This is a genomic window from Streptococcus parasanguinis, from assembly GCF_019929185.1.
Lineage (GTDB): Bacteria > Bacillota > Bacilli > Lactobacillales > Streptococcaceae > Streptococcus > Streptococcus parasanguinis_O.
On record NZ_JAHZPC010000004.1, the window covers coordinates 57672 to 115342 of the forward strand.

A 57671-nucleotide genomic window follows, 5' to 3' on the forward strand; every position below is an offset into this window, starting at 1 on the left:
AGCCTAATTGGAAGGTGAAAAAGGCAAGAACATGGCCAGTGAGGAGATGGTTCTTTAAGATGGCAAGGTTTATAATGGGAGTTTCCAACTGATTGGAGCGCCAGACTAAGAGAACCAGTCCCAAGAACCCAATCACTAGCCAACCAAGGACAGAAAAACTAAAGAAAGCATGGTCAGAAAGACCGTGAATCCCTAAAATCAAGCCTAAAAATGAAGCAATAATGGCGAGGAGGCTCATGATATCAAGCGTTTCTCGCTTGACTTTACTGATTTGTTCAATGGAGCGAAGTCCTGCAACTAGTGAGGCCAGAAGGATCGGGAATTGAACTAAAAAGATGGACCGCCAGCCGAAGCTAGCTGTTAAGAGTCCCCCGACAGTAGGCCCAATAGCGGGTGCAATGGCTGTAATCAAGGTCCCCACTCCCATCATGAGACCGATCTTACGTTTTGGGACTTGTTCTAAAATGATATTAAACATCAGAGGAAGGGCAAAACCAACCCCCATTCCTTGGACCAATCGCCCCAGGACCACAAAGCCAAAATTTGGAGCTAAGAAGTCGATAAGAACACCTAAAACAGATAGGAGATTTCCAACTAAAAAGATGGACTTCATTTTAAAGGAACGCTTGAGATAAGCAGATAAGGGGACCACACAGGCAACCACTAGAAGATAGATGGTCGTAACCCACTGGACGGTTGCGGTATTGATCTCAAATTCCTTCATCAATATTGGAAAGGTGATGTTCATGGCAGTTTCTCCAGCCACCCCGCAAAAGGACAGGATCCCTGTCGCAAAGATCGCGAACAAGACCTTGGCTGAAATTTTTTCTTGTGACATAGACGTCTGATTCCTCCTAAATCTTCCTATAATGTTGTAAAAATGGTCTGAAAATCCATCGTAGCGATCTCATTTCCCGTCAAATCCAATTGCTATGAGTATAGCAGGACCAACGTTAACCTGATTCATCGTTTTGTTAGCTAACAAATAGTATAGAGGAAATGAAGACCCCTGTCAAAGAGTTTTTCAAAAATTATGAAAATTTTAAAAGTATTCTCAAAAGATGATGCTTCTCCAAATGAAAGGGATTGCTCACCACTATGATATAATAAGATGAAAGCAAGCAATGTGAACACACCAATAGGGGGCGCCATGACCAAGTATTTAGTCCAGAAGTTTTTCTGGTTACGAGAAAAAAGTTTGATTCAAATATCCCAGAAAACCCTGGTTTCCTTATTTCCTTTTTTCTTATTTTCAGGAATCATTCGAGTGATTGCCTTATCGGTCTTTTCTGATCGAGGCTATATCCATCAGCTCTTTTCGATGGATAGTTGGTTGCCATGGGATCAAGCTATCAGCCAGGTTCTTATTAATTTTTCCAACTTTCTAGGAGGTCTAGCAGGGCCTTTAGCAACCTACTTCGCTGGGAAATATACAGCTGGGCACTATGGTAGAAGTACAGGAACAGCCGGCGTGACTGCTCTTTTGGTCAGCTTGATTGTAGGGTCTCAGGAATTGTTGGTGGGACCACTCAATGATGGGCAACTGACAAGAATTAACTTACCTGCGACGACCAATATCCTCTTAGCCATTGTTTTAGGCTATCTAATCGGACAGATCTTTCGACTATCCAAGGCTAGTGACGACCAGATTGTGGACAAAGACTTTATTTATCAGCCCAAGACTGTGCGTCCCATTTTCTTGTCCTTGGTTCTAGGGGTTAGCTTGAATATTCTCCTCCTTCTTGGCAATCAGTACCGTATTTTTCAAATAATCGGTCAATTCTTTAGTTCTCTGACTAAAAGCAGTCATCATCTCCTGTCCACCTTTGTCATGGGACTCTTCAGTGGCTTATCAGCTTTGGTCGGCAACAGTCAGGCTTTTGCCCTAAACTCAATTGCGGATGACAGTTTTGCTTTAGAAAATCTGAATTACGCTGTGACCCATCATACAACGACGGGGATTCCTCATCTATATACTTTAACCAATTTGTACCGCAGTTTTGGTCTGGTGGCCGGTGTTGGTGCTGTCCTAGCACTTTTGGTAGCGATCTTACTGGTCTCCAACAGTCGAAAGGACAAGAAAGTTAGTCTCCTCAGTATTTTTCCAGGCCTCTTTAATAACGGTGCCCCCTTCATGGTAGGGATTCCGGTCCTGCTCAATCTTCTATATGTGATTCCCTTCTTATTGATCCCCTTGGTCAATATGGCCATCGCTGCTGTGGCTTTGTGCCTTAAGCTTATGCCAGCAGCCGTCTATCCAGTGCCAGATGGGACTCCTAGCCTTCTCTATGCTTTCATTGGAACGGGAGGAAGTCTGAGAGCCTTAGCTGTGAGTATCCTTTGTTTTGCGATAGACGTGCTCCTTTATCTACCATTTGTCCGCATGGGAAATCGTATTCGAAAAGATCTAAAAGTGAAAGGAGAAAGCGATGAAAGTCTCTAAAAAAACAGCCATCGTCCTCACTTTGGTCTGTCTTTTCTTGATCGGTTTAGCCATTCCTTCTTATAGCTGGACTCGAACCAATGTTTCAAAAATCGAGAAATTTTATAATTCCAAACTGTCGCCCATCATTATGATTCCAGGAAGCTCAGCAACAGAGAACCGCTTTGATGGCTTGGTGACCAAGCTCAACCAAGGCCGCCAAGGCACCAAGCACAGTCTTCTCAAGCTCAAGGTATGGAATGATGGGAATATCACCTATAGCGGTAGTATTGATGCCAAGGACAATGAACCAGTGATTGTGGTTGGTTTTGAAAACAACAAAGATGGCTATAGCAATATTAAAAAGCAGGCTAAACTATTCAATCAAGCCTTTGAAGCCCTTCAAGAAAAATACAATTTTAATAATTTCAAGGGCTTGGGTCATTCTAACGGGGGCTTGATTTATACAGCCTTTATCGAAAATTATCTAGAAGATTATGATGTGGATCTAAAGACCCTCATGACCATCGGAACTCCCTATAATTTCACGGAAACCAATATTCAAAACAAATCTGAGATGTTAGCCGATTTTATCAAGGGGAAAAAAGCCATCCCTAATACGCTTTATATGTATTCAGTAGCAGGAACCATCACCTATGATTCCGATGAGTTGGTCCCAGATGCCAGTGTTTCTGCTGGGAAATATATCTACCAAAACCAAGCTGCTAGTTATACGGAGATCACAGTGACGGGGGAAGATGCCCAGCACTCGGACCTTCCAACCAATGATGAGGTGGTTGCCTTGGTGAAAGAGCATATTGAAAGTCAAACGGATCGTAGAACCAAACCAAATAAAGAAAACTAAGTGTGAAGAAGGGATTCCTTCCTCATACTTTTTTTAGTATAATAAAGATCAGTATGAAAACACGGGAGACTAAAGGAGATCAGATGAAAAGAAAACAATGGGTGCAGTTAGGGTTAGTGGCTTCGAGTATGGTCATGTTAACAGGATGTTACCAAAGATACCAGCGCCAGTCCAGTCCTAAAAAAGAGGTTGCAACGAGCCAGACAGCAGCTAAAAAACAAGCGAAAAAAGCAGATAACAAACAATTATACCAGTCTGTTTTTTCAGACTACCAAAAGATTTTTGCCACTTCAAAAGATTTAGATGCTATTTCCAAATTGAATGATGCATTAGCCAAAGAAGATCGGATGATCAATAGCTGGGTGATCGAGACCGTGATCAATCAGCCAGATGCCGTTCGCTATGCCTTTAAGGACTTAAATAACGATGGGGTAGATGAGATGATCATCGCCAATCAGCAGACCGATGGAAGCTACTTTGTGACAGGAGTTTATTACCTCAAGGACCAAAAACCGACTCTGCTAGCTGAAGGTTTCGTAGCTGGACACGGTGGAGCGCGCAATGCGACGACCCTCTATCAGGGAGGAGAAGTCTTAGAAGTCAGCTGGATGTCAGGAACTGGCCGTGGGGTAGCTGTGCTTTCACGGATAGAAAAGACGCCTCAAGCTGCGACCAAAGTCCAGGAAGAAGAAGTCCAAGTACCTGGTTCAGATCTGAATAGCCTCTTTGGAAAATCGGATGAGAATAAACTGGATCTCAAGGCTTTTGACTGGCAAACTTTTGACAGCGCACCATCAGCGGGAAATAGCCAAAGCCAGGAGAAAACGCCTTGGAATGCTGAAAAATCAGCAAAATTAGCAGAATTTATGAAGACCTGGGGCGAAAAGATGGGGCAACCCAACTACCAAAAAGGCATTGCTGGCGGTGATGTAGGACCAGACAACCTCTATACTCTAGGGGACAATAGCAAGATGGATGCTATTTATACAGATACTGGCCAAGGAAATGCAAAATACCGCATTGTAGAACGATATAGCAATTGGGACAAGTATCCAGATGTGCATAGTTATTTCTTTGCCATTACGGATACGGGGGAAGCCATCGTCTTTCATTCCCCAACGACCAATGGTGGAAAGATGTACCTAAAACCAACAGACAACAAGGAACTTCAAGAAGAATTTACGCAACTGCTTCATCAATAAAAAAAAGAAAAACCAGAAAACGACTGTTCTTCTGGTTTTGTTTATTTAATATATGAATAAAAATACAAAATAAACGATATTTTTTAGGATAGAAAATATGTTAAAAACTAGTGATAGTTAACAGTGTAATTGCATTTGGAAACGGAAAATATTTGACAAGTAAAGGAAAATCATTTAAAATATATTCATTCTTTATTTATAGGAGAAAAAATATGAAAAAACTTCTTACAGCCGGTGTGGCTCTCTTGTCAGTTGCAACCTTAGCAGCATGTTCTGGTAAAACTGCTTCAGACTCATCAAGCAAAGATGCAAAGGCTTCTTCTAGCAAAGTAGAAAAATCATCTACTTCAAAAAGCAAATCAAGCAGTTCATCAAAAACATCAAAATCAGCAACCTCTTCTGTTGAAATTCCAGAAATTGTCTTGTTGACTGATGAAGAAATTGATAATGCCAAAACACTTGGTGATATGAAAACCATTTATGGAAAAATGATTGACAACTACACAAAATATGTCAAAGAGATTGGGGATAAGATGCCCGAGTCTGGTAAAGATGCCTATAATCAGCAAGTAGCTCCTGGGATCCAATCTATGGAAACTGCAAGAAAAACATTTAACGATACACTTTCAGCTGCAGGTTCTGATGATACAGTTGTTCCTGAACAAGCTCGTAGTCAATTCGCACAACAATTGAAAAATGCTCGCGATATTGCCCAAAAAGCTCTTGAAGGTGCTTATCAATCAATTGCACCATTGCTCTCTTCATCAGCCGAATAATTCATAAATGAAAATGAGAGTGGGACAGAAATCGGTAATTCGTTAGAATTCGATTTCGTCGTCCCACCTCTGCACAGTTGAGTAGGGCTGTAAAAGCTGATGAAATCAGCGTAGTAGAGCCCACTCAACCACTGCGTCTTGTTCGACAATCCAAAAACAATTAAGAGGTTAGGACTTTTGTCCTAGCCTGTTTTTTCGCTTTCTTACAAAAATGTAAGAAATAAAGGGGAAAATGTAAGGTTAGGTTATGGTGAAAGCGCTTCAGTTTTAGTACAATAGACTTGTAAAAATGGATTGAAGCTTTTATCGAGCTAGAAAGGAACGGACCATGACCCTACTAGATGTTCAACATATCAAAAAAATCTACAAAACGCGCTTTCAAGGAACGCAAGTCGAAGCCTTAAAGGATATTCACTTCACTGTGGAAAAGGGTGAATACGTCGCCATCATGGGGGAATCAGGATCCGGGAAATCGACCCTCCTCAATATCCTAGCCATGCTGGACCAGCCGACCGAAGGACGGGTCTACCTCAACGGTACCGATACTTCAACTATCAAGAACAAGGATGCCTCGAGCTTCCGTCGGGAAAAACTAGGCTTTGTCTTTCAAGACTTCAACCTGCTGGATACCTTGTCTGTCAAGGACAATATCCTCTTACCTTTGGTCCTTTCTCGCAGGCCCGTCAAGGAAATGATGAGTAAAGTCGATAGCGTGAGTCGGGAGTTGGGTATTCACCAGCTTCTTGAGAAATATCCTTACGAAATATCTGGCGGGCAAAAACAACGGGTGGCTGTAGCGCGTGCCATCATCACCTCACCTGAAATTCTCCTTGCTGATGAGCCAACAGGGGCGCTGGATTCCAAGTCTTCGGCTGCGTTGCTCGATGTCTTTGAAGATATTAATACAATGGGCCAAACCATCCTCATGGTGACCCACTCAACTGCAGCGGCTGCTCGGGCCAAGCGCGTGCTCTTTATCAAAGACGGAATTCTCTACAACCAGATCTTCCGCGGGGAAAAAACAGAACGTCAGATGTTCCAAGAAATCTCGGATACCTTGACGGTCATGGCGAGTAAGGAGGATCGTGATGTTTAAATTAACAAGTAAATTAGCTCTTTCCAACCTCAAACAAAATCGTAAGCTCTATTACCCTTTTGCTATAGCTATCATTTTAACGACTATGATCCTCTATAGCTTTATCGCCCTGGCAACGACCCCTCATTTAGAAGCTTCTTACGGAGGACGAACGGCAAGAGCTGTCCTTGGTTTTGGTTGTTTCATCGTCCAGCTGGTCGTCGTCATTTTAGTGGCTTATGCCAATGGCTATGTTATGAAAAATCGTTCCAAAGAACTGGGCTTGTACAGTGTTTTGGGGATGGAGAAGAAGCACCTCCTCGTCATGACCTTATGGGAATTGCTTATCTTCTATATCCTCACAGTTGGAGTAGGACTGGGCTTGGGGCTCTTGTTTGATCCCTTGATTTTTGCCCTCCTCTTAAAATGTATGGGGCTTCCAGTCGTCATTCAATCGACCTTCCAGATAGGGGCTGTTCTTAACACTTTATTTGGGCTAGCCTTAGCTTTTGCCCTCATTCTCTTGTTAAATTCTTTCCGTCTCTTGCGCTACAGTTCCCTCCACCTCATGCAACAGAAAAAGGCAGGAGAGAAGAAAGGACGCTTCTTGCTGGTCCAAACTCTTTTAGGACTAGGACTCTTAGGAATTGCTTTCTATTTAGCGCTAACAGCAGAGCGTCCAGTTGCGGCTGTCCAAAGATTCTTTATTGCCGTTATCTTGGTCATTCTTGCGACTTATCTCTTATTCAACGCAGGCACCATTACCTTTTTAAGATTTCTCAAAGGTCGGAAATCCTACTATTACAAGCCAGAGAATTTTATATCCGTCTCCAACTTAATAGCACGGATGCGAAAAAATGCAGCGGGCCTTGCGACCATTAGTATTCTTTCCACCATGGTCTTGGTCACCTTAACAGGGTCGCTGAATCTCTTTATTGGAGGGCAGAATTACCTAGATACTATGTACCCTTCGGACTACAATATTAGTGTGGGGCATATGACTTCAGAAGCTGAAACAGAACCGGTTATTGAGGAGGTTCAAGCACAAATTAAGAAAGTGGCCGATGCGACACATCTATCAGATTATCAAGTGAATCAGACAACATACTGGTCGGCTGAAATTCGAAAGATTGATGGAAAGGTCTTAGAGGTTTATGACCAGTCCGATCAAGAAACTGGTCAGGAATTGAAGACAGAAGGAGTAGTCTACTTTTTTGATCAGGCAACTTATGAGCAACTGACGGGTCAAAAAGTTGAGCTTGGGGAAAATGAAATCCTAGCCTATGGGTATCAGTATCCTGGAAGACTAGACTCGCAATTAGAAATCAATGGAAAGAGCTTCGCGATTAAGCAAAAACTAGACTCCAATTTTATCCAAGGGAAACTCCCTCAAGCCGACCTGTTTCAACACCAAATGGGCTTGTATCTTGTCCTCCCTGACTTGAACCAACTGGGATTAAAAATTGATAAAAATTTGGAATTCTCTATTAGTGCTAAAAATAAAGAAAACCAAGATTTTATAGCTGGAATGGCCAAAGAGCTTTATTCGACAGACAAAATGAGTCAATATGGTGGGACTTTGTTTGGTGGGGTTGATCGATACAGCATGGAGAAGGAGTGGCGTGAATCAGCAGGGACAATCCTCTTTATTGGTGTTTTCCTATCTGTGATCTTTCTATTGGCTACGGTTCTCGTGATTTACTACAAACAGATTTCAGAAGGCTATGAGGACCGGGAAAATTTTGTGATCTTGCAACAAGTAGGATTGGACCAAAAGCAAACCGGCACCACCATACGCAAACAGATTCTCACCGTCTTTTTCCTTCCATTATTCTTCTCCTTCCTCTACCTAGGAGTGGCCTATAAGATGATTGCAAAAATCGTTGCTCTCTTAGGAGCGAACAATGCGGGCTTGGTCCTTCAAACAACCTTAGCCATCTGCGCTGTCTTTTTCATCTCTTATATCCTCGTCTTTCTACTGACGTCTAGAAGTTATCGGAAAATTGTCGTGAGGTAGCGCTGAGTCTATAAAAGATTGAGAAATGAAAAATCCAATAAATAAACAAACTGTTTTTTACATAGGACAAGCCAAGTGTTGCGGAAAGAATTATAATAATGTATGTTATTAAGCTTATTTAAATAGATACCGAAACTTTCCGCCGTGAGAAAAGTGATAGAAATACTAGTATTTCTATCACTCGGGAGTTTTGGAACCTTAGGTCCAAAACTAAGTTATGGAACTTCGAAGAAGTTCGCTAACGTCCGTACTCACCTAAGGAAAGTTTCAAGGATAGGTTTTTCCTTAATCAAAAACACCGAGGATTTGATCCTCGGTGTTTTTATCGTGATTATTTCACGTGTTTTGCAAGTTCTTCTTGCGCTTTTTTGTTTGATTCTTCTTTTTCTTTCAACCAATTCTTATAAGCTTTTTCGTAGTCAGCCGTTGTGACTGTCTTGTCTTGCACTTTTTGGTATTTGAAGAAGCTTGTTTCACCTTTAATACCAATTGCAGAATTTGCTGCTGAGAATGGCGTCACCTTGGTGATAGATGGAACTCCACCCTTAGAGTAGATTGGAAGAACAATGGCGTTTTCTGTCAACCAAGCTTGGGCAGCAGCGTATTTTTCATAACGTGCATTGGTATCCAATTTTTCAGCATTGGCAGCATCCAACAATTCTTTGTATTGGTTCAAACCAATTTTTTCGATGAGCGCTTGGTCTTTCTTAGGATCAAGTCCCATACCAGTCAAGGTTGAACCATCTGTTGGGTTCAAGATATCCAAGTAAGTAGATGGGTCTTGGAAGTCAGGTCCCCAACCAGTGATATCCATATCAAAGTCTTTTTGCTCTGGTGATTGGGCAAAGTAAGTAGCGTTGTCTGCATCGTCTGTAGACAATTTTTGTACATCGATTACGACATTGTCTTTACCAAGAGCTGCTTCGATTGAGCTCTTCATAGAGTCTGCTTGTTGGACAAGAGCATTAGAAGATTGGTCTACGACATAGTCGATATGGATTGGGAATTGAACACCTTGTGATTGCAATTCAGCCTTCGCTTTTTCAAGTTCCGCTTTGGCTTTGTCCGCATTATGCAAGCTATCTTGAGCATCTGCGAAGCTAACACCTTTCCACTCATCTCCTGTTGCGGCAAGTTTTTCTTCAACGAGAGTACCGAAGTCTTTCCCGTCTGCTTGCACAAATGTCGGTGGAACTAGAAGGGTACGAAGAGTTTTTGATGCTCCGTCTTTCCCGTTAACTTGAGCGCTGTAGGAAGTTCTGTCTAAAGCAAAGTTCAAAGCTTGACGGAAGTTTTTGTTTTGAAGGGCTGTCTTCGTGTTGTTCTTTTGCTCATCAGATGTCTTCTTGGTATGGCCGTAATTTTGACGGTTGACGTTGAAGTAAGCGTAGTAAACAGTAGAATCTTGTGGGGTATAAACGATGTTATCCTTGAATTTCTTCTCAATCGTACTGTAGGTTGAGCTTGTTGGGAAGAGACGAGCAGTAGATAGGTTACCATCTGAGAAGTTACGAGCAAGATAGTCTTGGTCTGATCCATCGAAGTAAGTCAATTTAACCGTATCGATGTGAACATTTTTCTTGTCGTAGTATTCAGGGTTCTTTTCCAACTCGATTTGTGATTTTGAAGTGAAGGACTTCAAAATGTAGGCCCCGTTGTAGAGGATCCCATTTGGTTTCACGCTACCGAAATCTTTACCAGCTGATTCCAAGAATTTTTCATTAACTGGCATCATGGTAGCAGTCGTCAATTTAGAATTCCAGAAAGATTCAGGTTGGTTCAAAGTATATTGAAGAGTATGATCATCAACAGCTTTTACCCCAACGGTTGAGAAGTCTTTGGTTTTCCCATTTACATAGTCATCCAAACCTTTGACTGAGTTTTGAACCAAGTAAAGTGCATCAGATTTTTTATCGGCTACATATTTCAGAGATGTCACGAAATCTTTTGCAGTGACGTCAGCGTATTCATTTCCTTCTGAATCATACCACTTCGCGTCTTTTCGAAGCTTGTAGGTATAAGTCAGACCGTCTTTTGAAACAGACCAGTCCTCAGCAAGAGCAGGCACTAGGTTACCGTATTGGTCGTTTTCAAACAAACCATCGACCAAGTTGGTAGTAATGTCGCTTGTAGTTGAACGATTTGAAGTCAAATAGTTCAAGGAATCAGGGTCTGTACCATACACGTAGTTGTAGGTTGTTCCCTTTGACGCATTAGAAGATGAGCCACATGCAGCAAGGAAAAGCGTTGAAGCAGCGGCAACACCTGCTAAAAGAGCAAGCTTCGATTTTTTCATATTCGTGTCTCCTTTTGAATAATTTTAATTATTATACTCCAATCAATCTATAAAATAAAGTGTTTTTTGAACTTTTTTTGTATATTTACACACCAGTATACAGTGAAAGCCTTGATTTTAAAGGATTTTTAAGGAATAAAATTTTTTTTAAAAAATTACTATTATGCTTTACATACTAGTTGAGAAAGAGTATACTGTTAGTGAAAAGACTAGTATGTAAAACAAACTAGTAAAGAATGTGAAGAAAGAGGTGAGAAGGATGAAAGAGTCCCAATTACTAAAGGGAGTCTTGGAGGGCTGTGTGCTGGAGATTATTTCCAAAAAGGCCATCTATGGCTATGAATTGATCCAAAGTCTCAAAGAGATGGGATTTGATAAGATTGTCGCCGGGACCATTTATCCCCTGCTTCAAAAATTAGAAAAACAAGGGGTTATTCATGGGGAAATGAGGCCGTCTCCAGATGGTCCTGATCGCAAGTATTTTTCACTCAGTGATGCTGGAAGAGAGCGCTTAGAGGAATTTTGGGACCAGTGGCAGGAGTTAGTCACAAAAGTAGAACGTATCAAGAGGGAGGGAGAAGAATGGTAGAAAGTTATACAGAAAAAATGTCGGATGAATTGATTCATCTAGACAAAGAGGATCAAGCCTATGTGAAAAAAATGGTGGCCTATATTGGGGCCAAGTCCTATTTTTATGATGATGAAGCGCTCGGTGAACAACTCTACAATATGGTTTGCGACCTGAAAGTTGCTGAGAAAGAAGGCATTCGAGCAGTGGATTATTTTGGAAAGGATCCACGGGCGATGGTGGATCAAGTTCTTTCAGACTTGCCTAAACGTTCTTTAGGATCTTATGTGGGACTCGTCTTCCTACTTGGAGTGATCTTAGTTGGCATGCGTTATTTAATGGATTTTACCTGGATGACACCACTGAAAATCGAACCCTTGACCTATGTTGTCATTCTCCTCAATTTCTTGGTGTTCAGCCAGTTCATCACGTGGCTTTGGTCCAAACAGAGCTATGGTGAAATGAAGTGGTCTTGGGCTATGTTTATCAGTGTGATCAGCCTGATGGTATTTCTGAACATCGTACGACTATGTTCGATCTATTTTGGCCACATTGGGGGTCTCTTCTTATCAGATGGTTGGGCGATTGTTCTCGCTGTCCTAGTCCTACTTGGGTTTACGGTCATGGCTTTTAGAAGCAGGAGTCGTTTGATGTCGAGTCTACTAGTCCTGGGCCTGACTTTCTTAGTTACAGGATGCTGGATTCGCCTTGTGAATCAGGAAACTGCTCATTTAATAGGCTGGTTACTTCCTCTCATGGGACTAGTCCTGACCCTTATTGTATTTTGTCTCCAAAGAAAGAAGGAAGAAGCATGAAATCAGCAATGTATTTTGAAGAAACGCAGGCCTTGATGCAAACCTTTAGCCAAGAGGACCAAGTTTATTTCCAAGATCTCTGGGATTATTTCAATTTTGCAGGTTTTTTATATGAGGAGAAAGCCTTAAGAGAGCAGGTCTATAATTTAGCGGTAGATTTTTCACAAGCAAGCGGAGATGGCCTCACGGCAAAGGATTTTTTTGGCCTTGATCCGAAGGGAATGGCAGACCAAATCATCGAAAATATGCCCAAAGAATCGACTCGCTCTGTTCTAAAATATGGGGCTATCTTTTCAGGTATTGTGATTTTTTATCGCCTCTTAAGTGATTTTGCTTCCCAAGCGGTCCTTGTGCTCAAGCCGCTAGTCGATTTAACCGACATCATTTTGGGACTCCTAACTGTTGGGATCATCTTCTATCTCCTTCGTCGTCTCATTTTTGCGGAGGAAAAAACGAAAAAAGCAATTTATGTAGCATTTGTTCTAGTTCTAGGATTCTATTTTGTCGGTGAAATAGTGGGAGTCCGCTTCTTGCCAGCTCTTGCTTGGTTTGTAGTCCCTAGTCCTTGGGATACTCTTCTCATGACAGGGGCTAGCGGGGCTCTCATTCTTTGGCAATGGAAAGAAGAGTTTGGACGAGCTTTCATCTTTCCTATCGTCGCCTTTTTAGGGGTTGGATTCTTACATCGCTGGACCTTGGCACAAGGAGTTCAGAATCTTGGTATGACAGTTCTTCTGCCCACAGTGATCATCGTCTTTGGGCTGGTTATTTATTATTGGTTTACGATTCGTGCTTTGAAAAAGAATAGGACGGAAAGTGATAAATAGAAAGAAAAGGGGGGCTGGGACTAAAGTCCTAGCCTCTCAATTGTTTTTGGATTGTCGAGCAAGACGCAGTGGTTGAGTGCTCAAAGCACTGCTTTGAGGTGGTAGATAGGACTTGCTAAGCAAGTTTCCTAAGTAGTTGTTCGCTTTTCAAGTTCCAAAGATGCCCTACTCAACTGTGCGGAGGTGGGACGACGAAATCGAATTCTAAGGAATTACCGATTTCTGTCCCACTCTCTTTCTTGTCCAAGTATGATAGAATAAACTCATTAGATGGGAGAATAGATATGAATTTATTTCGAAAAAAGTCTTTGGGACAGGTTCACCCAGGGTTAAACCGCCATTTACGTTTATGGGATTTGATTATTTTAGGAATTGGTGCCATGGTGGGGACGGGGATCTTCACGATTACGGGAACCGCAGCAGCGAATTTAGCTGGTCCAGCCCTCATCATTTCGATTGTGATTGCGGCTTTTTGCGTCGGCTTATCTGCCCTCTTCTTTGCTGAGTTTGCGTCTCGCATCCCTTCAACTGGTGGGGCCTATAGTTACCTCTATGCCATCTTTGGAGAGTTTCCAGCCTGGATTGCAGGTTGGTTGACTGTGATGGAATTTATGACAGCTGTATCAGGGGTGGCTTCAGGTTGGGCTGCGTATTTCAAGGGCTTGTTGGCCAATCTTGGCTGGAGCCTGCCGACAGCTTTAAACGGGACTTTTGATCCAGCTAAGGGAACTTATGTGGATCTCTTGCCTATTTTGGTTATGGTCCTCGTCACAGCCTTAGTCCTTATGAATGCAAAAGCGGTTTTACGCTTTAATTCCTTGCTGGTCTTACTCAAGTTCTCCGCTCTTGCCTTGTTTATTCTTGTCGGGATTTTTCACCTAAATCCTGGCAACTGGGCAAACTTTGCTCCGTATGGATTTGGCGAAATCTATGGTGGTCAGACAGGGATTATGGCTGGAGCTTCGCTTATGTTCTTTGCCTTTCTTGGTTTTGAGTCCATTTCAATGGCGGTCGACGAAATCAAGGAACCACAAAAGAACGTCCCTCGCGGCATTGTCCTCAGTCTCTTGATCACAACCATTCTTTATATCTTGGTCACCCTGGTTTTGACCGGTATGGTTCCTTTTAAGAACTTAAATGTAGAAGACGCGGTTGCCTTTGCCCTTCGTCAGGTCGGAGCTGGTTGGGCTGGAAATTATGTATCCTTAGTGGCTATTTTGACCTTGATTACCGTCTGCATTTCCATGACCTTTGCCCTTTCACGGATGATTTACAGTTTGGCGCGGGATGGTCTCTTACCAAAAGCTATGAAACAGCTCGATCCAAAAACCAGAATTCCAAAAAATGCAACACTAGTAGCTGGATCGATGGCTGCCATTGCTGGTGGAGTCTTTCCACTAGCCAGTATCGCTTCCTTCTTAAACATCTGTACCTTGGCTTACCTGGTTATGTTGGCCCTTGCCCTCTTGAAATTGCGTAAGGAACACGGGGCCCCTGGACCTGGTGAATTTAAAACGCCCTTGGTTCCGGTCTTGCCAATCCTATCGATTGTGGTCTGTCTGTCCTTTATGACCCAGTATTCCCTATCGACCTGGCTGGCCTTCGGAGTTGCTCTCCTGATCGGGGTTGGAATTTATTTCGGTTATGGGTATCGCCATTCAGAAGAAAATCAATAAAACATAAAAGCTAGAGTAGAAGAACTCTGGCTTTTTGTATAGGGAAAGCTCTTTTTTTGATATAATAAAGGGAGAAAGTTAACTAGATAACAAAGGAGAAAAACATGACATTTGAAGAGATTTTACCAGGCTTAAAGGCTAAGAAAAAATATGTACGTACAGGCTGGGGTGGAGCAGAAAACTACGTCCAACTTTTTGATACCATTGAGCAAGATGGGGTGGCTCTGGAAGTGACACCTTATTTCCTCATCAATGTGTCTGGTGAAGGCGAAGGTTTCTCCATGTGGAGTCCAACCCCTTGTGATGTCTTAGCGACAGATTGGGTGGAAGTCCATGACTAAAAGGGTCTTGATTACAGGCGTGAGTTCCGGGATTGGTCTGGCTCAAGCTCGTCTCTTTCTAGAAAAGGGCTACCAGGTCTATGGCGTGGACCAGGGAGCGGATCCGCAGTTGTCGGGTGCTTTCCATTTCTTGCAGAGGGACTTAACTCTGGATTTGACGCCGATTTTTGACTGGTGTCCTGAGGTAGAGGTCTTGTGCAATACAGCAGGAGTTTTGGATGATTACAAACCGCTTCTGGAGCAAAGCGCTCAGGAGATTCAGGAGATCTTTGAGATCAACTATGTGACTCCGGTGGAGCTGACGCGGCATTATCTGACTCAAATGTTGAAGAAGAAGCAAGGGATCATTATCAATATGTGCTCCATTGCTTCTAGCCTGGCAGGAGGAGGCGGTCACGCTTATACCTCGTCCAAGCATGCTCTAGCGGGCTTTACCAAGCAGTTGGCGCTGGATTATGCAGAAGTTGGCATTCAGGTCTTTGGCATCGCGCCGGGAGCTGTCAAAACAGGCATGACCGCAGCAGATTTTGAGCCAGGTGGCCTAGCAGACTGGGTAGCCAGTGAGACGCCCATCAAGCGCTGGATTGAACCAGAGGAAGTAGCAGAAGTCAGTCTCTTTTTGGCTAACGGGAAGGCGTCTGCCATGCAAGGGCAAATCCTGACCATTGATGGTGGATGGAGTTTGAAGTAGGGAAATGAAAAAGCAGGAGCTAAAATCTTACTAAGAAATGTAATTGTTTTTTCCTTAAAAACACAGGGATAATAACAATTATGAAGATAACTGAGGGTAAGTTCAGAAGAACTTTTTGAATGGGCTCTACCTGAAACCTTAAGAGATTGTTTTAGAAGAAACGAATAGTACAATTGATTTGCTAAGTTATTGTGGAATGAAGGTGAAATCATGATTAAATTAGTAAATGTTACTAAATGTTTTAGTGATGGATCGAATGTCAGATACATTTTCAAAAATTGTAATTTTGAATTTAAAAAAGGTAGCACGACTGCAATAGTTGGCCGTTCTGGATTAGGAAAAACTACTCTTGTTAAATTAATATTAGGGATTACCAGTTTAAATGAGGGGGATATCTTAGTCTGTGGTAGTTCCATTTTAGATATGAAAAATTTGAGTAAGGTAAGGCGTAGGAATATTGGCTGTGTCTTCCAAAACTTTAATTTGATTTCAGGTTTCACGGTGAAAGAGAATATTCTACTTCCAAGATATTTTTTTGAAAATGGAGAGAATAACATTAACGAAATTTGTAACACTCTAGGTCTTTCAAAGGAAATGTTAAGCAAGAGTATTGATAAGATTAGTGGAGGTGAAAAACAAAGAGTTGCCTTGGCAAGAGCTCTTATTAATAATCCAGAAATATTGATAGCAGATGAACCTACTGGTAATTTAGACGCTGCTAACGAACAAAATATAATAGAATTGTTGAAGCGGATCAATGAGGAGTTAGGTATCACGATTATAACAGTAACTCATAGTGATAAGGTGGCCAATAGTATGCAGTCTATTTGCACAGTTGTTGATGGCAAAATTGAGTACGTAAGGAGATGATAAAATGAATCATTCCATATTATTCATTGCTAAAAGAGATTTAGAAGTTAACAAACGAAGATATAGATTAGTTCGACTGTCAATAGCGATCTCTGTTTTGCTAATTGTTTTAGTGATGCTCATTTCTAATTCTTTCTATAATAAAATGATTAATGAAATGACTGTAGCAAATAAAAATGTTGTTACTGTTGCCTTTGGTAATAAAGAAAATTCTCTGAATTATAATGCTTTGCCTTTATTTTCTAATGAAGATATTGATCGAGTAAAAAAAATAGATGAAGTAAAAAATATTACTGGTGTAAAACTATTATTTACGGATGATATCAAATTCCAAAATGGTAAGACATCGGTTTCCAATACTATCCATTGTCTAGAAGAAAAGTATTTAAAAAACCTGAATATTAGAATTGCTGAAGGGAAATTTCCAGAGAAGGACAATGAAATATTAATCGGAGATTCCGTACACAAGGCTACATCAATGAATGTCGGAGATACGGTGACTATTAAGATTGATAATCATTATGAAAAGTTTGTAATTTCTGGCATTATAGACAAGCAAGAAGCGCAGTTATTTTCTACCTTGCCAACAGAAATAAATCAAATGATGGCAATCAATGTAAAAAGTAGTAGCGTTTCATCAAATAAGTATTACTATCTGAATGCTACTGTAAAAAATGGAACCGATTTAAATGAAGTAGCAAATAAGATAGAAAAGAATGTTTTAAAAAATGAAAATTTAAAACAATCTTTATCAGGAACAGGATTAGATGTTGTTGTAGCAACACAACAGGATGTTATCAATATGCTATCCAGATGGTTTTCCTACATCGACCTTTTTATCCTCTTAATCATAGTTCTTATCTCTATTGTAGCGATTATTAATATCATCAATATTCTTGCCATTACCATTCAGGAGAATCATAAACAGATCGCAACTTTTAAAATCATCGGTGCATCTGATCGACAGATAAAAAGAATATATTTATTTGAAAGCTTCATGATGGGAGTACGAGGTACAAGCGCGGGATTGGTGATAGGAATTGCTATTTCTTATTTGATCATCTTTTTGAGTGGATTGCCACTAGATATTGAACTTAGCAGATTGTTGTTCCCGGTATTAATAGGGATACTTACTTCAGTTTTTGCAGGATTATTGGTATCTAGAAAAATTACTAAAATTGATATTGAAAAAGTATTAAATCAATAGAGAAGAAATGATTAGGGTCAATAAGAGATGGTGTTGCAAAAAGAATAGCTATACTGGTTTCACTATCGACTGAGCTTTGAATGAAAGTAGGAGGATTTGATGGAAATCAAAAATCACTTTGGTGTCTACGGAGTCTGTCTTCAAGAGGGGAAACTACTCTGCATTGAAAAAACAAGAGGCCCTTATCAGCATCGTTTTGATCTACCGGGTGGTAGCCAGGAACTAGGGGAGGGACTGACCGAAACACTCAAGCGAGAAGTTCTGGAAGAGACGGGCTATACGATTAGCAGATACGCTAATCCTAGGATGTATGACGTGATGGTTCAAGAAGAAGGGAAAGACTTCGCAGTGCATCATATCATGGCCTTTTATGATATCGTACTCGATTTCGAGAGCTCTCAACAATCCCTTCCTCAGGAGGTTCTTGATGGAAGCAATGATTCAGCCAATGCCATTTGGTTGAATGTGGAAGAAATTACTGCAGACAATGCTTCTCCCTTAGTATTGAAGGTAAAGGCAGAGTTAGAAGGATTTCCAGAATTAGAACTGATAAGCTATAGAAATTGGAAGGTAAAATAGAGGGAGAATGGAACTATTTAAAACATGGAAGAAATATATGGTTCTCTATGGTCTTAAATCTCAAATTGGAACTGTTTATCGAAACAGTGATAGGACAACGAGCTTTTATGATATTGGGAATTTTCTATACCTAGCAGGGGAGTTGGATCCCAGATTTTGGGAAGACTTTGTTAGGCAATATGGTTTAGATTATAAGATTATTATTTCAGAAGACACTAAGTGGCAAGATTTTCTGCATCGGCAAGTGGGGTTAATTTCTTTTACTCGCTATTCTTTTAAGGATAAGGCAAATTTTCAAGTTGAATTTCTAAATGATCTAGTTACTCATTTAGAGGAAGGTTACAATATTGTACCTATTGACAATCGTATTTATAACTATCTTTCTGAGGAAGAATGGTCACAAGATTTACAGGGGGATTTTGAGTCCTACCAGGATTTTGCTTTAAAAGGTGGATTTGGCTTTGTTATTCTTAAAAATAATGAACTGATTGCTGGGATTTCCTCAGGGTTAGTTTACCACGGAGCAGTTGAAGTGGAAGTTGCAACTAGACCAGACAAACAAGGAAAGGGATTTGCTAAAAAACTTGGTGCTGCAATGATTCTAGAGGCTTTAAATAGAGAAATGTTCCCACTTTGGGATGCTCATAACGAGGCTTCTAAAAAAGTAGCAGAATTTTTAGGATACGAATTAGTTGAACCTTATGAAGCTTTTGAACTAGAGGAAAGTGTCGTATAATGATATCTAATATTGTATCTTTTAAGACGAGGGGAATCGCTATGCAAAATCAACTGGCTCTTAGTGGCGAAAGAATTGTTGAAAAAATTTACCCACAACTATTTCATCATGTTGGTATGATTCGTGGCGAATATTTGGTGAGGGAGATCAGTCAAAATATACTGCTAAAAAGTTGTCAGCAATTTGTAAAAGATTATCTAGACACTATTTGCCATTTGTACCCAGATGAAGAAGTCTGGTATCGCTTTTCAGAGTTAACAAATGCAGAAGCAAATAGTCTAGATGGGACAAAAGTGTATTTCGATGAACGCCACCCATTGTTTGGATATAGAGGGACTAGGCGTTTACTGGCGTGTTTGGATGAATTTCATGCTGAAGCAAATGTTGTTACAGAAGTTTATCAAATCAATCCCAATTTGTCTGTTATTTTTCCTTTTGTCAATGATGCCGACCAATTAAGACAAGCTATTAGAGTGTTGCGCCAGCATGGTTTTACTGGAAAAGTTGGAACAATGATTGAATTACCGTCAGCTTATTTTGACTTGGACAGGATACTGGAAGCTGGTATTTCAAAGATTGTAGTGGGAATGAATGATTTGACTTCTTTTGTTTTTGCGACTGTGAGGAACAGTCAATGGCATGATATGGAAAGTCCCATTATGTTAGAAATGCTGAGACAGATGCAGGATAAAGCAAGGACGAAAAAGATAGATTTCGCCGTAGCAGGATATCTGAATGCTTTTTTCATACAAAAAATGAATCAAATGGATATCAAGTGCATTATCCATTATAGTTCTATTCCAGAGATGTTTAATTTAGAGATTGACCATCGAGACCATCTCAAACGCATAAAAGAAGAAAGTAAAAAATTACAAAGGAGCAACAAATGACACCTCAAGAAATGTGGAATGCCTACAAGCAAATCAACCCCTCTATCGGAGATGAGATAGATGCCTGGGCTTTTGGAGTGGACCCAGACCTTTTAGCGGAACTGGTCTTTAAAGGCGAAAAAACAGCAACTGCCTCAGCTTACGATCTTTACGCAGTAGAGGACGAACCCCTTCCCCAAGAAGGAACCTTTGATGTTGTTTTAGACAGTAAGGATCAAGCTGTCTGCATTGTCGAAATTACAAAGGTTTCTGTTCAGCCTTTCCATCAAGTGTCAGCTGACCATGCCTACAAGGAAGGTGAAGGAGACAAATCTCTAGCTTATTGGCGTCAGGTTCATGAAGACTTTTTCAAAGACTGCTTTGGAGAAGCAGGTCTGACGTTTACACCTGACAGCAAGGTTGTTTTAGAAGAATTTCGCAAGGTTTATCCATTATAAAACACGCTCTCCATTTAGAAAATCAGAAAAGAGAATAACTGTTTTCTATCAAACAATACCTAGTGATTGTGTCAAGCTAAAAATACTGCCCAGTTCTTAGAACTATTAAAAGATTTTTTAAGACTTTCCGCTGTGAGAAAAGCGCTTGAAACCTAGAGCTTCAAGCGCTCGGGAGTTTTGAAACTTTAGGTTCAAAACTAAATCATGGAACTTCGTAGAAGTTCGCTGATGTCCGTACTCACCTAAGAAAAGTCTCAACGAAGATTTGATCTTAGTCTGACTCTCCTTTTTGGAGAGTTTTTTGATCTGGGTCTTATTTTCCAAAAGGGCTAAAAAATGGTATAATGTAAGCGATATTGTACAGAAAAGAGAAATGTTATGCCAAATTATGCCATTATTTTAGCGGCGGGGAAAGGTACCCGTATGAAGTCAGATTTGCCTAAGGTTCTTCACAAGGTTGCTGGGATCTCTATGTTGGAGCATGTCTTCCGTAGTGTTGGAGCCATCTCACCTGAGAAGACTGTAACGGTTGTGGGCCACAAGGCGGAATTGGTGGAGCAAGTCTTAGCGGGACAAACAGAGTTTGTTAAGCAAACAGAGCAATTAGGAACTGGTCATGCGGTCATGATGGCAGAGCCAGTCTTGGAAGGTCTTGAAGGCCATACTCTTGTCATTGCAGGGGATACTCCTTTGATTACGGGTGAAAGCCTCAAACACTTGATTGACTTTCATATCAACCACAAAAATGTGGCAACCATTTTGACAGCCGAAGCAGCTAATCCATTTGGCTATGGTCGGATTGTCCGCAATGACAATGCGGAAGTGCTTCGAATCGTCGAGCAAAAAGATGCGACAGATTTTGAAAAGCAAATCAAGGAAATCAATACAGGAACTTATGTCTTTGACAATGCACGCCTCTTTGAAGCTTTGAAAAATATAAACACTAACAATGCCCAAGGTGAATACTATATCACGGATGTCATCGGTATTTTCCGTGAAGCTGGTGAAAAAGTTGGGGCTTATACGCTCAAAGACTTTGATGAAAGTCTCGGGGTTAACGACCGCGTTGCCCTTGCAACAGCAGAAGGCATCATGCGTCGTCGCATTAACCAAGCCCACATGGTCAATGGGGTGAGCTTTGTCAATCCGGATGCGGCCTATATCGATGTCGATGTTGAGATCGCACCAGAAGTGCAAATCGAAGCCAATGTTACCTTAAAAGGACACACAAAAATTGGGGCTGAAACAGTCTTAACCAATGGAACCTATATTGTGGACAGTGAAATTGGGGCAGCTGCTGTCATCACTAACTCTATGATTGAAGAGAGCACGGTAGCTGATGGCGTGACGGTAGGACCATACGCTCATATTCGTCCAGGATCTAGCCTCGCCAAAGATGTCCATATTGGAAACTTTGTTGAAGTCAAAGGTTCGTCTATTGGCGAAAATACCAAAGCGGGTCATTTGACCTACATCGGCAACTGCCAAGTCGGCAGCAACGTCAACTTTGGGGCAGGAACTATCACTGTGAATTATGATGGCCAACACAAGTTTAAAACGACGATTGGAAACAATGTCTTTGTCGGATCCAATTCGACGATTATTGCGCCAGTTGAATTAGGCGACAATTCCTTAGTCGGTGCTGGATCAACCATTACCAAGGATGTACCAGCTGATGCGATTGCGATTGGTCGTGGCCGTCAAGTGAATAAAGAAGAGTATGCCCTTCGCTTGCCACACCATCCTAAAAATAAATAGGAGATTCTCATGCAATTTGAAGAAAAAACCATTGAGCGCAAGGAGATTTATCAGGGACCGATTTTCCAAGTGGTCACTGATCAAGTAGAACTACCCGCTGGAAAAGGCCAAGCGCAGCGTGATTTAATCTTCCATAATGGAGCAGTAGCGGTTTTGCCGATCACAGAAGATGGGAAAACGATCTTGGTCAAGCAGTACCGTAAGGCGATTGAAAGGACCTCGGTGGAGATTCCAGCAGGGAAGTTAGAAAAGGGAGAAAACGCAGACCCTAAAGCGGCTGCTCTGCGCGAATTGGAAGAAGAAATTGGCTACACAGCTGATCTAGAGTTGTTGTATGATTTTTATTCAGCCATTGGATTTTGTAATGAGCGGATCAAACTTTATGGTGCGACCAACTTGAAAAAGGTGGAAAATCCACGTCCACAAGATGCGGATGAGACCTTAGAGTTATTAGAAGTGACTTTGAAGGAAGCCAAAGATTTAATCCAAACTGGCGAAGTCTGTGATGCCAAGACCATCATGGCGATCCAATATTGGGACTTAATCAATAAATAGAGGAGGATCTGATGGGAAAACCTTTATTAACCGATGAAATGATTGAACGAGCAAGGCGAGGTGAGGACATCACCGGTCCTAAAATGGTCGATGCGGAAGAGACGAAAATTATTCGGACAGACCACAGAGGATTTGGCTATGAACGTCCTATGAGAGAGAGTCGTAGGGAACGTCCACAAGAGCGTTATTCTCAGGATACTGTGCAGATCCAAGTGGAGCCCACAGTGACCAAGAGTCGTCGCATTGAAGAACGCAAACAAAGTGTGGTCCAATCCAAACTCAATAAGATTTTGTTCTGGATCATTGTGCTCCTCATTGCCTTGATTATTGCTATTTGGCGTTTATAAGGTCGTCACAAGGAGAGAAATGACATGAAAATTGGAATTATCGCAGCCATGCCCCAGGAGTTGAAGATCTTGGTTGAAGCCCTTGAAAATGGGGAAAAGCATCTGCGTCTTGGAAAAGTCTACTATACAGGATCTATTGGACGCCATGAGGTCGTTTTGGTTGAAAGTGGTATCGGAAAAGTCATGTCTGCTATGAGTGTAGCAGTCTTGGCCAATGATTTTAAGGTGGAAGCCATTATCAATACGGGTTCTGCAGGTGCCGTTGCACCGGGAATGGCCGTTGGGGATATCGTCCTTGCGGACAAATTGGCCTATCATGATGTGGATGTGACAGCCTTTGGTTATAAGTATGGTCAAATGGCAGGTCAACCACTTTACTTTGAATCCAGTCGCTATTTCGTATCAGAAATGAAAAAAGTTCTGGAAGAAGAAGCTGCAACCACACATGTAGGCTTGATTACAACAGGAGATAGCTTTATCGCGAGTGAAGAAAAAGTCGCAGCAATTCGGGAGCATTTCCCAGAAGTCTTGGCCGTTGAGATGGAAGGGGCAGCTATTGCCCAAGCCGCTCATGCAGCTGGACGTCCCTTTATGGTTATTCGAGCTATGAGTGATACGGCAGATCACGCAGCCAATATTTCTTTTGATGAATTTATCGTAGAGGCTGGCGAACGCTCTGCTCAAACCCTGATTACCTTCTTGAAGAGATTGGTGTAGAAAAAATATAGGGAGATGGACCATGTATCGTGAATCGTATTTTGATGGAGGTCTATTTTCATATATTGGCCATGTTTTATTAGCAACCTTCATTACAGTATTGACTTTTGGGATTTGTGCTCCTTGGGGCGTGTGCATTATGTATAACTGGAAGGTCAAGCATACCGTGATTGATGGTCGTCGTCAGTACTTTGACGGCACGGCTATGCAGTTATTTGGAAATTGGATCAAATGGTGGTTCTTTACCATCATTACATTTGGGATCTATGTGTTCTGGTTAAATATCAAGGTCACTCAATGGATTACCAAGCATACTCATTTTATAGACTAATTGAAAAGGACTCGTCTACGGACTAGTCCTTTTTTGAAGCCGAATCTTTCAGAAATAGGGAACTTTCATGCTATAATAAAGACTAGTAATGTAAAGGAGAGAATATGGTTTTATCAAAGAAACGGGCACGTCATGTGATTGAAGAAATTATCGCCCTCTTTCCAGATGCTAAGCCAAGTCTGGATTTTCGTAATCATTTTGAATTGTTAGTAGCGGTTATGCTCTCAGCTCAGACGACAGACGCGGCTGTTAACAAAGCGACACCAGGTTTGTTTGCGGCTTTTCCAACCCCGCAAGCCATGGCAGCAGCCAGTGAATCCGATATCGCCAAGCATATTTCTAAATTAGGCCTCTATCGAAATAAGGCCAAATTTCTAAAAAAATGTGCCCAACAATTGCTGGATAACTTTGATGGGCAAGTACCTCAGACTCGTGAAGAGTTAGAAAGTCTAGCAGGAGTAGGACGCAAGACTGCAAATGTGGTCATGAGTGTAGGATTTGGCATTCCAGCTTTTGCTGTCGATACCCATGTGGAGCGAATCTGCAAGCACCATGATATCGTCAAGAAATCAGCAACACCATTGGAAGTTGAAAAGCGGGTCATGGATGTTCTGCCAAAGAGCGAATGGCTGGCTGCCCATCAAGCCATGATTTACTTTGGACGGGCTATCTGCCATCCTAAAAATCCTGAATGTGACCAGTACCCACAACTCTATCATTTTGATTAGGAATCAGTTCCTCTGCTCGAAAGAGCAGAGGTTCTTTTTTAGGCTAAACGTATATTTATTAAAAGGATTGAAAGATTCGGTTTTGCAAATCTGTGGTGGTAGGTGCCTAGACTCGCCTATCCGGCTTCTTTGAGATCGATTTCAAGATGCTTTTTCTTTATATCTTATTATATTCATTCAGAAATAACGAACTTTTTTTAAATAAATTTGGTTTTTTGTAAGAAATAGTGTATAATGGTAGAAAATCTAACATAAGGAGATAGTGATGAAAGCAAAAAAACTGTTAGCTCTTGCAGGAGTTTCTGTTGCAGGTGCCTTTCTCTTAGCAGCATGTGGCGGTGGTAGTAGCAATCAAGCAACCTACTCATTCGTCTATTCAGCGGATCCAAATACCTTGGATTACATCGCTGCAACTCGTACAACGACTTCAGATGTCACAAGTAACCTTGTAGATGGTCTTCTTGAAAACGACCGATACGGAAACTTTGTGCCAAGTCTAGCAGAAGATTGGACTGTCTCTGAAGATGGATTAACCTATACTTACAAACTTCGTAAGGATGCCAAATGGTATACGAGTGAAGGGGAAGAATATGGTGCTGTAACGGCTCAAGACTTTGTTACAGGGATCAAACACGCGGTTGAGTCTAAATCAGAAGGTCTCTTCTTGATTCAAAATTCGATCAAAGGTTTGGATGCCTACGTAAAAGGGGAAACCAAAGACTTTAACACAGTTGGAGTCAAAGCCTTAGACGACCACACCATCCAATATACTTTAGTTCGTCCAGAAAGCTTCTGGAACTCAAAAACAACCTCAGGTGTTCTTTTCCCAGTCAATGCGGATTTCTTGAAATCTCAAGGAAAAGATTTTGGTTCTTTGAAACCCAGCAGCATCTTATACAATGGTCCATATTACTTGAAATCTTTGACTTCGAAATCTGAGATTGAATTGGTCAAGAACAAAGACTATTACGATGCGAAAAATGTTCATATCGACAATGTCAAATTGACCTTTAACGATGGATCAAACCCAGATTCTATCATTAAGAACTTTGAAAAAGGTCAATATTCCTTTGCATCTGTTATGCCAAACAGCTCGACGTATAAGAGTGTCAAGAAAAACTTTGGCGACAACATTGTCTACGGTTTGCAATTGGGAACATCCTACTATCTTGGATTCAACTTGGACCGTCAAAAGTATGACCACACTGCCAAAACTACGGATGAACAAAAAGCTTCTACCAAGAAAGCAATCCTGAACAAGGACTTCCGTCAAGCGGTGAACTTTGGTTTTGACCGCAAATCATATGCGGCACAAGTATCTGGATCTGATGCGGCTGAAAATACCCTTCGTAGCACTTTGGTGCCACCAACTTATGTCCAAGTCAATGGAGAAGATTTTGGTAAGGTCGTTGAAAAACAATTGGTTACCTATGGGGATCAATGGAAGGGTGTGAGCCTGGACGATGGTCAAACGAGCCTTTACAGCCCAGAAAAAGCCAAAGCTTCCTTTGCAAAAGCCAAAGCTGAATTGCAAAAACAAGGCGTTCAATTCCCAATTCATTTGGACTACATTGTTAGCCAAGTGGACAACAGCATGGTCCAACAAGCTAGCTCCTTCAAACAATCTGTAGAGTCAGCGCTTGGTGCAGACAATGTCGTTGTGGACCTTCAAAAGGTATCGGATGATGATTTCCAAAATATCACCTACTTCAGCGATACAGCGGCTGCGAGAGATTACGATATCTCAGGCGGTGGTTGGGCTCCTGACTACCAAGACCCATCGACTTACCTCGAAAGTATCAGCCCAGTAAATGGTTCTGTCTTCTACTATCTTGGTATTGATGCAGGTTCAAATAATCCAGCCATTGCAACAGTTGGTTTGGATCAATACGCTAACATGTTGAAAGACGCCGATGCTGAACTGTTGGATCAAGGAAAACGCTATGAAAAATATGCAGCAGCGCAAGCATGGTTGACAGATAGCTCGATTACGCTTCCAACTGTTTCAAATGGTGGTTCTCCAATGCTTCAACGGACCGTACCATACAGCCGTGCTGCTTCATGGGTTGGTACAAAAGGAACAGGAACCTTCTACAAATACCTTGAAATGTCTAAAGATGTTGTCACAACAAAAGACTTTAACAAGGCCAAAGAAGAATGGTTGAAGAAAAAAGCAGAATCCAATAAAAAAGCTCAAGAAGATCTCAAAGATCACATTGAGAAGAAAAAATAAAAAAATCAATCATTGGTCTATCAATGAAGATAAAAAAGTCGGAGCCGTCATGTAAGGGCTCCGGTTTTTTTATGTCTTGAAAGTCAGTCTGTCTCATTCTTTAAGATGAAAGATAAATAAATCACCTGCTATTGAACTGTACTCAAAAAAATAGATTTTTGGGTATGGCTCATAGACGGGTGATGATCATTCTATTCACTAAATCTTAAAAAATAGCCATCTGGATCTAAAACTGCAAATTCATGAGGATAGATATACTGTTCACCAACACGAAATTTTCTTTTGTTATACCCTATGCTTTTTAGTGAAGGCGTTTCCTGTTTTAATTTAAATAAACTATAAAAAATGATATAATACATGTGAGTCAACCACTTTAAGGAGAACAATCCTGATGAAAAACAAAATAATATTAAGCTCTGTAACGCTTCTATCTGCATTTATACTAGCAGCATGCGGAAATAGAGAAAAGAAAACAAACGAAACTACAGCAGCACCAACAACTGAAGTCACTAAAGAAACTACGGATGCACCAACGACAACAACTCAAACAACAACTCCTGGGTCTTCTTCTGGGGCAAAAGAAATATCCCTTGCAGATACTCAACGTATCGGAAATGAAAAATATGGTTATATCAATATCCCTAAAGATTGGGTCGTACGCACTACTCGAAGTAGCAAAGCGCTCGAATATTTATCACCAGACAAAAACAATGCGTTAATAATGGATTCAAACACTAAAGATACTGTTAAACTTGGCCCCAACGAAACCTTTGACGCAGAGTTACTTGCGAACCGTTTATATAGCTCATTCGGAAAACACAAAAATCGAACTAGTATAGAAGGTGTAAAAGCTATATTTGCCGGTGGGGACGCTTTCTTAATAAAAGTAACAGTTAAAGATGGGAGTACTTTATACGTATGGGTATTCCAAAAAGGAGATAAAGTATACACAATCATAATCCAAGGTTCAGAAGATATGATTAAATCCTTAAGACCTGTTCTCGAGCAATCTTGGGGCCTAGATCCGAATACTCCGGGGAAATAATCCTTAAAAAACTAAAAGAGACTAATCAATGTGATTAGTCTCTTTCTTTTTTTGTTTCTTTTTCTACTCTAGTGATCTATTTTCTTATTCACTAAATCTTAAAAAATAGCCATCTGGATCTAAAACTGCAAATTCATGAGGATAAATATAATGGTCGTCAACACGAAATTTTCTTTTGGTCAATGGGCGATGAATAGGATAGTTAGACTCGATTACTTTTTGATAGAGTCTAGGGACATCTTTTATGCCGAAGGAGATATTAACTCCACGACCAAAGGGGTAGGTCAGTTCAGCTAGTTCCTCCTTACTCCCCTCCTCTATCATTAGCTGGCACTCTTCAAGAGAAAGAAAGAGGAAGTTCTCTTCTGGTCGCCCGTATTCGATGGTGAAACCCAGTAAATCACAGTAGAAGGAACGGGACTGTTCTATATTCGATACCATAAACTCGGGAATTACTGCATTGTAGTTCATAAAGAAAATCCTTATAATTTAATCTCCAAGACAATGGGTGTGTGGTCTTGGCGTGCGCCTGAGTCAATCATGTCTGACTTGGTAACCTTGTCTGCTACACGGTTACTTGTGAGCCAATAGTCGATTCTCCAGCCTGTATTGTTGATTTTTGAGGTTTTACTGCGTTGTGCCCACCAAGTGTAACGCTCCGGCACATCACCGTGAAGGTGGCGGAAGGTATCTGTAAAGCCTGTTGCCAGAAGGTTGGTAAAGCCTGCACGTTCTTCATCTGTGAAACCTGGTGAACGACGGTTGCTGGCTGGATTAGCAAGGTCGATTTCCTTGTGGGCCACGTTGTAGTCACCTGTAGCAAGGACAGGTTTTTGCTTATCAAGTTCAGCCAAGTACTCCGCATATTTGACATCCCAGACTTGACGTTCTGCTAAACGTTTGAGGCCATCACCGGCATTAGGAGTATAGACTTGTGTTACAAAGAAGCCATCAAATTCCAGAGTAATGATCCGGCCTTCCAAATCCATGGTCGAAGGAGCTCCAATTTCAGGGAAAGTCACAACGGGAGTAAGCTCTTTTTTATAGAGGAACATGGTTCCAGCATAGCCTTTGCGAGCTGGTTCTTGAGAAGAGCGCCAGGTATTTTCGTAGCCAGGAAAGAGTTCCTCAAGAATTTCGAGGTGTTTTTTAGTAGGTCCTTTGGCGGATAACTTGGTTTCTTGAATGGCAATGATATCTGCATCCTCAGCGACCAAGGTTTGAAGGACTTCTTGAGAGAGTTTAGCGCGTGCTGAATCGCTGGTCAATGCAGCATTAAGCGAGTCGATATTCCATGAAATGAGTTTCATTGTGTTTCCTTTTCTTGACATGATAGATAACTTTATTATAACAAAAAATATATTTTTTTCTGATTAGAATGCCTTGAATTCTCTCCTGAAATACATTATAATAGCTTGAATTCATTTGGAGAAAGGGAGTTCATTATGAAATTTTACTCTTATGATTATGTATTGAGTCAGATCAGTCAGCAAAATTGGGTGACCATTGGGATCTCTGGTTTGCTCATTCTACTGACTGGTTTTTTTGCGGTGAAAGCCTATCGGGATAAGCAAGATAGCAAATTCCGTGAATTATCCATTATCTCGATTTTGACTCTGGTTGCAGTGGTCTTGATCGGCATCAGCAGTTTCCAAAATAGCCAAAGTAATAATGACCAATTTCAACGGTCTCTGCATTTTATTGAGGTCATCTCAAAGGAGTTGGATGTCAAAAAAGAAGACGTCTATGTCAATACTTCAGCAGCCACAGATGGGGCGATCCTGAAGGTTGGAGAGGTTTATTACCGAGCTATCGCAGGATCTGACCCAGATAGCTACCTATTAGAAAAGATGGATCTGTATAAAACAGACGTGGAACTTGTGGAGGTGAACAAATGATAGTAAATTTTTTAAACATCTTGATTAAATTAGCTTTGGGCTTGATTTCCTTGGTATTTGTCATCAATGTGACCGGGAAAGGAAACTTAGCACCAAATTCTGCAGTAGACCAGATACAGAACTTTGTTCTTGGGGGCATTATTGGTGGGGTCATCTACAATAGCTCCATTACCATTCTTCAATACATTGTGATTCTCTTAATGTGGACTATTTTGATCTTGCTCTTAAAATGGCTCAATACCAATGTTCGTTTTATGAAGCACTTGATTGATGGAAAACCAACTGTCATCATTAAAAATGGGAAACTGGATCCGGAAGCGTGTCGTTCCAAAGGACTTTTTGCTTCAGATGTTGCTTTGAAACTACGTGGACAAGGGATTTTTCAATTAAAAGATGTGAAGCGCGCTGTTATTGAACAAAATGGTCAATTGATCGTTGTCCGTGCGGGGGATGAGAATCCTAAATACCCGATTATTACGGATGGAGTGATTCAGCTTGAAATTTTGGAAACAATTGGAAAAAGTGAAGAGTGGTTGTTGGCTGAATTGGAAAAAGAAGGCTATGATAATGTTTTGGATATTTTCATTGCGGAGTATGACAAAGGAAAAATCAATGTTGTGACCTATTAAAAGAAGAGATTGGACGAGCCTGTCCAATCTTTTTTCTTTATAAAATTCCAGGAAAGGCCTCTTCCTTTTCTTGAGATACTCTGGGAAAAATAGTAAAATGGAAGGTAAGTGTTCATTAGAAAAGAAGGATAGAAAATTTCATGAAGAAGAAAATACGGAAGTTTGAGAATCATTCGATTACACGCAGACTCTACCTGCTGTTTAGTTTGATTTGCCTTCTTTTTTTGGTGCTGATTGCCCGACTTGGCTATATGCAGATCACTCACCAAGCCTACTATACGGATAAATTGGCAAAAGCTACGAAAAAGACGGTCAAACAAGGAAGTGTGCGAGGGCAAATCTATGATGCTTCTGGTAAGCCCTTGGTGGAAAATGTGGGAAAACAAGTCCTGACCTTTACGCGCGATCGTAAAATGACGGCACAAGAAATGCGAGAGACAGCTGGGAAACTCCTGCAGTATGTCGACGTAGAAAATCCTCAAGTGACCGAACGGCAAGAAGTGGATTACTATCTAGCCAATACCAAAGTCTACCAAGAGGTCGTGGAACACCTGCCTGAGAAAAAGAAATTTGATACCGATGGCAACCGCCTGCCGGAAGCCAAGATTTATCAAGCGGCAGTGGATAGTATCGACCCTTCAAAACTCGGCTATACAGATGATGAGAAAAAGATTATTTATCTCTATAGCCAGATGAATGCGGTAGAGAATTTTGCGACGGGAATCATTACGACGCAGGCACTAGGAGCGGAACAGATTGCGACCATCGCTGCGGACAGTCAGGGCCTTCCGGGAATTGCCATCACGACTAGCTGGGACCGCAAGGTTTTGGACACTCCTTTAGCTTCTATTATTGGAAACGTATCGACCGAGCAGGCGGGGCTTCCAGCAGAAGAGGTTGAGGACTATGTCAAAAAAGGTTATGCTCTCAATGACCGGGTTGGTACGTCTTATCTCGAAAAGGAATACGAAAACGTCCTTCAAGGCAAACGCAGTGAAAAAGAAATTCTCCTAGATAAAAATGGCAACATGGAGAAAGTCGTCGACGTTTCAAAAGGGGCCAAAGGAGAAAACCTCAAGCTCTCGATTGATTTGGATTTCCAAAAAGGGGTGGAGGATATTCTTCGCTCTGCCTTTAGCGCAGAGTTGCAAGCTGGAAATGCGACCTACTCCGAAGGTGTCTATGCTGTAGCACTGGAGCCTGATACTGGGAAGGTCCTTGCCATGGCAGGGATTAAACACCAGGCTGGTAGTCAAGATCTATCAGCAGATGCGTTGGGAACAGTCACCAACGTCTTCGTTCCAGGATCCGTGGTCAAAGGAGCAACCTTGACTTCTGGATGGGAAAATGGAGCCATTTCTGGGAATCAGGTGCTGACCGATCAGCCGATTGTTTTTGCAGGATCAGCTCCTATCAATTCTTGGTTTACCCAATACGGTAGTCGTTCCATCAATGCGATAGAAGCTTTGGAATACTCCTCTAATACCTATATGGTCCAAATTGCCCTTAAGATGATGGGGCAGCCTTACACTCCAAACATGACCTTACAAGTGGATCAGGTTGAACCTGCTATGAAAAAACTGCGCTCTACTTTTGCGGAATATGGTCTTGGAACGTCAACGGGGATTGACCTTCCCAATGAATCGACCGGTTTTATTCCAAAAGACTACACAGTCGGTAATTATTTGACCAATGCCTTTGGCCAGTTTGACAACTATACACCGATGCAATTGGCCCAGTATGCGGCAACCGTTGCAAATGATGGGAAGAGGGTGAGTCCTCATGTCGTCGAAGGTATCTATGACAATAATGATCAAGGGGGGCTTGGTCAGTTGAAAAAAGCGATCGAAACCAAGGAGCTCAATCAGGTCCATATCTCTGCTGAGGACATGGCTTTGATAAAGCAAGGATTCTACCAGGTTGCCAATGGTACGAGTGGGTTGACGACAGGGAAAACCGTCGGTCAAGGTGCTAGTGTCTCTATTAGTGCCAAGACCGGTACGGCCGAAACCACAGTCGATGGAGGCAAACAAGCCATTAATACCAATGTGGTGGCTTATGCACCGTCAAACAATCCAAAGATTGCTGTAGCAGTGGTCTTTCCACATAATACCAATCTACAAGCGACGGTCAGTCATTCCATTACGCGTGACATTATTAACTTATACAATCAGAAACACCCCATGAATTAGAGAGGAAACTATGCTTTATCCAGCACCTATTGCAAAATTAATTGACAGCTATTCGAAGTTGCCAGGAATTGGGATCAAAACAGCGACTCGTCTGGCTTTTTACACCATTGGTATGTCAGATGATGATGTCAATGAATTTGCCAAGAACTTACTGAATGCCAAGCGTGAGCTAGGGTATTGCAGTATTTGTGGCAATTTAACCGATGAAGAAACCTGCGAGATTTGTCGAGATGAAACGCGGGATCCATCCCTCATTCTGGTTGTAGAAGATAGCCGGGATGTATCTGCTATGGAAAATATTCAGGAATACCACGGTCGCTATCATGTCTTGCATGGCTTGATCTCGCCCATGAATGGCGTGGGACCCGATGATATCAATCTCAAGAGTTTGATCAGTCGCTTGATGGATGGAACAGTTACAGAGGTCATTGTTGCGACCAATGCGACGGCAGACGGGGAAGCGACATCTATGTATATCTCGCGTGTGCTCAAGCCAGCAGGGATCAAAGTGACACGTTTGGCACGGGGACTAGCAGTTGGAGCCGATATCGAGTATGCGGACGAAGTGACCTTGCTTCGCGCGATTGAAAATCGGACAGAATTATAAGAGAAGTTCTTTCGAAAGGGCTATCATTGTGGTATACTATCAAGTAAGAAATCAAGGGAACAATTAGGGAGAAACTATGAGTAAACAAGACTTAATCCTGTTGTATGGTGGACGTAGTGCAGAGCGTGAAGTGTCTGTTCTTTCAGCAGAAAGCGTGATGCGCGCGATTGATTACCAAGCATTTTCGGTTCAAACCTACTTTATTACGCAGTCAGGAGACTTCATCCAGACGGAAGCTTTTGAAGAGAAACCAGCGGATGATGAGAAATTGATGACCAATGAGACAGTGGACTGGTCAAAAAAAGTGGCTCCATCTGCGATTTACAAGGAAGGAGCAGTGGTCTTTCCAGTTCTTCATGGACCGATGGGAGAAGATGGCTCTATTCAAGGATTCTTAGAAGTCTTGAAAATGCCTTATGTCGGCTGTGGTATCCTAGCTTCCAGTGTGGCCATGGACAAGATTACCACCAAACGGGTCTTGGAGTCTGCAGGGATTCCACAAGTTCCTTATGTAGCTGTAGTGGAAGGCGATGACGTGGAAGAGAAAATTGCTACAATTGAAGCGACTCTCTCGTATCCAGTCTTTACCAAGCCATCCAATATGGGTTCAAGTGTAGGGATTTCAAAATCTGAAAACCAAACAGAGCTTCGGGCTGCTCTCGAATTGGCCTTCAAATACGATAGCCGTGTCTTAGTAGAACAAGGGGTTAATGCGCGTGAGATCGAAGTTGGACTACTTGGAAACTATGATGTGAAGAGCACCTTGCCAGGTGAAGTTGTGAAAGATGTGGCCTTCTATGATTATGATGCCAAATACATCGACAACAAAATTACCATGGCGATTCCAGCTCAATTGGACCCTGAGGTTGTGAAAACTATGCGGACCAACGCAAAAAAAGCCTTTCGTGCGATCGGTGGTCTAGGTTTAGCGCGTTGTGATTTCTTCTATACCGATAAAGGAGAGATCTTCTTAAACGAACTCAATACCATGCCAGGATTTACCCAATGGTCTATGTATCCCTTGCTTTGGGACAATATGGGACTCAACTATACAGATTTGATCACCAAGTTAGTAGAGCTTGGAAAAGAAGTCTTCCAAAAACACGAAGCGCATTTGTTGTAAGAAAAGAGAGAGTGGGACAGAAATCGGTAATTCGTTAGAATTCGATTTCGTCGTCCCACCTCCGCACAGTTGAGTAGGGCATCTTTGAAACTTGAAAAGCGAACAACTACTTAGGAAACTTGCTTAGCAAGTCCTATCTACCACCTCAAAGCAGTGCTTTGAGCACTCAACCACTGCGTCTTGCTCGACAATCCAAAAACAATCAAGAGGCTAGGACTTCTGTCCCAGCCACTTTTTTTGTGGTCTAGAATATGGTATAATGAGAAGAATTTGATAGGAGCGTCCAAATTTTTGAAGACGCTACGGAGAACTGAGGAGTCGGATATGAATCTCACATTACATGAAGTTGCTCATCTAGTACATGCAAAAAATGATATCAGCCAATTTGAAGATGTGGCCCTCGTCAAGCCTGAATTTGACAGCCGTTTGATTGGGCCTGGAGATCTGTTTGTTCCTTTAAAGGGAGCGCGTGATGGTCATGACTTTATTGAGACTGCTTTTGAAAATGGAGCTGTAGCCACTTTTTCAGAGAAAGTGGTAGAAGGCCACCCTTATATTTTGGTGGAAGATGTATTGAGCGCTTTTCAAACACTAGCTGCAGCCTATCTTCAAAAGACAAAAGTGGATGTTTTTGCAGTGACGGGGTCAAATGGTAAAACCACCACAAAAGATATGTTGGCACAGCTTTTGTCCACCACCTACCTGACCTATAAAACACAAGGAAACTATAACAACGAAATTGGTCTTCCTTATACGGTTTTGCATATGCCAGAAGGGACAGACAAACTAGTCCTCGAAATGGGGCAAGACCACCTAGGAGATATCCATCTCTTGTCAGAACTGGCGCATCCAAAAGCTGCTATTGTCACCTTGATTGGAGAAGCCCATTTGGAATTCTTTAAAGATCGAAGTGAGATCGCAAAAGGAAAACTCCAGATTGCGGATGGCATGCCAGAAGGTGGCCTTCTGGTGGTTCCAGCTGATCCGATCGTGAATGCCTACCTCCCTGAAAAACAAAAATTGGTTCGCTTTGGGCCAGACGAGGAGATTTTTATTACTGAGTTAATCGAGCGAAAGGATAGCTTAACTTTCCGAGCTAATTTCTTAGAAGAAGCGATTGATCTTCCGGTAACAGGAAAATACAATGCGACCAATGCCATGATTGCAGCTTATGTTGCTTTGAAAGAAGGAGTGAGTGAAGCTGCAATTCGTGATAGTTTTGAAACCTTGCAATTGACGCGCAACCGGACAGAATGGAAAAAGGCCAGTAATGGAGCAGATATCTTATCCGATGTCTACAATGCCAATCCGACGGCTATGCGCCTAATCTTAGAAACTTTCTCGACTATTCCTGCTAATCCAAATGGTCGAAAATTAGCCGTCCTGGCAGATATGAAAGAACTAGGGGAGCAATCTATTGATCTACACAACCAAATGATTCTCAGTCTCTCGCCAGATGTCTTGGATACGGTTATTTTCTACGGCCAAGACATTGCGGGATTGGCTCAGTTAGCGAGCCAGATGTTCCCACTCGGACATGTCTATTATTTCAAGAAGACAGCTGAGGAAGACCAGTTTGAGGATATGGTCAAACAAGTCAAGGAAAGCTTGAAAGAGCAAGACCAAATCCTTATCAAGGGAAGCAATTCCATGAATCTAGCCAAATTAGTAGAGGAATTGGAGAATGGTAAGTAATAATGTACTGAAGGACATTCAGCGCTTGATTTCAATCACCAATACAGGCTTAGCCTTCTCAAAAGATCCATTTGATCAAGAGCGCTACCAGGATATTCGTGAAATTTTACAGGATCTTGTGAGAGAAATGACTGATCTGAATTCACAAGAATTATCGGATTTGTTTCGACCGACAAACTATTATGACACCCCCTTAATTGATGTTAGCGCTTGGATTGTCAAAGATAGAAAACTTTGTCTGGTGAAAGGTCAGGGAGAAGAGACCTGGGCCTTGCCGGGTGGTTTTGGTGAGGTTGGCTATTCTCCTAAAGAAAATATTTTAAAGGAAATCCAAGAAGAAACGGGCTATGTAGCACGTGTCAATCGCTTGTTGGCAGTATTTGATACCAATCGCTACCAATTGCAAAGCCGCCAATATGTGAAATTGGTATTTGAATGTGAATTGCTGGATGGAAGTTTTCAACAGAATCAGGAAATTTCCGATCTTGCATTTTTTGAGAGAGAGAAGATACCTGCTCTTTCTACCAAGCGCAATACAGAAGAACAATTGAATTTCCTTTGGGAGGTTTATGATGGGAAACGAGATTTGTATTGTGATTAAAAACGATCTATAAATTAAAGGGATATAAACATGACACTTTGGGATTTATTATTTACGAACCAAAAATCAGCCCCGCCTGAGTTTGGACTCTGGTACTTTTTCCTACCAGCTTCCTTGTTGGTGGTTGGCTACTTTTCTATCAAATATGCGCAGTCAAAAAGCTACCAACGCTTTTGGTACTGGGCACAATTGATTCAAGTCTTGACCATCAATGCTTGGTATATTCTCGCCCACATGCCTTTGACGGATAATTTGCCTTTTTATCATTGTCGCTTGGCCATGCTTGCAATACTCTTTGCTCCGAGAGGAACCTATATCAAGCAATATTTTGCCTTGTTGGGAGTTCTAGGATCCATTGCGGCCTTGGTTTATCCAGCCTTTGACCCCTTCCCATTCCCCCATATTACCGTGCTCAATCTGATTTTTAGTCACTGGGCCTTGTTTGCCAATAGTTTGATTTACCTGCAAGATTTTTATCAGTCGGAAAAACAAGACAGCTTACGAATTGTTAAGATCACTTTTGGAATGAATGCAGTCATCTTTTTGGTCAACCTCTTGACCAGAGGAGATTACGGCTTCTTAAAGCGTCCACCAATCATTGGAGACCACGGTGCTCTTTTGAACTACCTCTTGGTCAGCATCGTGATGGTGGCTGGTATTTGCTTGGTCAATCAACGCTATAAATACAAATACAAGATGGTAGAAGAGAATATAGTTTCGCGTTCAGAATAAAAAGAGCAGATAAGGGAAAGAAATCATGACACTTTGGGACTTATTTTTCACCAGTCAACCAACGGCCCCTCCTCAATTGGGGGTCTGGTATTTCTTATTGCCGACTTCATTGGTGGTAGTGGGAGTTCTGTCCATTCGATTTGCTCACTCTAAAGGCTACCAAAACTTTTGGTATTGGGGGCAGTTGATCCAGTTGCTGATTATCAACGCTTGGTATCTAGCTGCTCGCTTGCCTCTTTCAGAGAGTCTTCCCTTCTATCATAGCCGGATGGCCATGTGGATTATTCTCTTAGCTCCTAAGGGCAGCTTCAAGCAATGTTTTGCACTTGTGGGAGTCTTTGGCTCCATTATGGCCTTGGTTCATCCCGTTTTTTATCCCTACCCTTTTCCTCACGTATCCTCGATCAACAATGTCTTTGGTCACTGGGCTCTCCTGGCCAACTGCCTAATCTATCTGGTTCAATCCTACCAGGTGGAAGAAAGGGCTGTTTGGAAGATCTGTCAGATGACGTTTGGGGTCAATGCCATTATTCAGCTCGCGAATCTCGCAACAGGTGGAAACTACGGCTTTATGCGTCGTCCTCCTGTCATAGGTGACCATGGCCTTGTGCTCAACTATTTCATCGTGACAGTCCTAATGACGGGGACACTGATCCTCATCAATACTATCGTTCAGTACAGTAAGAAAAGAAGAATACCTGAATCTGTTTAAATAAGGAGTCTTTATGCATCATTTTTTCACTACAGAATCAACAGCACCACCAGCAATCTCAGCACTTTGGTATAGTGTGATGGTCTTGTTAATTGTGACAGCGATCATGATGTCACTTCGCTATTATCAGAATGAGCAATTTCGCAAATGCTTTCAATACTTACAAGGCTTCCAGTTAATTTGCTTGTATCTTTGGTATTTTGCCTACCACATTCCTTGGTCCAACAGTTTACCTTTTTATCATTGTCGCTTGGCCATGTTTGCGGTCTTGTTTTTGCCAGACAAATGGAAAAGCAAACAGTTCTTTGCCTTGATGGGAGTGAGTGGAGCTATCTTTGCTTTGGGCTATCCAGTCTTTGACCCCTACACTTTCCCTCATATTACGAGCTTTTCTTTCCTCCTCGGACATTACTGTCTCCTGATCAATTCCTTGATTTATCTCTTGAGATGGTATGATCGAAACCTCTTAAAAAATAGGCAGATTGTTCTCTATACCTTTGCCTTAGATTTATTCCTGGTTGGAGTCAATCAATTGACGGGAGGTAATTATGGTTTGATGGCCCGCCCTCCGATTATGAGAGGGGATAAAGTCTGGCTCAACTACCTGGTTGTATCTAGTATTTTAGCCCTTGCTTTATTACTCTTTAATCAGATCTTCAGTCGCAGAAGTGAGCGGGTGAAAGTGAGAAAATAACCAGTATAAAGGTTGGGGCATCTCTGTCTCAACCCTGTTTTATATCAAAGGAGAATATATGAAGCGTTTCTTGCTAATGATCTCCCTCGTTTGGAGTTTGTTTTGTACAATAACGACAGCACATGCGGATGAAGAAGTTCGCTATTCGATTGAATCCTATGTAGGACACCTCCAATTGCAGGAAGATAGCCAGGCAACATTTACACAAGAGATCACCTATCAGTTTCAGACAGGCTATCATGGTCAATATGTGACTCTAGGAAGCGCAGATCCTCTTCCAAAAGGGTTTAAGATTCATCGTAATCCTGAGGTGGAAGCCTATGTGGATGGGGAAAAACGAGAGATTCGTGTAGAGGAAACAGACCTGGAAGATGGCCGTCAATTAAAAATATACAATGCCCGTATCGTCGGTGGCACGGTCAAGATCAAAGTGAAATGGAAGATTGATCATCTCTTGACTTTCTACAAGGATATTGCAGAATTGAATTGGTTTCCTATTTCAGATGGAGATGAAAAAGTCGCGAAATTAGATTTTTATGTGGATGGCTTGGATGCCAAGCAGGGAAAACTGTATGCCCATACTGGTTACTTTAATCCACCAGCCCAAGTCGAACGGACTGAAACTGGTTATCATATTTGGGCAAAAGATTTTCCTAAAAATGGAAAGCTCGAACTGCATGGCTATTGGCCAATGACAGAGGCCCTGCGTCGAGACCAAGCAAATGAGATTAACAAGGGAAATGGAAAAGAGAAATTTCTCAAAAAAGAAAAATCCATTGAACAAAAAACATTCTTTTATCGGACCCTTCTACTCAAGGTTGTTCCAATTGTAGCGATTCTTTTATTTATCCTAGCTTTCATTCCATGGATCCGGTATTTTATCAGTACCAGAACTCGTCGAATTTCAAAAGGAGTACGATTATACGAACCACCACAGAATTTACCTCCTCTTGTCCCAGCTAAGGCACTATATCAACTTGATTTTGAACGGATGGTGATGTCTAGAGAGAAGGGGCAACTAAAATTTAATCATCTCATTCAGGCAACCATGTTAGATCTTATTGATCGAGGAAATCTTCGGTTGACTAGGGATGAAAATGGGGAAACCTTGACTTGTCTCCATTATGAAGGCTTGGCTGATTTTGAATTAAAGTTTATTGAAATGATTTTTGATCAAGAATCTGCAATTAATATCAGTGAGGTATTCTCAAAGTATAAAATTGATAAAGTAGCCCTAAAAAAAGACTTTCGAGCTGCTAAATCAGACACCCAACGAGACCGTATTCGAAAGATCGGAAATGAAGTTCAATCCCTTTTAAAAAAGGATGCCCAGCAATTGTCAAAAGGTGTCGATAAGGAGATTGCGAAATTAGGATTGCCCTCTTATTTTAGAGACTTATCTGAGAAAGAAGAAGCTTTTTCAAAAACAGGCTGTGCCTTACATTTTTGGCTCTTACTGATCTTATTTGTGAGCATGTGTTTCTTATCTTTTGGATTTGGTTCACACCTATCTTCCTTCTATTTTTGGTTCATTTTACTTTTGGTTTTGTTATTCATTCCATTTTATATTCTTGTGAAAATTCGCGAAGAACATCTCCAATCCTTAGAGAACTTGGATGCACAATTCCAATGGATGGCCTTTCGAAATATGATCGAAAGTATTCCAAATTTCAACCAAGCAGAACTTGAGAGTGTCATCCTATGGAATCGTATCCTAGTCTATGCAACTATGTATGGTCAAGCTAAAAAAGTGAGTCAGGTACTCAAAAATCATCAGATTTCCTTACCATATGAGAATTGGGATGCTGTTGTTTGGATAACGACCTCTTCAAATTCCTTCCTAGACGGCTCTACCTTGATGAGTTATGCAGATGATTCCTATAGCGTTTCAAGCTTCTCTACTAACTCCTCAGATGGCAGTGGCGGTTTTGACGGCGGTGGCTTTTCTGATGGTGGCGGTGGCGGAGGATTTGGAGCCTTCTAACAGTCATGATAAGAGGACTAGAATCGACGGATTTTGGTCTTTCTTTTTGCTCTCAAAGAAGAATCATCGTTGAAAAAAGTGCCTATTTTCGCTATAATAGGACAGATAGAGAAATTGAGGAGAAATCCGATGTAGAGATGAATTTGTAAATTTATCAGAAAATAAAAAGAGAAAGAATTAGGAATATGAACGTACAAGAAGAGATTAAAAAACGCCGTACCTTTGCCATTATCTCCCACCCGGATGCTGGTAAAACGACGATTACAGAGCAGTTGCTCTACTTTGGGGGAGAGATTCGGGAAGCCGGTACCGTAAAAGGGAAGAAAACAGGAAACTTTGCTAAATCTGACTGGATGGATATTGAGAAACAACGTGGGATTTCGGTAACCTCATCTGTTATGCAGTTCGACTATGATGGCAAACGGGTCAATATCCTTGATACGCCAGGGCACGAGGACTTCTCAGAAGATACTTATCGGACCTTGATGGCGGTGGATGCTGCCGTCATGGTGGTAGACTCTGCCAAAGGGATTGAGGCTCAAACCAAGAAATTGTTTGAGGTTGTGAAACACCGTGGCATTCCCGTCTTTACCTTTATGAATAAGCTAGACCGGGACGGTCGTGAGCCACTGGATCTCTTACAAGAATTGGAAGAAGTCTTAGGTATCGCCAGTTACCCAATGAACTGGCCGATCGGGATGGGGAAAGCCTTTGAGGGACTCTATGATCTTTATAACCAACGTTTGGAACTCTACAAAGGGGATGAACGTTTTGCGAGTCTAGAAGACGGAGACAAGCTCTTTGCCAACAACCCCTTCTATGAGCAAGTAAAAGATGATATCGAACTCTTGCAAGAAGCTGGAAATGAATTTTCAGAAGAAGCCATCCTTGCGGGTGAATTGACTCCCGTCTTCTTCGGCTCAGCCTTAACCAATTTTGGAGTACAGACTTTCTTGGAAACCTTCCTCAAGTTTGCCCCGGAGCCACACGGCCACAAGAAGACAGATGGAGAACTTGTCGATCCTTATGACAAGGATTTCTCAGGCTTTGTCTTTAAAATCCAAGCCAATATGGATCCTCGTCACCGCGACCGGATCGCCTTTGTGCGGATCGTATCTGGCGAATTTGAGCGTGGGATGAGCGTCAACCTGCCTCGTACTGGTAAGGGTGCTAAGTTATCTAACGTAACTCAATTTATGGCCGAAAGCCGTGAAAATGTCAGCAATGCTGTAGCAGGAGACATCATCGGGGTTTACGATACCGGTACTTATCAGGTTGGAGATACTTTGACAGTGGGCAAAAACAAGTTTGAATTTGAACCCCTGCCAACCTTTACGCCTGAAATCTTCATGAAAGTGTCAGCTAAGAACGTCATGAAGCAAAAATCCTTCCACAAAGGGATTGAGCAATTGGTGCAAGAAGGAGCTATTCAGCTCTATACCAATTACCAAACAGGTGAATACATGCTTGGTGCTGTTGGTCAACTTCAGTTTGAAGTCTTTAAGCACCGGATGGAAAATGAATACAATGCCGAAGTGGTCATGAGCCCAATGGGTAAAAAGACCGTTCGCTGGATCAAACCAGAAGACTTAGATGAGCGCATGTCTTCAAGCCGAAATATCTTGGCGAAGGACCGCTTTGACCAACCAGTCTTCCTCTTTGAAAATGACTTTGCCCTCCGCTGGTTTGCGGATAAGTATCCAGATGTTGAGCTGGAAGAAAAGATGGGATAAGGAACGATTCAAAACCGATCCATAACAATAGAATAAGAAAACGGATAAGATCCGTTTTCGCTTTTAAAGGAGAAATAATGGGATTATTAAGTGGTTTGATGGGCAATGCCTCTCAAAAGAATGTTGATAAAGTAGAAAGAGATCTGGAAGATATCTTGGTGCCGGGAGAGCAAGTCACACTTGCTTTTAGCTTGATTCGTGATTTAATCGTCTTTACAGAGTTTCGTTTGATCTTGGTGGATAAGCAAGGAGTAACAGGGAAGAAAACATCCTACAAATCCCTTCCTTATCGCTCCATCTCTCGATTTTCAGTAGAAACTTCCGGTCTTTTTGATTTGGATGCCGAATTAAAAATCTGGGTTTCTTCAGCAGTGGAACCTTCAGAAGTTTTACAATTCAAGAGTGACAACAGTGTCATCGAAATTCAGCAAGCATTAGCCAGTGCGGTCTTTAAATAAAATAATCATTTTGATAGAGAACAGTTGAGAAAGGAGACGGAATGTTTATCGATAAACAATTGGGTCAAGATCGGAAATGGATCAATATCGACTCGGATTTGATTGCTGAAAATTCATATCTTTATAAAAAATACGATATTGACAAAGAAACTATTGAGTACGCGATGGATAAGAACGAACGTGCCCATATGGATTACAATCGAGAAAACGGAACGATCACCTTTATCTACAATGTATTGGATTTAGAAAAGGACAAGGAATACTACGAAACCATCCCCATGACCTTTATCGTTCAAGATACGCGACTCGTGACCATCAGTAATCAGGACAATGCCTATATCATTGAACAAATGGTTCGCTATTTGGAAAGCCATGGGGAGCTGTCGATCTATAAGTTGCTTTTTGCAGGTCTTGAAATGATCAGTAATGCTTATTATCCGATTATTGATCGCTTAGATAAGCACAAAGATGAACTCAATCGTTTGCTTCGAAAGACAACGACGACCAAGAATCTTTATGCCCTGTCTGACCTTGAGACCGGTATGGTGTATCTGGTCGCGGCAGCCAAGCAAAATCGGATGTTGCTAGAACATATCAAAGCGCATGCCATTTATCGCAGGATGAATGATGTTGAAAAAGAGCAGTTTGATGATGCCATGATCGAAGCGCGTCAGTTGGTTCGATGACTGAGTTGATTTCGAATGTCTTACAGCAGTTGTCTGGATCATACAACAATATCCTAAACAACAACTTGAATGATAACTTGACAACCCTAACCATCTTTGAAGCCTTGTTGGCGGTCTTAGCCGTTATCACAGGTTTCTTTGGAATGAATATCCCTCTTCCGATGACAGAGGATCCCAATGCTTGGATCTATGTATCCCTATGTAGCTTTATATTATGGCTCATTTTGGCAAAGGTCATGCGGTGGATTGTGAAAAAAAGATAAAAAAAAGAGGCTTGGAGAAATCCGAGCCTCTTCGTATCTAGAATAATCTGAGAAATAGGAACCATCTAGACACCTGCCCTCCTCTCCAAAGAAGGGGCAGTGTGAATAGTTCATCGACTGTACAAAATCTTCTTGGAAATAGTAGGAGTAGATTTAATAGTACTGAGTGGTTCTAAATAAATCAGAACTTAGAATAAATCGTTGAATCAGATAAAATGATCCTATTTCTTTATACAGAAATATTTTAGATACTAACTGTATTATACATATTTATTTGTAAAAACGCAAGATAAGAGTTACCAAAAAATAAAAGTTTTCCGATTTTTTTATACTCCAATGATGAAGTATAGTAGATGGTCGCAAGAAGAAAAGCAGTCCTGGCTTTGCTTTGCGTCACTTTTATGATTTAGAGCTATCAAGGATGTTTTCCTAAAAAATAAAATTAGTCTCCTTTGACTATCATTTGTCTCTTCATTGTGTTATACTAGATAAGTTGCAAACTTGTATGAGAGAAATGGTGGGAGGCGGAGCAGATGGAAGGATTCTGTTCGAAAGAAGACTCCCGCAAGTAGGATCTTGTGGCCTATTTGTTTGAAAAACGATACTAGCCAACAACATCCGTTAGGACGCAAAACATTTTTCTCTAAAGAAATTGTAGTCTTAAACAGACGGACTAGTTTTTCTTTAGATGAGTCTTGCGACAGGTGACCGGGAAGGTGACTTCCTATGCAATCAGTGCGTTTTCGCATTGAAAGAAGTGTGATAAAGTGGCTTCGCACCACTTTTTAGAAAGAAGAAAGAATTGAAATTCAATGAATTTAACTTATCTGCTGCATTATTAGCAGAAATCGAAAAAGCTGGCTTTGTAGAAGCAAGCCCTATCCAAGAACAAACCATTCCTTTGGCCCTTGAAGGAAAAGATGTCATTGGTCAAGCGCAAACAGGGACCGGTAAAACAGCTGCTTTCGGTCTTCCAACTTTGGAGAAGATTGATGTCGATAACACAGTAATCCAAGCCCTTGTTATTGCCCCGACGCGTGAGTTGGCGGTTCAAAGTCAGGAAGAACTCTTCCGTTTTGGACGCAGCAAGGGTGTTAAAGTCCGCTCTGTCTATGGTGGATCAAGCATTGAAAAGCAAATCAAAGCCTTGAAGTCAGGTGCTCATATCGTTGTGGGAACCCCTGGACGATTGCTAGATTTGATCAAGCGCAAGGCCTTGAAACTCGATCATATTGAAACCTTGATCTTGGATGAAGCAGATGAAATGCTCAACATGGGCTTTTTGGAAGATATCGAAGCTATCATTAGCCGTGTGCCAGAAACACGTCAAACCTTGCTCTTTTCAGCAACGATGCCAGAAGCGATCAAACGCATTGGTGTTCAGTTTATGAAAGAGCCCGAACACGTTAAGATTGCGGCTAAAGAATTGACCACCGACTTGGTCGATCAATACTATATTCGTGTCAAAGAAGGCGAAAAGTTTGATACCATGACTCGATTGATGGATGTCGAGCAACCGGAGCTTGCCATTGTCTTTGGTCGGACTAAACGCCGGGTCGATGAATTGACGCGTGGCTTGAAGATCCGTGGTTTCCGAGCAGAAGGGATTCACGGAGATTTGGATCAAAACAAACGTCTTCGTGTACTTCGTGACTTTAAAAATGGGAACTTGGACGTTTTGGTGGCAACGGACGTTGCGGCACGTGGTTTGGACATTTCAGGTGTGACCCATGTCTACAACTACGATATTCCACAAGATCCAGAAAGCTATGTTCACCGGATCGGACGGACAGGTCGTGCTGGGAAAACAGGGCAATCCATTACCTTTGTTTCGCCAAATGAAATGGGCTATTTGCAAATCATTGAGAACTTGACCAAAAAGCGGATGAAGGGAATGAAACCTGCAACAGCAGAAGAAGCCTTCCAAGCGAAAAAACAAGTAGCGCTGAAGAAAATTGAGCGAGACTTTGAGGATGAAAAAATCCGAACTAACTTTGAGAAGTTTGGTAAGGATGCTCGCAAATTGGCTGCAGAATTTACTCCTGAAGAATTGGCTATGTATATTTTGAGCTTGACCGTTCAAGATCCAGACAGCCTTCCAGAAGTTGAAATTGCGCGTGAAAAACCATTGCCATTTAAACCATCCGGTGGTGGCTTTGGTGGAAAAGGCAAAAGTGGCCGTGGAAATGGCCGTCGTGGAGACCAACGTCGTGACCGCAATCGCAGAGATGACCGTGAAGGTGGACGCCGTGATTTCAAACGCAAGTCCAATAAAAATAGCCGAGACTTTGAAGGCAAAGGCAACAAACGTCCTCATCGTACTTCCAATGAAAAGAAAAATGGATTTGTTATCCGCAACAAAGGGGATAAATAAGCCCTAAGAACGGTCTAGCAATAGGCCGTTTTTTTAATGAAAATCAAAAATACAAGGGTTAACCAGCTGTTAACCCTTGTATATTTATAAGGAGACCTAAATGATAACTGACTCTTTTAGAAAAAATGTATCATGATAAGGAGCATCCAAAAAAGTCAGACAACAGAAAGAATGAATTCCTAAAACGGAATATTTCTGTTAACATATTAAGTCTACAATTATTTCCAAGCCTTGTCAAGGATTTTTTCTTATTTTTTTAAAATTTTTGACTAGAAAAATAAAAATTGACAATCTCTTCTAAAAGGTTATAATGAATATAATAACCATACTAATTATAAAGAGGTGTCGCCCATGGTGATTGCATTAAAAAATGATGATCTAGAAGTACAATTTAAGACATTTGGAGGGGAATTGAGCTCCATTCGAAGTAAAGAAGGCATAGAATATCTCTGGCAAGGGGATCCAGAGTATTGGTCAGGACAAGCGCCCGTTCTGTTTCCGATATGCGGGAGCGTCCGTAATGGCCAAGTGCAGTATCATCTAAAAGATGGCGTGAAGACAGGCCAGCTTCCAAGACACGGTCTTATTCGGAAGAGAGAGTTTGAACTCAAAGAACAAACAGACCATTGTCTTGTCTTTGAAATTACCTCTAACGACGAAAGCTTGCAAAATTATCCCTACCATTTTCGAGTGGAAATAGCTTATGAATTGAAAGGGAAAGAGATCACCATCACCTATCGCGTGCAAAATCTAGAGTCAGATCAAGTCATGTCTTATTTCATTGGAGGGCATCCAGCCTTTCGTTGTCCCCTTTTAGCGGATGAAGACTATGAAGACTACGAGTTGATTTTTGAAAAAGAAGAAAACTGTAGCGTTCCTCTCTTGTTCACAGAAACCGGCTTGGTTGATCGCCTGCAGCGGACACCATTTTTAGACCATAGTCGTAGCCTACCTTTGCGCCATGAACTGTTTGAAAAAGATGCTATTATTTTAGATCAATTAGCTTCTAAATCTGTGCAGCTCCTCTCGAAAAAATCCGGTAAAGGTTTGAAATTTGACTTTGCAGATTTTGAGAATCTCGTCCTTTGGTCTACCAATAACAAGGGTCCTTTCATTGCCTTGGAGCCTTGGACGGGTATTTCCACATCTGCAGAAGAGGGCGATTTCTTCGAAGATAAAAAAGGTGTGATCCAGTTGGCTCCCCAAGAGACACGGAGTCACCAGTACCGTATCACCATTTTGTAAATGAAAAACCGTTGGACTATGGAGTCCGACGGTTCTTTTTGATATAGTTTAGCTTTGCTTGGCGCGATTTCTTTTTAAAGAGAGCCTCGGCAGACATCGCAGAGGGTTTATCAGGATAGGATTCTTGGTAAAGAAGTTTAACGGGGAGGCGAGCCCGTGTGTATTTGGCGCCTTTTCCAGCATTGTGAGTCTTTAGGCGTTTTTCGACATCCGTGGTGTAGCCAGTGTAGAGGGAGCCATCCGCACACTCTAGGACATACATGTAAGCCTTAGTTTCCATAGTAGATCTCATGAATCTCGTCTGTATAGCTGCCATCTTCATTGTGGATAAAGAGGGGAGGCAGAATTTTTAAACCATCCAGTGAGCCATCCTTGATCGCCTCAATCAATAACATATTCGCCTCTTTGGTCACTTTGGGATAGACAAACTGGATCCGCTTGGGTGCAAGATTGTATCGTTTCATAGTTTCGATGATATCTAAAAAGCGATCTGGACGATGGACCATCGCTAAGCGACCATTTGATTTGAGAACCCGCTGAGCCACATGGCAAATCTCATCTAAATTGGTGGTAATCTCATGCCGAGCTAAGAGGTAGTGTTCACTCTCATTGAGATTGGAATGCTCATCCACCTTGAAATAAGGAGGATTGCAGAGGATGATATCCACCTTACTCCCCTTGATATGTTGAGGCAAATGCTTGAGGTCATCAGTGATCATAGACATTTGCTGGTTCAAGCCATTGAGGGCAATGGAGCGGGTAGCCATATCCGCCAAACGTTCCTGAATCTCAACACCAATGATCTGGGCCTCTGTCCGAGTGCTTGCAAAGAGTCCCACAGCCCCATTTCCAGCGCAGAGATCTACGATCAAGCCCCGCTTGGGCAATTTTGGAAAGCGTGAGAGGAGGACGCTATCCACGGAGTAACTAAAGACTTCCCGATTTTGTATGATTTTCACATCACTTGAAAAGAGTTGATTGACGCGCTCACCGTCTTTTAATTCGATATCTGTCATGGCTCTATTATAGCATGAAAAGAAGCTTGGGAAAAGATGATAATTTTCAATATATTAAAATGATATATTTTTATAAAAACGCTTTCTTTTCTTGTTTAAATATGTTACTATATATTAAAAAAATGGGAGGTTTTGTAAATGAACAAAACGAAAAAATGGTTTGGCTTGGGGGTAACATTGCTTTCAGCAAGTATACTAGTAGCCTGTGGAAATTCTAGTAGTAAGTCTGATGATACTTCAAAAGAAGCTAAAACAGAGAAAAAGGCATCTACGGAGAAGAGTAGTGAAAAGAAATCAACCTATGCTATTGGTGATAAGATTGTTTTTGATAAACAAGCTGAGTACACTATTACAAATGTTGAATGGACTGATGAACGGAATGATTTTGATAAAACAAATCCCGATAAAGTATTAAAAGTGACCTATAATGTGAAAAATCTATCAGATAGTGATCTAGCAGTTGGGGTTGACATTGATCTATTTGTTGGTGGAAATAAAATGGAGACTTATCCTAATACAAATACAATGGGGTCAATTTCACCGGGTCGATCAATGGAAGGTGCTGTACAACATTTTGGTGTAAAAGGGGATGGCAAATTAGAACTGGAAATAAAACCATTTGCTGCATTTAATGAAAAACCTGCGATTGTTGCTTTTGATGCACCGTAAAAAAAGTTGAGAGTAAAACTCTCAACTTTTTTTAATCAAATTCATATTTTTGGAGAATCGTTGTGAGGATAAAGACTCCTGTAAAGACGGCCATCAATGCTAGATAAACCGGGAAAGTAGTGGCTGTAAGGAGGGAAATTTCGATCAAGTTTTTCAACACGACCGCAGATGCGTAGAATCCTACAACAGAGAAGAAGATGAGGAGGGCCCGCCAGATATTTAGTGGCAGGCAAGCACGGATAACGGATAGGAAACCGATGGATCCAAGTAAGTAGTAGGATACAGTAGACATATCGGCTGCAGACCAACCATGGCTTGCTCCCCAAAGGCGAATAAACAAGACACTAAAGACGACCATCAAGGCGCTTGGTAAGGCTAACAGAAGGGAACGTCTTAAGAAGTGTTTTTCAACCGGTTTGATATTGCGTTCAAAGGTCAACACAAATGGTGGGAATCCTTCGACGAATTGGTCAATTAAGGTGATTTGAATAGGGATGAATGGAAAAATCAGCAAATAATTGACGTTGAAGAAAAGGGCACTGGCGATACAGATAATAGCCAAGAGGAAGGAATAGATCGTTTTGATGAAGAAAATCGGAGCGATTCGTCCAATGTTATTGACCACACGACGGCCTTCAAAAAGAATTTCTGGAACATCATTAAAGTCAGAGTTCAAAAGAACAATATTTGCAATTTGACGGGTTGCAGGATCTCCTTCAGCCATTACGATGGAGCAGTCTGCTTCACGAAGAGCGAGGATATCATTGACCCCGTCTCCAGTCATAGCTGTCGTTCGACCAGCTGCTTTCAAGGTTTGGATGAGCAGTTTTTTCTGGTGAGGAGACACGCGCCCAAAGATAGCTGTTTCTTCTGCTTGATCCACTAATTGATCATCAGAAATTTTTGAACAATCGACGTAGTTCTCATAGTTTTTGAAGCCCGCTTGTTGAGCAATATAAGAGACTGTTACAGGGTTGTCACCAGAGATGATCTTAAGATCCACGCCTTCAGAGCGCAAATACTCAAGAGTATCTGAAGCCCCTTCACGAATGGGGTCTGTAATCTCAATAACCGCAATCCCTTCAAGATTTTCAGGCAATTTCAATTCCTGCATGCTGATCAGTTCTGAACTGTGGGCCAAGACGAGCACGCGCGATCCACGAGCTTGTGCTTCGACGACAGCAGCGGGATTTTCTTTAAGGAGCATTTCAGGAGCACCGAGAAAGACGGTTCCAAGGTTGGATAGGTGCATGGCTCCCCATTTCCGATCACTTGAGAAAGGAATAATGTTTTCCGCAGTATAAGCATGCTCCAACTCCCCATAAGCCTTGCGAATAGCTTGAGCAGTAGGATTGGTGTCCTCGCTATATTGCATGTAAGCAGAGAGGATGACCTGGATCGTCTGTTCCGAAAAATGATCAGATAAGCTATGGAGAGCTTCGACTGTCATCTTCCCTTGAGTGATGGTGCCGGTCTTATCAAGACACAAGGTATCCACACGGGCCAGGGTTTCTACTGAGTACATTTCTTGGACAAGAACCTTGCGCATGCCGAGTTTAATAACCGCTGTCAAGAGAGACGTAACCGTCAGTAGGGCAATTCCTTTTGGCAACATTCCCAGGAGAGCTGTGGAAGAATTCACGACAGCATCCTTGATTGGCAGCATCTTGATCAACAATGCTTCAAAGAAGAGGGCAAGGCCAAATGGGATGATAATTTTACCAGTGAAGCTTGAAATTTTCGCTAAGTTATAAAGAATACGCGAATTGATCGGCTTCAAGGTTTTTGCTTCCATCATCAGTTTGTTGGCATAGTTGTTTGCTCCAACTCGCTTGACACGGGCATAGACTTGACCACTGGCAATATAACTACCAGAAAGCAGTTCATCACCAACTTCTTTTAAGACCAGATCACTCTCACCAGTCAGCATAGCCTCATTGGCTTCTGCAATACCAGACATGACTTCGGCATCACTAGGGATCTGCTCACCCGAAGATAAGAGCATTAAATCACCTAGAACAAGCTTTTCTGGTGGAATCGCATCTTTTTCCCCGTCACGAATGACAGTCACTAGCTCACGACTCATGAGGTTGAGCTTATCAATCATCCGCTTGGCGCGCATCTCGGTCATGATCCCTGTAATGGCATTGAAGCAAATGACTGCAAAAAAGATCATATTGCTCCAGGCCTGTACAGCAGCCAAGGCCACAGCAATCACAAAGTTTAAGGTATTAAACAAGGTGAAGACGTTGCGCTTGATGATTTGCCAGGTGCTGGTACTGGTATTCGTTGTAAAATCATTGGTTTGTCCGCGATCCATTTTCTTGCGAACTTCACTGAGGGATAACCCCTTTAATTCATTCGTTTCCATAGACAATATGATATCATTTTTTTGCGAAAAAGACTATCTAGAATCGGTCCGCTGAGACATTTTTTATCTAAAAAAAGTTTGCGGTCAAAATCAGGATACGGTATAATGAGAAAGAAGGTTCAATATGATTAACTATCATGTTGAGAGACGAATGAAATGGATTTGAGGAACAACTATGTTTTACACCTACTTACGAGGCCTTGTTGCCTTTATTCTTTGGGTTTTAAATGGGAATGCCCATTACCATCATAAGGACAATATTCCAGATCGGGAAGAGAACTACATATTGGTATCGCCTCACCGGACCTGGTGGGATCCAGTCTATATGGCCTTTGCGACCAAGCCAAAGCAGTTTATCTTTATGGCGAAAAAAGAACTCTTCACCAATCGTATTTTTGGCTGGTGGATTCGTATGTGTGGGGCTTTTCCGATCGACCGTGAAAATCCGGCAGCAGAAGCCATTAAGTATCCTGTCAATATGCTGAAAAAGAGCAACCGTTCTTTGATTATGTTTCCAAGTGGAAGCCGTCATTCTCAAGATGTCAAAGGCGGTGTTGCCATCATTGCCAAAATGGCGAAGGTTCGTATCATGCCAGTGACATATACTGGTCCAAGAGACTTGAAAGGGTTGGCAACGGGTGAACGCATTGATATGAACTTTGGACATCCAATTGATATTTCGGATATTAAAAAGATGAATGACGAAGGAGTGGCAGAAGTTGCCCGCCGTATCCAAGAGGAGTTTGATCGCTTGGATGCGGAAGCACAAGCGATCAACACCCCAACAAAACCGTTTATCTTGATTCGTTTGTTAAAAATTCTTTTGCTTCCCCTTGTCTTAGTCGTGGGCATCTTGACCTTGCTCTTTAGTTACCTGGCCAGCTTTGTATGGGATCCGGACAAACATCGGAAAAACAAGTAAAAAAACTGAGAGTTTCTCTCAGTTTTTTTTTATTTTTACGAATAATAAAAGTGAGAGGAGGTTTCTTATGGAGGATATCATCGAAAAAATCAAAGAATATAAGCTCTTTTTAGCTCTTACTGCTATTGGACTCTTACTTGGAGGGTATTTTCTTTTTCATCGACCTCAGTCAAGTGCATCCACCATACCGGATCTTTATCAGTCTTCTAGTTCAACTTCGAGCAAAGAAAAGGTGCAGACCACTAGTTCCAAAGAAGAAAAGACGACGACTTCAGTGTCTGATGCACCCGAGATCATTACGGTCGATGTCAAAGGAGCCGTCAAACAACCAGGGGTCTATGAGTTGCGCTCCAATAGCAGAGTCCACGATGCCATTTATAAGGCAGGCGGGATGACAGCAGATGCCAATAGACAATCGGTCAACTTGGCGCAAAAACTCACCGATGAAGCGGTGATCTATGTTGCTAAAGAAGGAGAGGATGTTCCAGTACTTGGAAGTTCAGAAAGTCCTGCAACTTCGTCAGCGCCAGCAGAAAAAACAGGCAAGGTCCATTTAAATCGAGCGACCGAGTCAGATCTCCAGACAGTATCAGGCATTGGCCAGAAACGTGCCCAGGACATTATCGCCTATCGCGAAGCAAATGGTCCTTTTCGATCAGTGGATGATCTGAAGAATGTTTCAGGAATCGGAGAGAAAACACTGGAGAAACTAAGAGATGCTTTCACGGTGGATTAAAGACCTTCCTTTTTCGCTTGTCCATCTCGCCTTTGTGCTCCTATGGCTGTATTTTAGTATCTATCAACCATCTTGGCTTTCGATCAGCGGTCTAGTAGTAGTGGGAGTTTTAGCGGTTCATCACTATAAAGGGGAGCGCTCAAGTTTGCTAGGGCTTGCTTTAGCAACCCTTTGTTTTGCGGCCTTCTTTGTCTTTCAGCGACTACAGGATCATCCAGTACAAGCAGAAAGTCAGCTGCCACCCCACTTACGCCTGATTCCAGATAGCATCAAGATCAATGGGGACGCCCTGTCTTTTCGTGCTAAAAATCAGGGTAGGACCTACCAAGTCTTTTATACTTTAAAATCAGAAAAAGAAAAACAACAGTGGCAAAGTCAAACTCATTTGTTGGAGTTGACGTATAAAGGTGCTATAGAAGAGCCAGAAGGGCAGCGAAATTTTAGAGGATTTGACTACCGGTCTTATTTGCAAACACAGGGGATTCACTATCAAATAAAAATTGAGGCGATCCAATCCGCGCTTCCTATACAGACTTGGAATGTTTTCGATAGCCTATCTCAATGGAGGCGCCAAGCCATTGTTTGGAGTAAAGAGCACTTTCCGCAGCCAATGAACCAGTATATGACCGGCCTTCTTTTTGGCTATTTAGATACGGATTTTGAAGAGATGGACCAGCTTTACACGAGTTTAGGAATCATCCATTTATTCGCCTTATCTGGGATGCAGGTCGGCTTTTTCATCAATGGGATCCGGAAAGCTCTCTTACGTCTAGGAATCTTGCAAGAAACAGTCGATATCTGGATGGTTCCAATCTCTTTGGTCTATGCTGGGTTGACCGGTTTTTCAGTTTCAGTGGTTCGCAGTCTCTTGCAGAAGATCCTCTCTCAAAAGGGGATCCGAGGGATGGAGAATATGGCGATGACCTTGATGCTCTTAATGCTACTTGTGCCCAAGTTTCTCCTGACAGCCGGAGGAGTTTTGAGTTGTGCCTACGCCTTTATTTTGACCTTGGTAGATACCAGTTCTTATTCAGGACTTAAAAAGCTACTAGTGGAAAGTTTCTGGATTAGCCTGGGGATTTTGCCCCTTTTGACCTATTACTTTAGCGTCTTTCAACCCTGGTCACTCCCTTTAACCTTCCTCTTTTCTTTCTTATTTGACCTTGTCCTTCTTCCAGGTTTAACGGTGCTATTTATCTTATCGATTCTAAAGCCCCTTACAATTTTTAACAGTTTCTTTCTTCTCATAGAGGAGTGTATTCGTTGGATTTCAAAGCTTACGTCTTTACCTCTGGTATTTGGTCAGCCGACGGGACCAGCTCTGATTGCTCTATTCCTTCTTTTAGGGATCTTGTATGATCTTCGAAAGAAAAAGAACTTTCGTTTTCTGTTAATCGGTATGATTCTACTCATCTTTTGTTGGACCAAGCACCCTTTAGAAAATGAGATTACCATGGTGGATATCGGTCAAGGAGATAGTATCTTTTTACGCGATTGGAAAGGAAGAACCATATTGATTGATGTCGGAGGACGCGTCACTTTTAAAAGTGGAGAAAAGTGGCAAGAGCGCAGTCAGTCTGCCAATGCGGATCAAACCCTGATTCCTTATCTCAAGAGTCGAGGTGTTGGAAAACTCGATGCGCTGGTCTTGACTCATACAGACCAGGATCATATGGGCGATATGGTGGAGGTTGCCAAACAAATCCCGGTTAAAAAAGTGTATGTCAGTCCAGGCAGTCTCACCAATTCTCAATTTCGAGAGAAATTGAAACTGCTTCATAGTCCGATTAAAGTAGTCCAGAGAGGGGATCAACTTCCTATTTTTGATGATCATCTAGAAGTCTTATCCCCTGATGAAGTGGGGGATGGTAAAAATGATGATTCGATTGTCCTTTATGGACAGTTCTTTCAGAAACGATTTTTGTTCACGGGTGATTTGGAAGAAGCTGGAGAGAAAAAACTATTGAAAAACGATCCACAATTACAAGTAGATGTCTTGAAAGTAGGCCACCACGGTTCTAAAGGTTCCTCTAGTGATGTGTTTTTAGATCAGTTACATCCTCAGTTGGCCTTGATCTCTGTTGGAAAGAAAAATCGCTACCAACATCCCCATAAAGAATTGCTCGATCGTCTAGAGGAACGTTCTATTTCTTATCTTCGTACCGATGAAAGGGGAGCAATTCGCTTGATTGGGTGGGACCATTGGAGGGTAGAAACGGTCCGCTAGAGACGAGGAGAGGTTTGCTTTCTATGCTGAAAATTGCTATTATAGAAAGTGAAATCAATGTAAAGGTAGAATCGTATGAACGCATTTAAGCAATTTTGGATACAGTATGCAGATTTTTCAAGTAAGACCAGTCGGGCGCATTTTTGGCTAGCTTTTTTCTGGAATTCCCTGATTTCTTTGCCTCTTTGGGTTTTTTACATCGTGACCTCTTTATCCCATCAAAATGCTCAAGAAACGCTCAATTTTTCAACTGTTCATTCTAAGACAGGTTTATGGGCGCTCGCTTTCTTAGCATTCTTTTACTTCCTCATTTTAGTACCCAGTCAAGCCATTTGTGTACGTCGCTTGCGGGATGCGGGAATCCATTGGTCTTGGATCTTTTTGAACCTTGGTCCGGTTCTGCTCTATTTGTTGACGGGACTAGATATTTTCCTATTTCTCTGGGTGATTACAGTTATTTCTCTCTTGATTCTCATGATGCTTCCAGGGAAAAACACCTTCCCACAACCAGTAGAGACTCCTATGGGAGTGGCTTCTGAACCACAGGTCACAGCGCCAGGTGGGAGCTTTGGCGGCAACTCGTTTGAGCAAATCCCTAATTTTGTAGCAGCACCTGATTTATCTGATGAAAAACCACCATTGGAACAAAGAATGGCTGCTGAACACGAAATCCACTAGACTGATAGAGATAAGAGAGTTTCATGCAAGCAATTACCGACACTAGACATCTGACGGTTCAAACTCTGCCTCCTATTCTTGTCTTGACGGGTGAGGATGTAGGTCAATTTGAATGGTTAAAAAAAGACATTTTTAAAAAAATAGGCTATGATCCCTCAGATTTGAATTATTCTTATTTTGATATGAAGGAAGCCTCCTATGCTGAGGTCGAGCTGGATTTGGTCAGTCTTCCTTTTTTTGCAGATGAAAAAATCGTGATTTTGGACCACTTATTGGATCTAACCACTGCCAAAAAACGCAATTTAACAGATGAAGATCTGAAGCAATTTGAAAACTATCTGGAAAATCCTTCTGAATCGACCCGTTTGGTGATATTTGCAGAAGGAAAATTAGATAGTAAGCGTCGCTTGGTCAAACTTCTAAAACGGGATGCCCAGATCATTGAAGCAACAACACCTAAAGAGCAAGATTTAAAGCGTTATTTTTCTAGTCAGGCCCAAGAATTGGGCTTACACTTTGTGGGCGATTCCTTGGACCAGCTACTCTTAAAATCTGGCTATGATTTTGGAGAGTTACAGAAGAATCTCGCTCTATTGCAGGCTTATAAAGAAGATGGTCAGATTACCCTCCAAGATATCGAGGAGGTTGTTCCAAAGTCCTTGCAAGATAATATTTTTGATCTGACACAGATGATTCTCAAACGCCAAATCGATCAAGCCCGGAATTTGGTTAAGGATCTCCGCTTACAAGGAGAAGATGAAATAAAATTAATCGCTATTTTGTTGGGTCAATTCCGAATGTTTTCTCAAGTTAAAATTTTCTCAGAAGAAGGCCAAACTGAAAGCCAAATTGTAGCGAACTTGTCGGACTTGTCAGGACGCAAGGTCAATCCATATCAGGTGAAGTTTGCCTTGCGGGATAGCCGCAAGCTTTCCCTGTCCTTTTTGAAGCAGGCCATGATGACCTTCATCGAGACGGATTATGCAATTAAAAGTGGAACGTATGATAAAGACTACTTATTTGATGTGGCACTTTTAAAAGTGGCAAATAGCGTCTAAACATGAAAGAAATTGCAAGCAGATTAGTTGAATAATTTAGCTGTTTACGTTATTATCAAATCAGTAATAAAGAAAAGAGGACCATAAAATGGCTATCATTTTACCAGAATTACCATATGCTTATGATGCATTGGAACCTTATATCGATGAAGAAACCATGCATTTGCACCATGATAAACACCATCAAACATATGTAAACAATGTGAATGCAGCTCTTGAAAAACATCCTGAAATTGGAGAAGACCTTGAAAGCTTGTTAGCTAATGTTGAATCCATTCCAGCTGACATTCGCCAAGCTGTGATCAACAATGGTGGTGGTCATTTGAACCACGCTCTTTTCTGGGAATTGATGACTCCAGAACAA

At 41.7% G+C, this 57671-nt stretch carries 55 protein-coding genes and 2 pseudogenes (2 of these 57 cut by a window edge); 49 read left to right on the plus strand and 8 right to left on the minus strand.

The window, feature by feature from the left end; all coding sequences use genetic code 11:
* On the minus strand, nt 1–838 hold the 5' portion of the coding sequence (locus K1I56_RS03875) for an MFS transporter (protein WP_223325317.1). The gene continues 557 nt to the left of window position 1, outside the view; only the first 838 of its 1395 coding nucleotides appear in the window; its start codon is at nt 836–838; the stop codon falls past the left edge of the window.
* A gap of 312 nt (nt 839–1150) precedes the next feature.
* On the opposite strand from K1I56_RS03875, the gene K1I56_RS03880 reads away from it, so the two are divergent.
* The 6 genes from K1I56_RS03880 to K1I56_RS03905 all read left to right on the plus strand — a co-directional run bounded on the left by K1I56_RS03880 (nt 1151) and on the right by K1I56_RS03905 (nt 8357).
* On the plus strand, nt 1151–2443 hold the full coding sequence (locus K1I56_RS03880) for a PTS transporter subunit EIIC (RefSeq protein WP_223325318.1): 1293 nt from the start codon (nt 1151–1153) through the stop codon (nt 2441–2443).
* On the plus strand, nt 2430–3287 hold the full coding sequence (locus tag K1I56_RS03885; RefSeq protein WP_223325319.1) for an alpha/beta hydrolase: 858 nt from the start codon (nt 2430–2432) through the stop codon (nt 3285–3287). The genes K1I56_RS03880 and K1I56_RS03885 overlap by 14 nt, the downstream gene beginning before the upstream one ends.
* Nucleotides 3288–3370: 83 nt before the next feature.
* Nucleotides 3371–4489, plus strand: a complete 1119-nt coding sequence (locus tag K1I56_RS03890; RefSeq protein ID WP_223325320.1) for a DUF4767 domain-containing protein — start codon at nt 3371–3373, stop codon at nt 4487–4489.
* A 212-nt stretch (nt 4490–4701) separates the two neighbouring features.
* Nucleotides 4702–5265 (plus strand): hypothetical protein, encoded by a 564-nt coding sequence (locus K1I56_RS03895; RefSeq protein WP_223325321.1) that lies wholly within the window; start codon nt 4702–4704, stop codon nt 5263–5265.
* Between the two features lie 328 nt (nt 5266–5593).
* On the plus strand, nt 5594–6361 hold the full coding sequence (locus K1I56_RS03900) for an ABC transporter ATP-binding protein (RefSeq protein WP_023917529.1): 768 nt from the start codon (nt 5594–5596) through the stop codon (nt 6359–6361).
* On the plus strand, nt 6354–8357 hold the full coding sequence (locus tag K1I56_RS03905; RefSeq protein WP_023917532.1) for an FtsX-like permease family protein: 2004 nt from the start codon (nt 6354–6356) through the stop codon (nt 8355–8357). The genes K1I56_RS03900 and K1I56_RS03905 overlap by 8 nt, the downstream gene beginning before the upstream one ends.
* A 331-nt stretch (nt 8358–8688) precedes the next feature.
* Here the strand turns inward: K1I56_RS03905 and K1I56_RS03910 are convergent, their stop codons facing one another.
* The gene (locus K1I56_RS03910) at nt 8689–10653 is read right to left on the minus strand and encodes a peptide ABC transporter substrate-binding protein (RefSeq protein ID WP_014713037.1); all 1965 of its coding nucleotides are present in this window, start codon (nt 10651–10653) and stop codon (nt 8689–8691) included.
* 259 nt (nt 10654–10912) lie between these two features.
* Here K1I56_RS03910 and K1I56_RS03915 point away from each other — a divergent pair, with 259 nt between their 5' ends.
* The 19 genes from K1I56_RS03915 to K1I56_RS04005 all read left to right on the plus strand — a co-directional run bounded on the left by K1I56_RS03915 (nt 10913) and on the right by K1I56_RS04005 (nt 26959).
* A complete protein-coding gene (locus tag K1I56_RS03915) occupies nt 10913–11242 on the plus strand; it encodes a PadR family transcriptional regulator (RefSeq protein ID WP_223325322.1) in 330 nt (109 codons plus the stop codon).
* A complete protein-coding gene (locus tag K1I56_RS03920) occupies nt 11236–12036 on the plus strand; it encodes a hypothetical protein (RefSeq protein ID WP_223325323.1) in 801 nt (266 codons plus the stop codon). The genes K1I56_RS03915 and K1I56_RS03920 overlap by 7 nt, the downstream gene beginning before the upstream one ends.
* Nucleotides 12033–12863 carry a hypothetical protein gene (locus K1I56_RS03925; protein ID WP_223325324.1) on the plus strand — a complete coding sequence of 277 codons (831 nt, stop codon included), beginning with the start codon at nt 12033–12035 and terminating at the stop codon, nt 12861–12863. Before K1I56_RS03920 ends, K1I56_RS03925 begins: the two co-directional genes overlap by 4 nt.
* 284 nt (nt 12864–13147) lie before the next feature.
* Entirely contained in the window at nt 13148–14539 is a 1392-nt protein-coding gene (locus K1I56_RS03930) for an APC family permease (protein WP_223325325.1), read from the plus strand.
* Nucleotides 14540–14643: 104 nt separating this feature from the next.
* Nucleotides 14644–14880, plus strand: coding sequence for a DUF2829 domain-containing protein (locus tag K1I56_RS03935; protein ID WP_049497199.1), 237 nt, complete (start codon nt 14644–14646; stop codon nt 14878–14880).
* Nucleotides 14873–15571 carry a 3-oxoacyl-ACP reductase gene (locus K1I56_RS03940; RefSeq protein ID WP_223325326.1) on the plus strand — a complete coding sequence of 233 codons (699 nt, stop codon included), beginning with the start codon at nt 14873–14875 and terminating at the stop codon, nt 15569–15571. The genes K1I56_RS03935 and K1I56_RS03940 overlap by 8 nt, the downstream gene beginning before the upstream one ends.
* Before the next feature lie 210 nt (nt 15572–15781).
* Nucleotides 15782–16441, plus strand: a complete 660-nt coding sequence (locus tag K1I56_RS03945) for an ABC transporter ATP-binding protein (RefSeq protein WP_049486387.1) — start codon at nt 15782–15784, stop codon at nt 16439–16441.
* A 4-nt stretch (nt 16442–16445) separates the two neighbouring features.
* Entirely contained in the window at nt 16446–17648 is a 1203-nt protein-coding gene (locus K1I56_RS03950; protein ID WP_223325327.1) for an ABC transporter permease, read from the plus strand.
* 99 nt (nt 17649–17747) lie between these two features.
* Complete coding sequence (locus K1I56_RS03955) at nt 17748–18227, plus strand: NUDIX hydrolase (protein ID WP_223325328.1); 480 nt, start codon at nt 17748–17750, stop codon at nt 18225–18227.
* A gap of 7 nt (nt 18228–18234) precedes the next feature.
* Nucleotides 18235–18963 carry a GNAT family N-acetyltransferase gene (locus K1I56_RS03960; protein ID WP_223325329.1) on the plus strand — a complete coding sequence of 243 codons (729 nt, stop codon included), beginning with the start codon at nt 18235–18237 and terminating at the stop codon, nt 18961–18963.
* Between the two features lie 41 nt (nt 18964–19004).
* Entirely contained in the window at nt 19005–19853 is an 849-nt protein-coding gene (locus tag K1I56_RS03965) for a putative PEP-binding protein (RefSeq protein WP_223325330.1), read from the plus strand.
* Nucleotides 19850–20290: an ASCH domain-containing protein gene (locus K1I56_RS03970; protein WP_003006232.1), complete on the plus strand. Its 441-nt coding sequence runs from the start codon at nt 19850–19852 to the stop codon at nt 20288–20290. The genes K1I56_RS03965 and K1I56_RS03970 overlap by 4 nt, the downstream gene beginning before the upstream one ends.
* A gap of 378 nt (nt 20291–20668) precedes the next feature.
* Entirely contained in the window at nt 20669–22048 is a 1380-nt protein-coding gene (gene glmU, locus K1I56_RS03975; RefSeq protein ID WP_021152840.1) for a bifunctional UDP-N-acetylglucosamine diphosphorylase/glucosamine-1-phosphate N-acetyltransferase GlmU, read from the plus strand.
* Between the two features lie 9 nt (nt 22049–22057).
* The gene (locus K1I56_RS03980) at nt 22058–22603 is read left to right on the plus strand and encodes an NUDIX hydrolase (protein ID WP_223325331.1); all 546 of its coding nucleotides are present in this window, start codon (nt 22058–22060) and stop codon (nt 22601–22603) included.
* A gap of 11 nt (nt 22604–22614) precedes the next feature.
* Nucleotides 22615–22950: a cell wall synthase accessory phosphoprotein MacP gene (macP, locus tag K1I56_RS03985; protein ID WP_070589511.1), complete on the plus strand. Its 336-nt coding sequence runs from the start codon at nt 22615–22617 to the stop codon at nt 22948–22950.
* 24 nt (nt 22951–22974) lie between these two features.
* On the plus strand, nt 22975–23667 hold the full coding sequence (locus K1I56_RS03990; RefSeq protein WP_021152843.1) for a 5'-methylthioadenosine/adenosylhomocysteine nucleosidase: 693 nt from the start codon (nt 22975–22977) through the stop codon (nt 23665–23667).
* 22 nt (nt 23668–23689) lie between these two features.
* On the plus strand, nt 23690–23998 hold the full coding sequence (locus tag K1I56_RS03995; protein WP_070594428.1) for a YjgN family protein: 309 nt from the start codon (nt 23690–23692) through the stop codon (nt 23996–23998).
* A gap of 104 nt (nt 23999–24102) precedes the next feature.
* On the plus strand, nt 24103–24726 hold the full coding sequence (gene nth / locus K1I56_RS04000) for an endonuclease III (RefSeq protein ID WP_070594429.1): 624 nt from the start codon (nt 24103–24105) through the stop codon (nt 24724–24726).
* 265 nt (nt 24727–24991) lie between these two features.
* Complete coding sequence (locus K1I56_RS04005) at nt 24992–26959, plus strand: peptide ABC transporter substrate-binding protein (protein WP_223325332.1); 1968 nt, start codon at nt 24992–24994, stop codon at nt 26957–26959.
* A 191-nt stretch (nt 26960–27150) separates the two neighbouring features.
* Here K1I56_RS04005 and K1I56_RS04010 read toward each other — a convergent pair.
* A pseudogene (locus K1I56_RS04010) lies at nt 27151–27243 on the minus strand (bleomycin resistance protein); the annotation flags it as partial.
* A gap of 107 nt (nt 27244–27350) precedes the next feature.
* Here K1I56_RS04010 and K1I56_RS04015 point away from each other — a divergent pair.
* On the plus strand, nt 27351–28004 hold the full coding sequence (locus K1I56_RS04015; RefSeq protein ID WP_223325333.1) for a hypothetical protein: 654 nt from the start codon (nt 27351–27353) through the stop codon (nt 28002–28004).
* An 84-nt stretch (nt 28005–28088) separates the two neighbouring features.
* Here the strand turns inward: K1I56_RS04015 and K1I56_RS04020 are convergent, their stop codons facing one another.
* Nucleotides 28089–28475, minus strand: a complete 387-nt coding sequence (locus K1I56_RS04020; RefSeq protein ID WP_223325334.1) for a bleomycin resistance protein — start codon at nt 28473–28475, stop codon at nt 28089–28091.
* Nucleotides 28476–28486: 11 nt separating this feature from the next.
* On the minus strand, nt 28487–29314 hold the full coding sequence (locus tag K1I56_RS04025; protein WP_223325335.1) for an exodeoxyribonuclease III: 828 nt from the start codon (nt 29312–29314) through the stop codon (nt 28487–28489).
* Between the two features lie 135 nt (nt 29315–29449).
* Between K1I56_RS04025 and K1I56_RS04030 the strand changes: the two genes are divergently transcribed.
* The 16 genes and pseudogenes from K1I56_RS04030 (at nt 29450) to K1I56_RS04105 (ending at nt 47630) form a co-directional block, all read left to right on the plus strand.
* On the plus strand, nt 29450–29902 hold the full coding sequence (locus tag K1I56_RS04030; protein ID WP_023917599.1) for a DUF3290 family protein: 453 nt from the start codon (nt 29450–29452) through the stop codon (nt 29900–29902).
* Entirely contained in the window at nt 29899–30531 is a 633-nt protein-coding gene (locus tag K1I56_RS04035; protein ID WP_023917601.1) for a DUF421 domain-containing protein, read from the plus strand. The genes K1I56_RS04030 and K1I56_RS04035 overlap by 4 nt, the downstream gene beginning before the upstream one ends.
* 140 nt (nt 30532–30671) lie before the next feature.
* Complete coding sequence (pbp2b, locus tag K1I56_RS04040) at nt 30672–32723, plus strand: penicillin-binding protein PBP2B (protein WP_223325336.1); 2052 nt, start codon at nt 30672–30674, stop codon at nt 32721–32723.
* A 10-nt stretch (nt 32724–32733) separates the two neighbouring features.
* The gene (gene recR / locus K1I56_RS04045) at nt 32734–33330 is read left to right on the plus strand and encodes a recombination mediator RecR (RefSeq protein WP_003002450.1); all 597 of its coding nucleotides are present in this window, start codon (nt 32734–32736) and stop codon (nt 33328–33330) included.
* 76 nt (nt 33331–33406) lie between these two features.
* Nucleotides 33407–34453, plus strand: coding sequence for a D-alanine--D-alanine ligase (locus K1I56_RS04050; protein WP_223325337.1), 1047 nt, complete (start codon nt 33407–33409; stop codon nt 34451–34453).
* A 324-nt stretch (nt 34454–34777) separates the two neighbouring features.
* Entirely contained in the window at nt 34778–36148 is a 1371-nt protein-coding gene (locus K1I56_RS04055; protein ID WP_155199416.1) for a UDP-N-acetylmuramoyl-tripeptide--D-alanyl-D-alanine ligase, read from the plus strand.
* The gene (locus K1I56_RS04060) at nt 36138–36749 is read left to right on the plus strand and encodes an NUDIX hydrolase (RefSeq protein WP_155199417.1); all 612 of its coding nucleotides are present in this window, start codon (nt 36138–36140) and stop codon (nt 36747–36749) included. The genes K1I56_RS04055 and K1I56_RS04060 overlap by 11 nt, the downstream gene beginning before the upstream one ends.
* Nucleotides 36750–36779: 30 nt before the next feature.
* Complete coding sequence (locus K1I56_RS04065; protein ID WP_155199418.1) at nt 36780–37481, plus strand: YwaF family protein; 702 nt, start codon at nt 36780–36782, stop codon at nt 37479–37481.
* Between the two features lie 25 nt (nt 37482–37506).
* Nucleotides 37507–38193 (plus strand): YwaF family protein, encoded by a 687-nt coding sequence (locus tag K1I56_RS04070; protein ID WP_223325338.1) that lies wholly within the window; start codon nt 37507–37509, stop codon nt 38191–38193.
* 13 nt (nt 38194–38206) lie between these two features.
* Nucleotides 38207–38887, plus strand: coding sequence for a YwaF family protein (locus K1I56_RS04075; RefSeq protein ID WP_223325339.1), 681 nt, complete (start codon nt 38207–38209; stop codon nt 38885–38887).
* A gap of 58 nt (nt 38888–38945) precedes the next feature.
* The gene (locus K1I56_RS04080; RefSeq protein WP_223325340.1) at nt 38946–40871 is read left to right on the plus strand and encodes a DUF2207 domain-containing protein; all 1926 of its coding nucleotides are present in this window, start codon (nt 38946–38948) and stop codon (nt 40869–40871) included.
* A gap of 185 nt (nt 40872–41056) precedes the next feature.
* Nucleotides 41057–42604, plus strand: coding sequence for a peptide chain release factor 3 (locus K1I56_RS04085; RefSeq protein WP_023917622.1), 1548 nt, complete (start codon nt 41057–41059; stop codon nt 42602–42604).
* A 77-nt stretch (nt 42605–42681) separates the two neighbouring features.
* Nucleotides 42682–43062 carry a PH domain-containing protein gene (locus K1I56_RS04090; RefSeq protein ID WP_223325341.1) on the plus strand — a complete coding sequence of 127 codons (381 nt, stop codon included), beginning with the start codon at nt 42682–42684 and terminating at the stop codon, nt 43060–43062.
* Nucleotides 43063–43103: 41 nt separating this feature from the next.
* A pseudogene (locus K1I56_RS04095) lies at nt 43104–44011 on the plus strand (magnesium transporter CorA family protein).
* Nucleotides 44012–44813: 802 nt separating this feature from the next.
* Entirely contained in the window at nt 44814–46385 is a 1572-nt protein-coding gene (cshA, locus tag K1I56_RS04100) for a degradosome RNA helicase CshA (RefSeq protein ID WP_223325342.1), read from the plus strand.
* 351 nt (nt 46386–46736) lie between these two features.
* Nucleotides 46737–47630 carry an aldose 1-epimerase family protein gene (locus K1I56_RS04105; RefSeq protein ID WP_223325343.1) on the plus strand — a complete coding sequence of 298 codons (894 nt, stop codon included), beginning with the start codon at nt 46737–46739 and terminating at the stop codon, nt 47628–47630.
* A gap of 16 nt (nt 47631–47646) precedes the next feature.
* Here K1I56_RS04105 and K1I56_RS04110 read toward each other — a convergent pair whose 3' ends face one another.
* Both K1I56_RS04110 and K1I56_RS04115 read right to left on the minus strand, forming a co-directional pair.
* The gene (locus tag K1I56_RS04110) at nt 47647–47910 is read right to left on the minus strand and encodes a GIY-YIG nuclease family protein (protein WP_004219743.1); all 264 of its coding nucleotides are present in this window, start codon (nt 47908–47910) and stop codon (nt 47647–47649) included.
* Nucleotides 47900–48646, minus strand: a complete 747-nt coding sequence (locus tag K1I56_RS04115; RefSeq protein WP_021152863.1) for a tRNA1(Val) (adenine(37)-N6)-methyltransferase — start codon at nt 48644–48646, stop codon at nt 47900–47902. Before K1I56_RS04115 ends, K1I56_RS04110 begins: the two co-directional genes overlap by 11 nt.
* Before the next feature lie 138 nt (nt 48647–48784).
* Here K1I56_RS04115 and K1I56_RS04120 point away from each other — a divergent pair, with 138 nt between their 5' ends.
* The gene (locus K1I56_RS04120; RefSeq protein ID WP_021152864.1) at nt 48785–49315 is read left to right on the plus strand and encodes a DUF4352 domain-containing protein; all 531 of its coding nucleotides are present in this window, start codon (nt 48785–48787) and stop codon (nt 49313–49315) included.
* A 31-nt stretch (nt 49316–49346) separates the two neighbouring features.
* On the opposite strand, the gene K1I56_RS04125 is transcribed toward K1I56_RS04120, so the two are convergent.
* Nucleotides 49347–51686 (minus strand): cation-translocating P-type ATPase, encoded by a 2340-nt coding sequence (locus tag K1I56_RS04125; protein ID WP_223325344.1) that lies wholly within the window; start codon nt 51684–51686, stop codon nt 49347–49349.
* A gap of 175 nt (nt 51687–51861) precedes the next feature.
* Between K1I56_RS04125 and K1I56_RS04130 the strand changes: the two genes are divergently transcribed.
* The 6 genes from K1I56_RS04130 to sodA all read left to right on the plus strand — a co-directional run.
* On the plus strand, nt 51862–52608 hold the full coding sequence (locus tag K1I56_RS04130) for a lysophospholipid acyltransferase family protein (protein ID WP_223325345.1): 747 nt from the start codon (nt 51862–51864) through the stop codon (nt 52606–52608).
* 67 nt (nt 52609–52675) lie between these two features.
* Nucleotides 52676–53344 carry a helix-hairpin-helix domain-containing protein gene (locus tag K1I56_RS04135; RefSeq protein ID WP_223325346.1) on the plus strand — a complete coding sequence of 223 codons (669 nt, stop codon included), beginning with the start codon at nt 52676–52678 and terminating at the stop codon, nt 53342–53344.
* A complete protein-coding gene (locus K1I56_RS04140) occupies nt 53325–55571 on the plus strand; it encodes a DNA internalization-related competence protein ComEC/Rec2 (protein WP_223325347.1) in 2247 nt (748 codons plus the stop codon). The genes K1I56_RS04135 and K1I56_RS04140 overlap by 20 nt, the downstream gene beginning before the upstream one ends.
* 75 nt (nt 55572–55646) lie before the next feature.
* On the plus strand, nt 55647–56249 hold the full coding sequence (locus K1I56_RS04145; protein ID WP_223325348.1) for a DUF805 domain-containing protein: 603 nt from the start codon (nt 55647–55649) through the stop codon (nt 56247–56249).
* Nucleotides 56250–56272: 23 nt separating this feature from the next.
* A complete protein-coding gene (gene holA / locus K1I56_RS04150; protein ID WP_223325349.1) occupies nt 56273–57307 on the plus strand; it encodes a DNA polymerase III subunit delta in 1035 nt (344 codons plus the stop codon).
* Between the two features lie 88 nt (nt 57308–57395).
* Nucleotides 57396–57671: the 5' portion of a superoxide dismutase SodA gene (sodA, locus tag K1I56_RS04155; RefSeq protein WP_061455362.1), read on the plus strand. The gene runs 330 nt beyond the window's last position; only the first 276 of its 606 coding nucleotides appear in the window; it begins with the start codon at nt 57396–57398; its stop codon lies off the right edge, out of view.

Excerpts from the sequence above, each read along its gene's own strand:
- K1I56_RS03895 (WP_223325321.1), top strand. The coding sequence starts at position 4,702 with ATGAAAAAACTTCTTACAGCCGGTGTGGCTCTCTTGTCAGTTGCAACC.
- K1I56_RS03990 (WP_021152843.1), top strand. The coding sequence starts at position 22,975 with ATGAAAATTGGAATTATCGCAGCCATGCCCCAGGAGTTGAAGATCTTG.
- K1I56_RS04020 (WP_223325334.1), bottom strand. The coding sequence starts at position 28,475 with ATGAACTACAATGCAGTAATTCCCGAGTTTATGGTATCGAATATAGAA.
- K1I56_RS04135 (WP_223325346.1), top strand. The coding sequence starts at position 52,676 with ATGGAGGATATCATCGAAAAAATCAAAGAATATAAGCTCTTTTTAGCT.
- K1I56_RS03980 (WP_223325331.1), top strand. The coding sequence starts at position 22,058 with ATGCAATTTGAAGAAAAAACCATTGAGCGCAAGGAGATTTATCAGGGA.
- K1I56_RS04015 (WP_223325333.1), top strand. The coding sequence starts at position 27,351 with ATGAAAAACAAAATAATATTAAGCTCTGTAACGCTTCTATCTGCATTT.
- K1I56_RS03965 (WP_223325330.1), top strand. The coding sequence starts at position 19,005 with ATGCAAAATCAACTGGCTCTTAGTGGCGAAAGAATTGTTGAAAAAATT.
- K1I56_RS04025 (WP_223325335.1), bottom strand. The coding sequence starts at position 29,314 with ATGAAACTCATTTCATGGAATATCGACTCGCTTAATGCTGCATTGACC.
- K1I56_RS03925 (WP_223325324.1), top strand. The coding sequence starts at position 12,033 with ATGAAATCAGCAATGTATTTTGAAGAAACGCAGGCCTTGATGCAAACC.
- K1I56_RS03940 (WP_223325326.1), top strand. The coding sequence starts at position 14,873 with ATGACTAAAAGGGTCTTGATTACAGGCGTGAGTTCCGGGATTGGTCTG.
- K1I56_RS03880 (WP_223325318.1), top strand. The coding sequence starts at position 1,151 with ATGACCAAGTATTTAGTCCAGAAGTTTTTCTGGTTACGAGAAAAAAGT.
- K1I56_RS04110 (WP_004219743.1), bottom strand. The coding sequence starts at position 47,910 with ATGGAAACTAAGGCTTACATGTATGTCCTAGAGTGTGCGGATGGCTCC.
- K1I56_RS04130 (WP_223325345.1), top strand. The coding sequence starts at position 51,862 with ATGTTTTACACCTACTTACGAGGCCTTGTTGCCTTTATTCTTTGGGTT.
- macP (WP_070589511.1), top strand. The coding sequence starts at position 22,615 with ATGGGAAAACCTTTATTAACCGATGAAATGATTGAACGAGCAAGGCGA.
- K1I56_RS04090 (WP_223325341.1), top strand. The coding sequence starts at position 42,682 with ATGGGATTATTAAGTGGTTTGATGGGCAATGCCTCTCAAAAGAATGTT.
- K1I56_RS03945 (WP_049486387.1), top strand. The coding sequence starts at position 15,782 with ATGATTAAATTAGTAAATGTTACTAAATGTTTTAGTGATGGATCGAAT.
- K1I56_RS04030 (WP_023917599.1), top strand. The coding sequence starts at position 29,450 with ATGAAATTTTACTCTTATGATTATGTATTGAGTCAGATCAGTCAGCAA.
- K1I56_RS03910 (WP_014713037.1), bottom strand. The coding sequence starts at position 10,653 with ATGAAAAAATCGAAGCTTGCTCTTTTAGCAGGTGTTGCCGCTGCTTCA.
- K1I56_RS03930 (WP_223325325.1), top strand. The coding sequence starts at position 13,148 with ATGAATTTATTTCGAAAAAAGTCTTTGGGACAGGTTCACCCAGGGTTA.
- K1I56_RS03960 (WP_223325329.1), top strand. The coding sequence starts at position 18,235 with ATGGAACTATTTAAAACATGGAAGAAATATATGGTTCTCTATGGTCTT.
- K1I56_RS04125 (WP_223325344.1), bottom strand. The coding sequence starts at position 51,686 with ATGGAAACGAATGAATTAAAGGGGTTATCCCTCAGTGAAGTTCGCAAG.
- K1I56_RS03970 (WP_003006232.1), top strand. The coding sequence starts at position 19,850 with ATGACACCTCAAGAAATGTGGAATGCCTACAAGCAAATCAACCCCTCT.
- K1I56_RS04070 (WP_223325338.1), top strand. The coding sequence starts at position 37,507 with ATGACACTTTGGGACTTATTTTTCACCAGTCAACCAACGGCCCCTCCT.
- K1I56_RS04105 (WP_223325343.1), top strand. The coding sequence starts at position 46,737 with ATGGTGATTGCATTAAAAAATGATGATCTAGAAGTACAATTTAAGACA.
- K1I56_RS03935 (WP_049497199.1), top strand. The coding sequence starts at position 14,644 with ATGACATTTGAAGAGATTTTACCAGGCTTAAAGGCTAAGAAAAAATAT.
- holA (WP_223325349.1), top strand. The coding sequence starts at position 56,273 with ATGCAAGCAATTACCGACACTAGACATCTGACGGTTCAAACTCTGCCT.
- K1I56_RS04085 (WP_023917622.1), top strand. The coding sequence starts at position 41,057 with ATGAACGTACAAGAAGAGATTAAAAAACGCCGTACCTTTGCCATTATC.
- K1I56_RS04050 (WP_223325337.1), top strand. The coding sequence starts at position 33,407 with ATGAGTAAACAAGACTTAATCCTGTTGTATGGTGGACGTAGTGCAGAG.
- glmU (WP_021152840.1), top strand. The coding sequence starts at position 20,669 with ATGCCAAATTATGCCATTATTTTAGCGGCGGGGAAAGGTACCCGTATG.
- K1I56_RS04055 (WP_155199416.1), top strand. The coding sequence starts at position 34,778 with ATGAATCTCACATTACATGAAGTTGCTCATCTAGTACATGCAAAAAAT.
- K1I56_RS04080 (WP_223325340.1), top strand. The coding sequence starts at position 38,946 with ATGAAGCGTTTCTTGCTAATGATCTCCCTCGTTTGGAGTTTGTTTTGT.
- K1I56_RS03905 (WP_023917532.1), top strand. The coding sequence starts at position 6,354 with ATGTTTAAATTAACAAGTAAATTAGCTCTTTCCAACCTCAAACAAAAT.
- K1I56_RS04115 (WP_021152863.1), bottom strand. The coding sequence starts at position 48,646 with ATGACAGATATCGAATTAAAAGACGGTGAGCGCGTCAATCAACTCTTT.
- recR (WP_003002450.1), top strand. The coding sequence starts at position 32,734 with ATGCTTTATCCAGCACCTATTGCAAAATTAATTGACAGCTATTCGAAG.
- K1I56_RS03920 (WP_223325323.1), top strand. The coding sequence starts at position 11,236 with ATGGTAGAAAGTTATACAGAAAAAATGTCGGATGAATTGATTCATCTA.
- K1I56_RS03950 (WP_223325327.1), top strand. The coding sequence starts at position 16,446 with ATGAATCATTCCATATTATTCATTGCTAAAAGAGATTTAGAAGTTAAC.
- K1I56_RS03995 (WP_070594428.1), top strand. The coding sequence starts at position 23,690 with ATGTATCGTGAATCGTATTTTGATGGAGGTCTATTTTCATATATTGGC.
- K1I56_RS04140 (WP_223325347.1), top strand. The coding sequence starts at position 53,325 with ATGCTTTCACGGTGGATTAAAGACCTTCCTTTTTCGCTTGTCCATCTC.
- K1I56_RS04035 (WP_023917601.1), top strand. The coding sequence starts at position 29,899 with ATGATAGTAAATTTTTTAAACATCTTGATTAAATTAGCTTTGGGCTTG.
- K1I56_RS04120 (WP_021152864.1), top strand. The coding sequence starts at position 48,785 with ATGAACAAAACGAAAAAATGGTTTGGCTTGGGGGTAACATTGCTTTCA.
- K1I56_RS04005 (WP_223325332.1), top strand. The coding sequence starts at position 24,992 with ATGAAAGCAAAAAAACTGTTAGCTCTTGCAGGAGTTTCTGTTGCAGGT.
- K1I56_RS04075 (WP_223325339.1), top strand. The coding sequence starts at position 38,207 with ATGCATCATTTTTTCACTACAGAATCAACAGCACCACCAGCAATCTCA.
- K1I56_RS03885 (WP_223325319.1), top strand. The coding sequence starts at position 2,430 with ATGAAAGTCTCTAAAAAAACAGCCATCGTCCTCACTTTGGTCTGTCTT.
- K1I56_RS04060 (WP_155199417.1), top strand. The coding sequence starts at position 36,138 with ATGGTAAGTAATAATGTACTGAAGGACATTCAGCGCTTGATTTCAATC.
- K1I56_RS03900 (WP_023917529.1), top strand. The coding sequence starts at position 5,594 with ATGACCCTACTAGATGTTCAACATATCAAAAAAATCTACAAAACGCGC.
- K1I56_RS03955 (WP_223325328.1), top strand. The coding sequence starts at position 17,748 with ATGGAAATCAAAAATCACTTTGGTGTCTACGGAGTCTGTCTTCAAGAG.
- K1I56_RS03915 (WP_223325322.1), top strand. The coding sequence starts at position 10,913 with ATGAAAGAGTCCCAATTACTAAAGGGAGTCTTGGAGGGCTGTGTGCTG.
- K1I56_RS03890 (WP_223325320.1), top strand. The coding sequence starts at position 3,371 with ATGAAAAGAAAACAATGGGTGCAGTTAGGGTTAGTGGCTTCGAGTATG.
- pbp2b (WP_223325336.1), top strand. The coding sequence starts at position 30,672 with ATGAAGAAGAAAATACGGAAGTTTGAGAATCATTCGATTACACGCAGA.
- K1I56_RS04065 (WP_155199418.1), top strand. The coding sequence starts at position 36,780 with ATGACACTTTGGGATTTATTATTTACGAACCAAAAATCAGCCCCGCCT.
- nth (WP_070594429.1), top strand. The coding sequence starts at position 24,103 with ATGGTTTTATCAAAGAAACGGGCACGTCATGTGATTGAAGAAATTATC.
- K1I56_RS04145 (WP_223325348.1), top strand. The coding sequence starts at position 55,647 with ATGAACGCATTTAAGCAATTTTGGATACAGTATGCAGATTTTTCAAGT.